56 protein-coding genes and 3 pseudogenes (2 of these 59 running past the window's edge) are annotated in these 55,875 nt (G+C 60.9%); 11 read left to right on the top strand and 48 right to left on the bottom strand.

The window, feature by feature from the left end:
- The 5 genes from E5E96_RS10685 to E5E96_RS10665 form a co-directional block, all read right to left on the bottom strand.
- Positions 1-1,553, bottom strand: partial view of an NAD+ synthase gene (locus E5E96_RS10685; RefSeq protein ID WP_171282120.1) — the 5' portion only. Its footprint begins 70 nt before the window's first position; 1,553 of the gene's 1,623 nt are visible here — the first part of the coding sequence; it begins with the start codon at positions 1,551-1,553; the stop codon falls past the left edge of the window.
- 73 nt (positions 1,554-1,626) lie between these two features.
- Positions 1,627-3,726, bottom strand: a complete 2,100-nt coding sequence (locus tag E5E96_RS10680; protein WP_171282119.1) for a prepilin-type N-terminal cleavage/methylation domain-containing protein — start codon at positions 3,724-3,726, stop codon at positions 1,627-1,629.
- 12 nt (positions 3,727-3,738) lie between these two features.
- A complete protein-coding gene (locus E5E96_RS10675; RefSeq protein ID WP_029301968.1) occupies positions 3,739-4,836 on the bottom strand; it encodes a PilX N-terminal domain-containing pilus assembly protein in 1,098 nt (365 codons plus the stop codon).
- A 1-nt stretch (position 4,837) separates the two neighbouring features.
- A complete protein-coding gene (locus E5E96_RS10670) occupies positions 4,838-5,461 on the bottom strand; it encodes a PilW family protein (RefSeq protein ID WP_171282118.1) in 624 nt (207 codons plus the stop codon).
- Positions 5,452-5,988, bottom strand: a complete 537-nt coding sequence (locus E5E96_RS10665; RefSeq protein ID WP_045529158.1) for a GspH/FimT family pseudopilin — start codon at positions 5,986-5,988, stop codon at positions 5,452-5,454. The genes E5E96_RS10670 and E5E96_RS10665 overlap by 10 nt, the downstream gene beginning before the upstream one ends.
- Before the next feature lie 94 nt (positions 5,989-6,082).
- On the opposite strand from E5E96_RS10665, the gene E5E96_RS10660 reads away from it, so the two are divergent.
- Positions 6,083-6,469 (top strand): type IV pilin protein, encoded by a 387-nt coding sequence (locus E5E96_RS10660; protein WP_171282117.1) that lies wholly within the window; start codon positions 6,083-6,085, stop codon positions 6,467-6,469.
- Positions 6,470-6,473: 4 nt separating this feature from the next.
- On the opposite strand, the gene tppA is transcribed toward E5E96_RS10660, so the two are convergent.
- The 11 genes and pseudogenes from tppA to ribF all read right to left on the bottom strand — a co-directional run bounded on the left by tppA (position 6,474) and on the right by ribF (position 18,723).
- Entirely contained in the window at positions 6,474-6,875 is a 402-nt protein-coding gene (gene tppA / locus E5E96_RS10655; RefSeq protein WP_160837170.1) for a type IVa pilus pseudopilin TppA, read from the bottom strand.
- Between the two features lie 8 nt (positions 6,876-6,883).
- Positions 6,884-8,661, bottom strand: a pseudogene (locus tag E5E96_RS22505) (pilus assembly protein).
- 1,586 nt (positions 8,662-10,247) lie between these two features.
- Positions 10,248-10,724 (bottom strand): PilX N-terminal domain-containing pilus assembly protein, encoded by a 477-nt coding sequence (locus tag E5E96_RS10645; RefSeq protein ID WP_080688822.1) that lies wholly within the window; start codon positions 10,722-10,724, stop codon positions 10,248-10,250.
- Positions 10,725-10,734: 10 nt separating this feature from the next.
- Positions 10,735-11,829, bottom strand: a complete 1,095-nt coding sequence (locus E5E96_RS10640; protein WP_171282116.1) for a PilW family protein — start codon at positions 11,827-11,829, stop codon at positions 10,735-10,737.
- Positions 11,826-12,239: a type IVa pilus pseudopilin TppB gene (gene tppB / locus E5E96_RS10635; RefSeq protein ID WP_171282115.1), complete on the bottom strand. Its 414-nt coding sequence runs from the start codon at positions 12,237-12,239 to the stop codon at positions 11,826-11,828. Before tppB ends, E5E96_RS10640 begins: the two co-directional genes overlap by 4 nt.
- Complete coding sequence (gene tppE / locus E5E96_RS10630) at positions 12,236-12,739, bottom strand: type IVa pilus pseudopilin TppE (RefSeq protein WP_011704647.1); 504 nt, start codon at positions 12,737-12,739, stop codon at positions 12,236-12,238. The genes tppB and tppE overlap by 4 nt, the downstream gene beginning before the upstream one ends.
- 261 nt (positions 12,740-13,000) lie before the next feature.
- Positions 13,001-13,936, bottom strand: a complete 936-nt coding sequence (gene ispH / locus E5E96_RS10625; protein WP_171282114.1) for a 4-hydroxy-3-methylbut-2-enyl diphosphate reductase — start codon at positions 13,934-13,936, stop codon at positions 13,001-13,003.
- Positions 13,936-14,388, bottom strand: a complete 453-nt coding sequence (fkpB, locus tag E5E96_RS10620; protein WP_171282113.1) for an FKBP-type peptidyl-prolyl cis-trans isomerase — start codon at positions 14,386-14,388, stop codon at positions 13,936-13,938. Before fkpB ends, ispH begins: the two co-directional genes overlap by 1 nt.
- The gene (gene lspA / locus E5E96_RS10615; RefSeq protein ID WP_011704644.1) at positions 14,385-14,888 is read right to left on the bottom strand and encodes a signal peptidase II; all 504 of its coding nucleotides are present in this window, start codon (positions 14,886-14,888) and stop codon (positions 14,385-14,387) included. Before lspA ends, fkpB begins: the two co-directional genes overlap by 4 nt.
- Positions 14,888-17,749, bottom strand: coding sequence for an isoleucine--tRNA ligase (gene ileS, locus E5E96_RS10610; protein ID WP_044799149.1), 2,862 nt, complete (start codon positions 17,747-17,749; stop codon positions 14,888-14,890). Before ileS ends, lspA begins: the two co-directional genes overlap by 1 nt.
- Positions 17,749-18,723: a bifunctional riboflavin kinase/FAD synthetase gene (gene ribF, locus E5E96_RS10605; protein WP_017409028.1), complete on the bottom strand. Its 975-nt coding sequence runs from the start codon at positions 18,721-18,723 to the stop codon at positions 17,749-17,751. Before ribF ends, ileS begins: the two co-directional genes overlap by 1 nt.
- On the opposite strand from ribF, the gene E5E96_RS10600 reads away from it, so the two are divergent.
- Positions 18,628-18,825: a hypothetical protein gene (locus tag E5E96_RS10600; RefSeq protein WP_162183721.1), complete on the top strand. Its 198-nt coding sequence runs from the start codon at positions 18,628-18,630 to the stop codon at positions 18,823-18,825. The two genes, ribF and E5E96_RS10600, sit on opposite strands and share 96 nt — an antisense overlap.
- Before the next feature lie 42 nt (positions 18,826-18,867).
- Here E5E96_RS10600 and murJ read toward each other — a convergent pair whose 3' ends face one another.
- A complete protein-coding gene (gene murJ / locus E5E96_RS10595) occupies positions 18,868-20,433 on the bottom strand; it encodes a murein biosynthesis integral membrane protein MurJ (RefSeq protein ID WP_016349424.1) in 1,566 nt (521 codons plus the stop codon).
- A 190-nt stretch (positions 20,434-20,623) separates the two neighbouring features.
- Between murJ and rpsT the strand changes: the two genes are divergently transcribed.
- On the top strand, positions 20,624-20,887 hold the full coding sequence (gene rpsT, locus E5E96_RS10590; protein ID WP_005308808.1) for a 30S ribosomal protein S20: 264 nt from the start codon (positions 20,624-20,626) through the stop codon (positions 20,885-20,887).
- Positions 20,888-20,936: 49 nt separating this feature from the next.
- Here the strand turns inward: rpsT and E5E96_RS10585 are convergent, their stop codons facing one another.
- The 8 genes from E5E96_RS10585 to rppH all read right to left on the bottom strand — a co-directional run bounded on the left by E5E96_RS10585 (position 20,937) and on the right by rppH (position 28,631).
- Positions 20,937-21,239 carry a metalloregulator ArsR/SmtB family transcription factor gene (locus E5E96_RS10585; protein ID WP_016349423.1) on the bottom strand — a complete coding sequence of 101 codons (303 nt, stop codon included), beginning with the start codon at positions 21,237-21,239 and terminating at the stop codon, positions 20,937-20,939.
- A gap of 49 nt (positions 21,240-21,288) precedes the next feature.
- Positions 21,289-22,221: a transcriptional activator NhaR gene (gene nhaR, locus E5E96_RS10580; RefSeq protein WP_017409027.1), complete on the bottom strand. Its 933-nt coding sequence runs from the start codon at positions 22,219-22,221 to the stop codon at positions 21,289-21,291.
- Positions 22,208-22,615, bottom strand: a complete 408-nt coding sequence (locus tag E5E96_RS10575) for a hypothetical protein (protein WP_171282112.1) — start codon at positions 22,613-22,615, stop codon at positions 22,208-22,210. Before E5E96_RS10575 ends, nhaR begins: the two co-directional genes overlap by 14 nt.
- Positions 22,612-23,802: a Na+/H+ antiporter NhaA gene (nhaA, locus tag E5E96_RS10570; RefSeq protein WP_139749353.1), complete on the bottom strand. Its 1,191-nt coding sequence runs from the start codon at positions 23,800-23,802 to the stop codon at positions 22,612-22,614. Before nhaA ends, E5E96_RS10575 begins: the two co-directional genes overlap by 4 nt.
- A 226-nt stretch (positions 23,803-24,028) precedes the next feature.
- Positions 24,029-24,823, bottom strand: coding sequence for a thymidylate synthase (gene thyA, locus E5E96_RS10565; protein WP_085734213.1), 795 nt, complete (start codon positions 24,821-24,823; stop codon positions 24,029-24,031).
- A gap of 94 nt (positions 24,824-24,917) precedes the next feature.
- Positions 24,918-25,742, bottom strand: a complete 825-nt coding sequence (gene lgt / locus E5E96_RS10560; RefSeq protein WP_171282111.1) for a prolipoprotein diacylglyceryl transferase — start codon at positions 25,740-25,742, stop codon at positions 24,918-24,920.
- Between the two features lie 67 nt (positions 25,743-25,809).
- Entirely contained in the window at positions 25,810-28,089 is a 2,280-nt protein-coding gene (gene ptsP / locus E5E96_RS10555) for a phosphoenolpyruvate--protein phosphotransferase (RefSeq protein ID WP_024944576.1), read from the bottom strand.
- Between the two features lie 14 nt (positions 28,090-28,103).
- Positions 28,104-28,631, bottom strand: a complete 528-nt coding sequence (rppH, locus tag E5E96_RS10550; RefSeq protein WP_011704634.1) for an RNA pyrophosphohydrolase — start codon at positions 28,629-28,631, stop codon at positions 28,104-28,106.
- Positions 28,632-29,364: 733 nt separating this feature from the next.
- Between rppH and mutH the strand changes: the two genes are divergently transcribed.
- Together mutH and E5E96_RS10540 are read left to right on the top strand one after the other, a co-directional pair.
- On the top strand, positions 29,365-30,039 hold the full coding sequence (mutH, locus tag E5E96_RS10545; protein WP_016349416.1) for a DNA mismatch repair endonuclease MutH: 675 nt from the start codon (positions 29,365-29,367) through the stop codon (positions 30,037-30,039).
- A gap of 82 nt (positions 30,040-30,121) precedes the next feature.
- Positions 30,122-30,451, top strand: a complete 330-nt coding sequence (locus E5E96_RS10540) for an isoamylase early set domain-containing protein (RefSeq protein WP_011704632.1) — start codon at positions 30,122-30,124, stop codon at positions 30,449-30,451.
- A 101-nt stretch (positions 30,452-30,552) separates the two neighbouring features.
- On the opposite strand, the gene rplS is transcribed toward E5E96_RS10540, so the two are convergent.
- From rplS to ffh, 5 genes are all read right to left on the bottom strand, one after another.
- The gene (gene rplS / locus E5E96_RS10535) at positions 30,553-30,900 is read right to left on the bottom strand and encodes a 50S ribosomal protein L19 (protein WP_005313505.1); all 348 of its coding nucleotides are present in this window, start codon (positions 30,898-30,900) and stop codon (positions 30,553-30,555) included.
- Positions 30,901-30,932: 32 nt separating this feature from the next.
- Positions 30,933-31,682: a tRNA (guanosine(37)-N1)-methyltransferase TrmD gene (trmD, locus tag E5E96_RS10530; protein ID WP_042652118.1), complete on the bottom strand. Its 750-nt coding sequence runs from the start codon at positions 31,680-31,682 to the stop codon at positions 30,933-30,935.
- Between the two features lie 34 nt (positions 31,683-31,716).
- Entirely contained in the window at positions 31,717-32,238 is a 522-nt protein-coding gene (gene rimM / locus E5E96_RS10525) for a ribosome maturation factor RimM (RefSeq protein WP_011704630.1), read from the bottom strand.
- 24 nt (positions 32,239-32,262) lie between these two features.
- Positions 32,263-32,511 carry a 30S ribosomal protein S16 gene (gene rpsP, locus E5E96_RS10520; protein ID WP_005341383.1) on the bottom strand — a complete coding sequence of 83 codons (249 nt, stop codon included), beginning with the start codon at positions 32,509-32,511 and terminating at the stop codon, positions 32,263-32,265.
- A 184-nt stretch (positions 32,512-32,695) separates the two neighbouring features.
- Positions 32,696-34,072, bottom strand: a complete 1,377-nt coding sequence (gene ffh, locus E5E96_RS10515) for a signal recognition particle protein (protein ID WP_011704629.1) — start codon at positions 34,070-34,072, stop codon at positions 32,696-32,698.
- 274 nt (positions 34,073-34,346) lie between these two features.
- On the opposite strand from ffh, the gene E5E96_RS10510 reads away from it, so the two are divergent.
- Both E5E96_RS10510 and E5E96_RS10505 read left to right on the top strand, forming a co-directional pair.
- Positions 34,347-35,138, top strand: coding sequence for an inner membrane protein YpjD (locus tag E5E96_RS10510; RefSeq protein WP_124253177.1), 792 nt, complete (start codon positions 34,347-34,349; stop codon positions 35,136-35,138).
- A gap of 40 nt (positions 35,139-35,178) precedes the next feature.
- Positions 35,179-36,459 carry an HlyC/CorC family transporter gene (locus E5E96_RS10505; protein ID WP_011704627.1) on the top strand — a complete coding sequence of 427 codons (1,281 nt, stop codon included), beginning with the start codon at positions 35,179-35,181 and terminating at the stop codon, positions 36,457-36,459.
- Positions 36,460-36,492: 33 nt separating this feature from the next.
- Here E5E96_RS10505 and E5E96_RS10500 read toward each other — a convergent pair whose 3' ends face one another.
- Positions 36,493-36,960, bottom strand: a complete 468-nt coding sequence (locus E5E96_RS10500; protein ID WP_171282110.1) for an Rrf2 family transcriptional regulator — start codon at positions 36,958-36,960, stop codon at positions 36,493-36,495.
- A gap of 110 nt (positions 36,961-37,070) precedes the next feature.
- Here E5E96_RS10500 and hmpA point away from each other — a divergent pair, with 110 nt between their 5' ends.
- The gene (gene hmpA, locus E5E96_RS10495) at positions 37,071-38,264 is read left to right on the top strand and encodes an NO-inducible flavohemoprotein (protein ID WP_171282109.1); all 1,194 of its coding nucleotides are present in this window, start codon (positions 37,071-37,073) and stop codon (positions 38,262-38,264) included.
- Between the two features lie 102 nt (positions 38,265-38,366).
- Here hmpA and E5E96_RS10490 read toward each other — a convergent pair whose 3' ends face one another.
- The 6 genes and pseudogenes from E5E96_RS10490 to E5E96_RS10465 all read right to left on the bottom strand — a co-directional run bounded on the left by E5E96_RS10490 (position 38,367) and on the right by E5E96_RS10465 (position 43,381).
- Positions 38,367-38,966, bottom strand: coding sequence for a tetratricopeptide repeat protein (locus E5E96_RS10490; RefSeq protein WP_024944582.1), 600 nt, complete (start codon positions 38,964-38,966; stop codon positions 38,367-38,369).
- Between the two features lie 436 nt (positions 38,967-39,402).
- A complete protein-coding gene (gene mdh, locus E5E96_RS10485) occupies positions 39,403-40,338 on the bottom strand; it encodes a malate dehydrogenase (protein WP_171282108.1) in 936 nt (311 codons plus the stop codon).
- A gap of 221 nt (positions 40,339-40,559) precedes the next feature.
- Positions 40,560-41,222, bottom strand: coding sequence for an arginine ABC transporter permease ArtM (gene artM, locus E5E96_RS10480; RefSeq protein ID WP_016349411.1), 663 nt, complete (start codon positions 41,220-41,222; stop codon positions 40,560-40,562).
- A gap of 2 nt (positions 41,223-41,224) precedes the next feature.
- On the bottom strand, positions 41,225-41,875 hold the full coding sequence (gene artQ, locus E5E96_RS10475; RefSeq protein ID WP_171282107.1) for an arginine ABC transporter permease ArtQ: 651 nt from the start codon (positions 41,873-41,875) through the stop codon (positions 41,225-41,227).
- Positions 41,876-41,878: 3 nt separating this feature from the next.
- Positions 41,879-42,616 carry a transporter substrate-binding domain-containing protein gene (locus E5E96_RS10470; protein WP_171282106.1) on the bottom strand — a complete coding sequence of 246 codons (738 nt, stop codon included), beginning with the start codon at positions 42,614-42,616 and terminating at the stop codon, positions 41,879-41,881.
- Positions 42,617-42,641: 25 nt separating this feature from the next.
- A pseudogene (locus tag E5E96_RS10465) lies at positions 42,642-43,381 on the bottom strand (ATP-binding cassette domain-containing protein).
- Positions 43,382-43,582: 201 nt separating this feature from the next.
- Between E5E96_RS10465 and argR the strand changes: the two are divergent.
- Positions 43,583-44,053 (top strand): transcriptional regulator ArgR, encoded by a 471-nt coding sequence (argR, locus tag E5E96_RS10460; RefSeq protein WP_005308670.1) that lies wholly within the window; start codon positions 43,583-43,585, stop codon positions 44,051-44,053.
- A gap of 86 nt (positions 44,054-44,139) precedes the next feature.
- Here argR and E5E96_RS10455 read toward each other — a convergent pair.
- The 5 genes and pseudogenes from E5E96_RS10455 to glnK form a co-directional block, all read right to left on the bottom strand.
- Positions 44,140-45,044: pseudogene (locus E5E96_RS10455) on the bottom strand (Dyp-type peroxidase).
- Between the two features lie 103 nt (positions 45,045-45,147).
- Positions 45,148-46,182, bottom strand: coding sequence for an ABC transporter ATP-binding protein (locus tag E5E96_RS10450; RefSeq protein ID WP_044799135.1), 1,035 nt, complete (start codon positions 46,180-46,182; stop codon positions 45,148-45,150).
- Positions 46,183-46,251: 69 nt separating this feature from the next.
- On the bottom strand, positions 46,252-47,877 hold the full coding sequence (locus E5E96_RS10445) for an iron ABC transporter permease (protein WP_171282105.1): 1,626 nt from the start codon (positions 47,875-47,877) through the stop codon (positions 46,252-46,254).
- 40 nt (positions 47,878-47,917) lie between these two features.
- A complete protein-coding gene (locus E5E96_RS10440) occupies positions 47,918-48,925 on the bottom strand; it encodes a Fe(3+) ABC transporter substrate-binding protein (protein WP_216368110.1) in 1,008 nt (335 codons plus the stop codon).
- Positions 48,926-49,133: 208 nt separating this feature from the next.
- Positions 49,134-49,472, bottom strand: a complete 339-nt coding sequence (glnK, locus tag E5E96_RS10435) for a P-II family nitrogen regulator (RefSeq protein ID WP_011704615.1) — start codon at positions 49,470-49,472, stop codon at positions 49,134-49,136.
- A gap of 201 nt (positions 49,473-49,673) precedes the next feature.
- Here glnK and arfB point away from each other — a divergent pair, with 201 nt between their 5' ends.
- Together arfB and E5E96_RS10425 are read left to right on the top strand one after the other, a co-directional pair.
- Entirely contained in the window at positions 49,674-50,090 is a 417-nt protein-coding gene (arfB, locus tag E5E96_RS10430; RefSeq protein WP_171282103.1) for an alternative ribosome rescue aminoacyl-tRNA hydrolase ArfB, read from the top strand.
- A 33-nt stretch (positions 50,091-50,123) separates the two neighbouring features.
- The gene (locus E5E96_RS10425; protein WP_044799132.1) at positions 50,124-50,618 is read left to right on the top strand and encodes a methylated-DNA--[protein]-cysteine S-methyltransferase; all 495 of its coding nucleotides are present in this window, start codon (positions 50,124-50,126) and stop codon (positions 50,616-50,618) included.
- 346 nt (positions 50,619-50,964) lie between these two features.
- On the opposite strand, the gene E5E96_RS10420 is transcribed toward E5E96_RS10425, so the two are convergent.
- The 6 genes from E5E96_RS10420 to E5E96_RS10395 form a co-directional block, all read right to left on the bottom strand.
- Positions 50,965-52,161 carry a NupC/NupG family nucleoside CNT transporter gene (locus E5E96_RS10420; protein ID WP_011704612.1) on the bottom strand — a complete coding sequence of 399 codons (1,197 nt, stop codon included), beginning with the start codon at positions 52,159-52,161 and terminating at the stop codon, positions 50,965-50,967.
- A gap of 182 nt (positions 52,162-52,343) precedes the next feature.
- Positions 52,344-53,279, bottom strand: coding sequence for a LysR family transcriptional regulator (locus tag E5E96_RS10415; protein ID WP_016349403.1), 936 nt, complete (start codon positions 53,277-53,279; stop codon positions 52,344-52,346).
- An 82-nt stretch (positions 53,280-53,361) separates the two neighbouring features.
- Positions 53,362-53,895, bottom strand: a complete 534-nt coding sequence (locus tag E5E96_RS10410; RefSeq protein WP_171282102.1) for a glutathione peroxidase — start codon at positions 53,893-53,895, stop codon at positions 53,362-53,364.
- A gap of 62 nt (positions 53,896-53,957) precedes the next feature.
- Positions 53,958-54,521 (bottom strand): NnrU family protein, encoded by a 564-nt coding sequence (locus E5E96_RS10405; RefSeq protein ID WP_171282101.1) that lies wholly within the window; start codon positions 54,519-54,521, stop codon positions 53,958-53,960.
- Between the two features lie 209 nt (positions 54,522-54,730).
- Positions 54,731-55,864, bottom strand: coding sequence for a glycerate kinase (locus E5E96_RS10400; RefSeq protein WP_171282100.1), 1,134 nt, complete (start codon positions 55,862-55,864; stop codon positions 54,731-54,733).
- 9 nt (positions 55,865-55,873) lie between these two features.
- On the bottom strand, positions 55,874-55,875 hold a 2-nt sliver of the coding sequence (locus E5E96_RS10395) for a GntP family permease (protein WP_017409005.1). 1,261 nt of this gene lie beyond the right edge of the window; just 2 of its 1,263 coding nucleotides fall inside the window; the start codon falls outside the window, past its right edge — the gene reads right to left on this strand; its stop codon straddles the right edge of the window (only 2 of its three bases are visible, at positions 55,874-55,875).

Raw genomic sequence — 55,875 nt, 5'->3', positions numbered from 1 at the left:
ATGCGGGGCCCGACCGCCGCCTGACGGCGCTTGTATTCGTTGAGATCCACCAGCCGGATCACCTTGCGCACCACCGTCTCTTCGAAGCCCTCCGCCACCATGTCAGCCACGGAGGCATCTTCTTCCACATAGCGCTTGAGGATGGCATCCAGGATGTCATAGGGCGGCAGGCTGTCCTGATCCACCTGGTCCGGCGCCAATTCTGCCGAAGGCGGGCGGTCGATGACCCGCAGCGGGATCACATAATCGACGGAATTGCGGTATTCGCACAGCTTGAAGACCAGCGTCTTGGGCACATCTTTCAGCACGTCGAAGCCGCCGGCCATGTCGCCGTACAGGGTGGCATAGCCGACCGCCATCTCACTCTTGTTGCCGGTGGTCAGCACGATGCGGCGACGCTTGTTGGAGAGCGCCATCAACAACACGCCACGGCAGCGGGCCTGCAGGTTCTCTTCGGTAGTGTCGCGAGCAGTGCCCTCAAACAGCGGTGCCAGCTGGGCCATAAAGCCCTCGAACATCGGCTCGATGGAGATGATGTTGAACTCCACCCCCATCCGCTCGGCCTGCTCCTTGGCATCTTCCACACTCATCTGGGCGGTGTAGCGGAACGGCATCATCACCGCCTGCACCTTGTCCGCGCCGATGGCATCAGCCGCGATGGCCAGGGTCAGTGCCGAGTCGATGCCGCCGGAGAGGCCCAGCACGGCGCCGTGGAAGCCGTTCTTGGTGACGTAGTCGTGCACCGCCAGCACCAGCGCCTGATAGGTCTCGGCCAATGGTTCCAGCGGCGCTGCGGGTTCCCGCTCTTTCACCGGCTGCCCATCAGCAAAGCGCACCAGCGCCAGCTCTTCGGCAAACGGAGCCAGCTTGTGGGTCAGCTCACCCTGGCTGTTGAACACCTTGGAGCAGCCGTCGAAAATCAGCTCGTCCTGACCACATACCTGATTGAGGTAGACCAACGGCAGACCGGTCTGATCGCAGCGCTCGGCCATCAGCTCGCGGCGGATCCAGGGTTTCTCCTGATCATAGGGTGAGGCATTGATGGTGAGCAGCAGCTCGGCTCCCGCCGCCTTGGCGGCCAGCGCAGGGCCCGGCTGCCAGAGGTCTTCACAGATGAGCAACCCCAGCTGATGACCACGGAAGGGGACCACGCAGGTCTCGGTTGCCGCAGTGAAGTAGCGCTTCTCGTCGAATACCCCGTAGTTGGGCAGATCCTGCTTGAAGTAGCGTGCGACCAGCTTGCCTTGCTCGTAGAGGGAGGCGGCGTTGTAGAGTGCCTCCCCATCGCGCCAGGGGTGACCCACCAGAATGGCGCAAGCCCCCTGCCATGCCGCGATGTGGGCCAGGGCAGCCTCCACCCGGATCATCAGATCGGCGCGCAGCAGCAGATCTTCCGGTGGATAGCCGGTCAGAGCCAGTTCGGAGCAGACCAGCAGATCGGCGCCTTGCCGATCGGCATCGGCGGCTGCCGCCAGTACCTTGTCACAGTTATCTTCGATGGCGCCTACCGTCAGATTCAACTGGGCAAGCATCAGAGAGAGGGCTTTTGCCATGGCGATGCATCTTGAATTCGAAAATGATGGGGAATGATAAAGAAAAGGCGCTGGCTGTGCCAGCGCCCAAGGCTCAAGGGGTGCAAGTCAGGCTGGTCGCGTTGGTCACTCCGTTGTCCACCAGCAGTGAACAGGGGCCGCTCAACACCTGATTGTTGGACTGTTGCGTCATCTGCACGCTGAAGGAGGGTGGCTGCAACATATAGGTGGTGCTGCCCTGGTTGGAATAGGCAAGGTTGATGGCCAGCGTCGAGTTCGCCGGGGCTGTACACAGATAAGCTGCAGGCTGATTGTTGGCCTGTGGATAGTCGATGCGGCAGGTCGCCCCGGAGTTGGGAGTCGTGATGCTCAACCTGTTGAACGTATTCTTGCTGCACGCTACCGGTGGGGGATTCTTACCACCCGTCCCTCGGGTCAGACACTGGATCCAGCCACTGACACTGACGGTCGGTACCGTCTGCGATCCTGTATCCACCTTGACCAGCATGTCCGCCGTCTGCGCCAGCGACTGGTCCCGTGGCGAGATGAGCGAAGCCGTGATGCCGGAATTCCCCTGATAGGCAGTGACACGCACGGTGACGCTCTGCAGCACCTGGTTGCTGTCCTTGGTCGATTTCTTCGCCGTCATGTAGCCGCGGCTGTAACTGCCGAAATAGTAGTTGTTGAGATCCACCACCGTCTTGACCGTCTCGTTGGTGACGGCGGCATAGTCGGTGGCATTGCCCGTCAACAAGCTCTGCGGAGCCATGGCCCACTCCGCCAGCATGGTCAGGTTGATGTCCTGAAACGGCACCTTGGTCAGATAGTCCACCGCGCTGGTATCAATCCCCACCAGATAGACAGGGTCCAGCACATCCACATAGATGCCGCGGGCGATGAGCTGCGCCGTACCCGTATTGACGGTGATCCCGGTCGTGGTATCGCCCCCGGCTTCCGCGTTGGTAGCCAGCCAGACTGAAAAATCGGTGATGGTAGGCAAGGTGGCGGAGGCACCCTGGGTCCAGTTCAGGGTCGACTTCTGCCAGTCGATGTAGGTCTTGACCACATACTTGATGTATTTCTGATAACTGGCCTGGTTCGCTGGTTTGGCCAGGAAATCGGCCGTGGTCACCACTACCTTGACCAGGTTCCAGTCAGGCAGGGGGCGATAATAGCCATCCAACCGGACGAAACGGCAGGCATCCACGTACTTGCCGCTGTTCGCCGTGCTGAGGCTGCTGCTGTAGCGTACCCGGCTGGTGTTGAGCGGAGCATAAAAGTTGGTGAAGCTGGAGCCACTGCCATCGAAGTGATCCTTGCAGCAGCTGGTGCAGAGCGCGGGCTGGCCATTGACGCTGCTGTCGAGCATCCCCGTGGTCTTGGTCTGCAGCGAGCCTGATTTCCAATAGAGCTGGTTGCTGGCTGAACTGTAGGCCTGACCCGGCAGGTAGGCGCTCAGGCTGGAGCCATAACTACAAGAACAGGAGACGGATGCCATGTCCTGCAGCACCTGCTGGGTATTGCCGTCCGCTGCGGGTTTGTAAGTCACCGTCTCGAACTGGACCAGCTTGCCCACCAGACCATCTTTGGATGTCACGGTCGGCAGTGGCTTGCTGGTCTCCTGCTTGTTGCCATCCCCCAGCTCCACCGAGATGACGTCAGGCGCCACCCCGGGGGTGTAGTTGACCTTGGGGCCCTGCCTCGCTGTATTCAGACCACCATCCAGCTGATCGGAGCTCAAGGATTCGATGGGCGAAACATTGCCGGCCAGTTGCAGCGCCTGAGCCTGCCCTTCACTGTCCGTCCACCCGACGTTGACCGTGATCGCCTTGCGGCCCGGGTAACTCAGGCGATAGCCCGCCGGGGCCACGTTCTGCCAGGTTGAGCCATTCAGGTACTGATTGGTCACCGTCCATCCCACCGAGTAGGCCTCACCCGACAGAGTCACGGCTGCACTGGCCGAGGCTATCTGGTTGTAGGCCGTCAGCGGCGCGGTTGCACTCACCACGCCATTGAAATTGCGAAACTCATCCAGCTTGGACTCCGCCAGTCTCATCGCCGTCTCATAACGCCGGCCATCCTGCGAAACCGTCAGAGCCGACTTGGACATGGCGACCAGGCCGACAATGCCTACTCCCAGCACCACCATCGTGATCAGGATCTCCAGCAGGCCAAATCCTTTTTGCCCTTTCATCTCCATATCCCCTTACCAGTCTCGCCAGCTGCCGGGCACCTGATTGACGATCTGGAATGCGGCGCCATTCGAGATGTTGCTCAGGACACTGGCATCATACTTGGCATCGTAGGTACCGTTGGCGTTGCCCAGTTGATAGTTGGAAACCATGGCGCCATACACGATGGCCCCACCGGTCAGCTTCACGTCAGTCCCGGCGGCTGCGGGGTTGGATGAGTAGGCAAATACCAAGCCATACAGCACCGTATTGCCGTTGACCGCCAGATTGCCATTGCGCACGATGAGAATCACAGGCGCCGTTGCGGAGCCGACGTTGGAGGAGGGCTTGCAATCCCCATCCACAATGATGAGGCCGGTTGAGGCAGGACCAAGCGAGCTGCAGTCCGTCAGCTTCTGGGTCGCCCTGGCCTCCAGATTGGCCCAGCCGTTGGCATCATCCTTTTCATTGAACAGATACCAGACCAGATCGGTCGGGAAGGCAGTATCGTTATCCTTGATATCCGGCTGCTTGTCGCCCTTCTGGCTGATGTTGGCCGAACAGCCGCCGTCGTAGTCCCCCTGATGACAGGTCTGTCCGGTCCCCGTTATCAGATCGACGTTGCCGCTGGTCCAGACCGACAGTGGTACCCCCAGCCCGCCACCATTGGGATTGGCTACTATGGTGAAGTTGCCGCCGACCGCCATGCCGCCAGCCACGGTCAGAGGTGCAGCAGGAGAGCCGGCCAGTACGCTGAAACGTACAACCTTGGTTTCGACTGCCGCCTGGGCCTGGCTGTTGCTGAGAGTCGCCTGGGAACGAACCCTTATCGGCGTCACGACCACCGACCCCACCGTGATGGCGGTATCGTCAGAAGATGACAGGGTATAGCTGCCCGTGGTCAAGGTAGTCGTGGCCCCGCTGGTCCTCCAGCTCGGGTCCAGCGTCAACCGTCCCAGTCCATCGGCCAGACCCACTTCCGCCATTGCCATGGCCTGACGATAAAGCACCTCGTTGAGGGTCACTCGCCGATCGGCCACCAGCATCTTGCCAACCAGCAGTGAAATGCCCAGCAGGATCAGCACCAGCAACAAAGTGATGGTGAAGGTGGTAAAACCGGCTTGTCGGCTCATGTCAGTACCCATCATTGCGCAGTTTAATATCCCGCTGCAGATTCAGCGTCAGTGCCGGCGTGGCCTTGAACCGCCCGCTCACCATCAATTGCAGCGCCCTAGCCCCGCTGACCTGACTGCTTGGCAGGAGCCTGAACGTCATGGCGGTGATTTCTACGGTATCGTCGCTGGAGATCAGACTACCATTACCGCAGGTCGTGGTACCGGTCCCCTGCTTGATCCCCTTGTCAGCAGTGCTGTAGCTGTAAACCAGGGTGTCATCGCTGCTCAGCACTCCATTTTCATCGTTGTCATAGCGCACCCTGATACAGGTATACAGGCCGGATCCCGTCGCGGTTTCATTCATCAGGTCCGTGGCCGTATCAAAGTAGAAGCTGGATCGGCTGCCAGAAGGGGCGGCAAGAAACTGGGTGGCGTTGGCATCATACCCGGCTCGCTGGATGTCTCGAGCCATCATGTCCGTCAGCAACTGAACTTCCTGATTCAGGCGGCTGGTCTGCATGGCGGTGTAATTGGCCTTGAGAATGGTGGCAAACAGCGAAATGACTGCGGCCACCAGCAGCAAGCCCGCCACCATGGCCACCATCAACTCGACCAGGTTGAAACCCCGCACTTTCAGTTGCATGCCACCTCCCCCGCCAGGTTGCTGACGGCACAGGTACGTACCCGCCCAAGGTTGTTGGTGACAACCTTCATACTGGCGGCCGAGGAGCTCACCGTGATGCTGCCGCTTGGCAAGGTACCGCGCCGGGGGGAGAAGCTGATGGGACGTATCTGGCTTGAGGACTCCGTGTAGGTGCCCGTCAGAATGATCCCGGGAAATTCACTGGCATCAGCGCCTTTGCGCCCCTCGATGCTGGAACAGGTGTCGCTGCAACTGGCGCAACTGCCATCGATGCTGATGCGATAGCACCAGCTGTCGGTACCGCTGTTGAACAGGATCATTTGCAAATTACTGTTGCGTTTGAGCGCTTCGGACTTGAGCAGCATCATGTCCGTGTAGACCGCCTGGGTCGCTGCCTTGACCATCTGATCCTGACGCAGGGATTGATAACTGGGGATGGCCACGGTCAGCAACAGGGCGACCAAGGACAGGGCAACCATCAGCTCTATCAGGGTAAAACCGGCGGATCTGCCCTTTCTGCCTTCCATCAGCTCAAGACTCCTTTCTTTTTGCACGTGCCAGTAGGGTCTACTGTCAGTACTATCCTATAGTATCAACCTGTTTCACGAAGCATGCCGCCCCATGAGAATCAAACAGTCCGGAATCACCTTGCTTGAACTGATCGTCGTGGTCGCCATCGTCGCCATCATAGCGTCTGTTGCCTATCCCAGCTTCACCGATGGCTTGCGCAAATCCCGCCGGGCCGAAGCGCTCAAGGGCTTGCTCAGCATGCAGCTGAAACAGGAAGAGTTCCGGGTTTCCAATACCAGTTACAGCGCCACCCCCTCCCAAGTGGGCAACCCCACCAGCAGCTACTATGACTTCTCCATTTCAGGTGCCACCGCCACCAGCTACACCCTGATCGCCACCAGCAAGGGGGCACAAGCAGGCGACAAGAGCGGCAGCACCGCCTGCGATACACTGACCCTCAACAAGGCCGATACCAAGACTCCTGCCGCCTGCTGGTGACAGACTACCAGCACTCGGCTGCCGTCATGCTGGCCATCGATACCCCCTGCTGTCCGCCCTGATCAAGGGTCAGCAGGCCGCAAGGATCGCCGTTCATCACCCCGGTCGGGATCGCCGTCAGGGTATAGCTGGCGCCGCTGGCATTGAGCGCCAGATTGTAATAGGCAGTCCCGCCATCCCTGGGCAAGGTAGCCAGCCCGGCGGAGACCAGGTTGCCACCATCATAATTGCCGTCAGCGGTAAACTGTCGCTCCATGTATTGCGCCGCCTCCAGCAGGGCGGCCTTGGCCTCTGCCCGCTTGGCAGAGGCCATGTAGCTGTTGTAACTGGGATAGGCAATCACGGTCAGAATGGCCATCACGGCTACCGCAATCATCAGTTCCATCAGGGAAAATCCACGCACCATCTCCACCTCTACTCCAGTTGCAACCAGGACTGGCGACCACCCAGATCACCCGCCCCCTCTTCCAGCGTGACCGAAATGTTGCCGCTGGAGCCACTGATGTACTTGCGCTCCATGTCGGCATCTTCCACCACGCTCGGCGTCGTGGTGAGCTCATCAAACTGCTTGCCGCTGACCGGCACCTTGATGTCGTTGCCGCCACTGTCCTTGATCCCCACATAGTCGTCATCGTTGACCGCGCCATCGCCATTGACGTCAAACACCGAGTAGGTCAAACGCGCTCCCGAAACGGGATCCAGCTCCATCAACCAGGAGCGCCCACCGAAGTCACAAGCGTCCGCCGAGGGGATCAGGGTGTTGAAGATCAGCCGCTTGTTGCGATAAAGCATCTCTGACACGGCTCGCTCCCCCACCCCCTTGCTCAACGCAGGGGATTTGAGCACCAGATACCACCCTTTCTGGCTGGTGTAGTTGACCGCCGTGTTGGACACCACCCTGACGTTGAACTTGATGGTGGTGCCATTGGCGGAATACTCGTGGGTAATGCTCTGCTGCAACAGCTGGCTGCTGAGCACGCTAGCCCCCGTATCCCAGATGCCGTAGACGGCCTCCAGCCTGGGGGTCGCCGGCAGCAACTTGTCGTCATTGGTGAAATAGCTGCCCGTCCCCATCAATACCATGATGCCCCCCTTGGGATGACGGATGGCCAGCGGGCGCATGGTGACGGGTTGACGCGTGCTGGCGGAGCAGGTTCCGTTGCACGCCTGAAACAGCGGTTTTGGCTTGTTGCCGGTCTTGAAGGCACTCCCCCACTGGGCGCTGTTGTTGTCGGTCAGATCGAATTTCCACAGATTGCCTTGCAGGTCACCGGCGTAGACATAGTCCGCCACCCGATCGCCATCCTCGTCTACCGGCAAGGGGATGAGAGACCATTGGGCTCGCTGGCCGAGCCCACCTGGGTGTCTATCTCCTTGATCACCGCGCCGGTCGCCAGATCCAGCACGAACAGGCGCGCCGTTTGGCTGGTGCTGTTGTAGCCGTTGGCCACCAGCGCCACCCATTTGTTGCCGGATTTGACCCGAACCAGGGTCGGTGCCGCCAGCGCCACCCCCATCTCGGTATTGGTAAACTCCCACAGCATCTTGTCGGCGGTGAAGTTGTCCGGCGCCGTCACGTCGATGGCAAACACGGCCTTGCCACCGGCACCGGTCGATCCCAGCAGCACGGTTTTCCAGCTGCTGCCAAGATAGGCATCGCCTACCTTGGCCGTGCCATCGACATAGTAACGATGGCTGTAGTCCGGTTTGGTGAGCAGATTCAAATCCCCCAACAGGCTGGCAGGAATGTAGGCCAGGGTCTCCACCCCGTTGGCGACCCTGAAACCATGCAGCATGCCGTCATTGGCCCCCACGTAGAGCATGGGGGTGCGGCTGCGAATAGCCGTCGAACCGAGGAAACTCAGATAACCGTCGCGCTCCGTCTGGGTCAGGCCGGTAGCGCTGCCGTAGCCGTAATCCCGGCTGCCGACATAAACGGGATCCGAGTTGATGATGTCCCCCAGCAGATCGCTGCGGCTGCGAAACAGACCGCCATTGCTCTGCTCGCGACTGCGATCGCCGCGCAAGTAGGCAACCCGGTTTTCCCCCTGGCTGTCGCCGGCAAGGTTGAACAAGGCACGGTTGGTGGCATTGAGATCGGTCCAGGTGAAGGGAATGCCGACACCGTTTTGTCGAGTAAAGATGCTGCGGGAGGTGTGTGACGGGATCAGGGTTGCGGCATCCCAGGCCATGTTGCCCAGCGACCCATCGCTGTTGAGGGGAATGGAGATGAGTTGCCCCGACCAGTCGCCGCTGTTGTAGCGGGCCTGGTAGATGTGGGTGTTGCTGTCCAGCCGGGTGGCGTTGGCGGTCACCGAGCTGGCGGAGCTGTTGCGGGCCGCGATCTGGGCCAGGGTGCTGCTCAGGGCTGCGGCAAAGATGTCGGGGTCGCCCGCGCTGAAAAAGCTGCCCTTGCTGTTGAGTGCCGCGTGCCAGAGATCATCAATCTTGTACTCCGGAATGTAGGTCGCGTTCTTGTACTCCTTGTCATCCGGATCATGGGGATTGGGCCAGCTGTTTGGGATACCGTTGGCCGGATTGAGCGACCCGTTGACCCCGAGTCCAACGGTAAAGTTGACCAGATGCTGCCAGTTGGCAGGATCCGCCGTGCTGGTCGGCACCTTGTCGGCCAGATCGGCACGCAGGTCGGTTTTCCAGTATTTGTAGGCCACGTCGGCCAGTGTATTGCTGTAGCCATCCTTGTCCAGATCCCCTACCGAGGGGGTATCCCCGTTCCAGTAGCCATCAGTCATCAGGATGTTGTAGCTCTGCCGGCAGGTGAGGTGGGGCAAGGTGCTGCCAGCACTGGCCGCCCAGGGGCCGTTGTTGTCGGTGCGGGAGAAGTACTCCCCCACATCTTTCAGGCTGGTGCGCAGCGGCGTGCCGGCGGCCGGAATATCGCGGCTATAGAGGTCGCTGAAAAAAGCGCTGCGATCGGTGCCGGAAAAAGGCGCGACCCCACGGATCACGCTGCCGCTGGCATTGATGGTGGCAAACCCCACCCGCAGGGCCTGCCCCTGGCTAGCAAAAGCACGGCCGACCCCGGCACGAGCCGCCAGGATCCGGGAGCGGTAGTAGGTGTACCAGTTGGCGAAGTTCTGGATCTCCTCGTCATAGGTACAAACGGGGGCGCTCTTGCAATCGCTGCGATTGGGGCGCCCGCCATAGGTACTGCCGGACTTTATCTCGACCCGGGTATAGCTGCCCACCTTCTTCACGTCGCCACTGCCCTTGTAGGCAAAGTAGACGGCAGGCCAGAAGGTTTCATCGTCGTTGTAATCGGTGGAGGAGAACCCGGTGTAGTAACGCAGGGACTTGGAGCGGTTGTTCTTGGTCAGATCACGACAGCCGGCCGTGGTATTGAAGGGGTTGTGCGGTGCGCAGCTGATGCTGACATTCGCCATCAGGGTGCCGTCCGCCTTGGCCCAGGGCCGATAGCTCTGCTGCGGGTTGTAGTAGAGTTTGTTGTTGTTGCTTGAGCGGGTATAAGCGTTGCGGTCGTTGTTGCTGGTGAAGGTTACGGTCCGGTTGTCATAATCCTCGCTGCCATAGACGTTGTCGGCTCTGGGATAGACGTAGCGGGCACTGTTCTCGATCAACCCCTCCGGCATCAACTCGAAGTGCATCGAACCTGAGTCATCGAGGCTGAACATGATGTTGGGTTCGGCCCGGGTACCCAGATAGAGGGGAACCTGGGCGATGTCGAGGGCTGCCTGCACCTGGGAGCAGAGCAGCAGGGCCGAGAGTCCGTAGCCAGATGCACGCATGGGTTGTTCTCCTAGCGGCTGTAGGTCGATTGCAACAGCACCCGGCTCTCGTCCGAGAGTCCGAATCCCCTTGCCGTGATGCGATAGAGGCGGCGCTCGCTGATGGGCTCGTCAACCGCCAGACTCTCGTTGCTGCCCTGGGTATAGGGCAACCGCTCGATGAAATATTCGGGGGCCCGTCCGGTTAGGCCGCTATTGGCATAGGTGCGCCAGGCCGTGGAAGGAGAGGCGGGATCCACCGCCACGCTGACGAACTCATAGAGGCCGGCACTGTTGTCGTAGGGACCTGAACTGCCCGCCTCCAGATAGCGCTCGGCAGCACGCAGCGCCGCCTCCGCCGCCTGCAGCGCCTGCTGTGACTCCTTCTGGTTGCCCGCCATCTTCTCCTGCAGCAGGGCGCTCTGCATGCTGGCCATCGCCAACAGGCTCACCACCGCAAGAAAAATCAGGCTGATCACCAACGCCATTCCCCCTTGTCGAGCCATCATGCCTCCCTCCTCATGGCAGCCGGTTGCGCAGGGCGACCGTGGTTTCGGCCACCCAGTACCAGTGACTGTCGACAGTCTGGAAGGTGGCGCCGGCAAAGCTGATGGCCTGCGGGTCCGATACCACATTGCCCTGACCGCTGCGCATCAGCAGTTGAACGCCGATCCCCAGCACGTTGTCCCAGTTCGGGTTGCTGGCGGCGCTCACATAGCGATCCGCCGCCCGATCCCGGTTCTGATCCTCGCCGAAGGTCAGCTGAATATCGGTGACCCCGTCCACCAGCAGCATGCCCGCAGCCAGACCGCTCTTGCGATACAGGGCATAGGGTGCGTTGGCAGAGGGGCGGGCGACGTAATAGATCCGGGTCTCCATCCGGCTCAATACCGAGCCGGCACCGAAGCGCTCCTCGACCGGGCTGCTGGCGCCGCCCCAGGAGCTGACGGCATTGCCCGGGGTGTATTTATTGTCGTTGGAGTGGCCGATATTGACCTCGCTGCCACCACCCACCACCTGGGTCTGGGTGATCTGGAAGATCCGCGCCTTCTGACAGTCGGACACCATGACGATGTCCCCCTCGCACAAGTCGCTGTAGCCCTGCTTGCCGGTACCGCAGTAGTTGGCCTTGCTGGAGAGCTGCTGCACGAACAGCTGGGCGGCGCTGTTGTTGCGAGTGACCGGCACCCCGGCGCCGGTCGGCCCCTGTACCAGCAACACGTCGGTTCCCGGTTTGGGTTTGGGTTCGGCAGCGGTAAACAGGGCCGACAACGCCGTGGGCAGCGTCGCAGTGACATTGTCATAGCCGCGCAGATAGACGGTGAAGTTGTAGGGCAGCGCCGTACCACCGTTAAGGGTGTTGGTGATGTTGACCCCCTGCTTGCTGAGGCAGCCCTGGTAGCCCACCATCCGCAGCTCCTGCTGCAGCAGGTTGACGGCAAACCGGCTGTCCTCCTGAACCCGGGCGATGGCCTCGCCGGTCAGATAGGTTTTGTGGTTGCCAAGCAGCACCTGAATGATGACCCCGACCGTCAGCAATGACAGCAGCAGGGCGATCATCACCTCCACCAGACCGACACCGGCCTGACGCAACAAGGTTCGCCGGCCGCTCACAGATCCGTCCTCAGGGTCATGTTGCGCAGCGCAGGCTCGGTGGCCAGCCGGCTGGCATCCCACTGGATGGTGATGGTCGCCTGCCCGGCGCTGACGGCAATGGCCCCGTCACCGCCCGGCAGGCCGGTCAGCGCCTGCTTCCAGTACTGCACATCCTGTATCGCCATCGAGCTGCCGGAGACAGCCTCTCCCAGCCCGACGTTGTATTGGCCGAGCAGGGCCGCGCTGCGATTGGCTCGCATCATGTCGGTGATCATGTAGCCGAACTGGGTCGCTTCAGTGCGGGTGAGCGCCGATTGATTGCTCTTGAGCGCCTGCAACTGCAGGGTTGCCATGCCGAGAATGCCGATCGACAACACCAGCACGGCAATCATGATCTCAAGCAGAGATACCCCCTGATGTCGTTTCATATGCAGCTGGTCTCCACGATGGATGGGCGCCCGGCCGGGGTGATCGTGATGTCGCGCGATGCCTCTTGGGCACACTCCGGCGGCTGTAGAGAAAACACCAGCGCCACCTGCTGACGCCCGTCGAGAAAGCCATTGCCACTGAAGCGGACCAGCGACGTATTGCTGACCAGGGTGCCGGCGCCCATGTCGGGAAAGAGCCGCAGCAGTTCGCCGTTGTCGAGGGTGCCGTTGCCGTTGCGGTCGACCCAGATCTGCCAGCCAGATTCCCAGTGGTTCTGGGTCAGGTTGCTGGCGGTAGCGGAGAGCGTAACCGCGGTATTGCGGCGAATGGCTTCGGAGCGGGCGAGGTTGATGGCGGCCACGAAGTTGTTGGCCTGGCTGGTCAGCGTCATGTTGCGCAATATCGCGCTAAAGGAGGGAACTCCCAACGTCAGCAGGATAGAGATGAGCGCAACGGTGACCATCAGCTCGATGAGGCTAAAACCTGAACGCAAAAACATCCTGTTTCGCTCTGATTTTGTCGGGGAGGCTCGTTCGCATATCCATGTGCCATCAAGCCAGATGAGAAGATCATCAGCAGTCTAGACCGCAGACCTTCGCTTGCAATTCAATCTACTCAGATCTTGGACATACATCATCAAATTTCGCTGCAATCTCGCCACAAACCGGGCAACAAGAGTCATAAGAATCGCCCATGAAAAAGCCACCTCACAGGAGGTGGCTCAGGTACTCATGGCACTATCCCGCACGGGATGGCTGACTCAAAGGATGCGCAGCTCCGGCGGCACCTCAAACACCACGTTTTCTTCACGACCGGGATGCTCGGCCACCACCTTGCCGCCCAGCTCGCGCAGGCGCGTGATGACCGACTGCACCAGCACCTCGGGGGCGGAAGCGCCGGCGGTGACACCGATCGCCTCAACTCCCGCCAGCCAGTCGGCCTCGATCATGGAGGCGTCGTCGATGAGGTAGGCTTTGGCACCCACCTTCTCGGCCAGCTCCCGCAAGCGGTTGGAGTTGGAGGAGTTGCGTGACCCCACCACCAGCATGGCGTCCACCAGCCCCGCCATCTCCCGCACCGCGTCCTGGCGGTTCTGGGTGGCGTAGCAGATGTCGTCCTTGCGCGGCCCCTGGATCTTGGGGAAGTGGGCACGTAAGGCATCGATGACGTCCGAGGTTTCGTCCACGCTGAGGGTGGTCTGGGTGACGAAGCAAAGGTCATCCGGGTTCTTCACCTTGAGCTCGGCCACGTCCTCCGGCGTCTCCACCAGATACATGCCCCCCTCGCGATTCTCGTACTGACCCATGGTGCCGATCACCTCGGGGTGACCGGCATGACCGATGAGCACGGCCTCGGAGCCCTTGCGACTGGCGCGATGGACCTCCATGTGCACCTTGGTCACCAGCGGGCAAGTCGCATCGAACACCTTGAGGGCACGGGACTTGGCCATCTCGCGCACCGCTTTGGAGACGCCGTGGGCGGAGAAGATGACGATGCTGTCATCCGGCACCTCATCCAGCTCTTCGACGAAGACGGCGCCCGCCTCCTTGAGCTTGTTCACCACGTAGCGGTTATGCACCACCTCGTGACGGACATAGATGGGGGCGCCGAACTTCTCCAGCGCGCTCTCGACGATGCTGATCGCCCGGTCGACACCGGCACAGAAACCACGGGGATTGGCCAGAAGAATATTCATCAGTGAACCGCTTCCTCGTCATCAACCCCCAGGATCTCCACCTCGAACGTGACGGTGTGACCGGCCAGGGGATGGTTGAAATCGACCGTCACCGACATACCTGCCACCGCCCGGATGATACCCGGCAGCTCGCTGCCGTTGGGCTGGTCGAACAGGATGATGGTGCCGACCTTGGGTTCTACATCGGCACCGAATTTGGCGCGGTCCAGATGATAGATGTTGTCGGGATTGGAGAGGCCGAAGGCCTCTCCCGGCGCCAGCGTGAAGCTCTTGCTCTCCCCTTCGCGTAGCCCCAGCAGGCACTGCTCGAAACTGGAGGTCAGGCTGCCATCGCCCATCCGCAAGCGGGCAGGCTTGCCTTGCAGCGCAGTACTGTCGGCCACCGAGCCATCTTCCAGCTTGATGGCGAAGTGAAACAGCACGCTGCTGTCTGCCGCAATCGGCTGGCTCATGGCGTCACGTCCTTCTTCTTCTCACTGCGAAAACCGTCCAGCACTATCATGGCTGCGCCGATGAAGATGAAGCTGTCGGCCAAGTTGAACGCCGGCCAGTGGGCGCGCTGCCAGTAGAAATCGAGGAAGTCGACCACGTGGCCCAGCACCAGCCGGTCAAACACGTTGCCGAGCGCCCCGCCGATGATCAGCGAGTAGGCGATGCCGCTCCAGCGCTGAGCGACGGACTGCTTGCGCAGCCAGTGGATCAGCAAGCCGCAGATGGCAAACGCCAGCACCGCGAAGAACCAGCGCTGCCAGCCGCCCTGATCGGCCAGGAAGCTGAAAGCCGCCCCCTTGTTGTAGACATGGACCAGGTTGAAGAAGGGGGTGATCTCCACCCCCGGGTAGCCAAATGGCAGCAGCTTGACCACGGCGAGCTTGCTCGCCTGGTCCAGTACAAAGGCCAGCACTGCCAGCCACAGCCAACGCAGGCCGCTTTTATGGTGAGTCATGTTCATCAGGCAAATTGACGAGTTTCGCCGTCACCCTCGACGTTGGTGACGCAGCGGCCACAGATTTCTTCGTGACCAGCGATGGTGCCCACGTCTTCCACATGGTGCCAGCAGCGGTCGCACTTGGCGGCGGCAGACTGGGCCACACTCAGCCACAGATCATCGCGCTCGGTCGCCACGGCGTCTGCCGGGGCGGCATCGACGCTGACCACCTTGGCCTTGGAGGTGAGCAGCACGAAGCGCAGCTCATCGGCCAGGGCGTTCAGACGCGCAGCCAGTGCCGGCTTGGCGAACAGGGTCAGCTCGGCCTGCAGGGAGCCACCGATGCGCTTCTCGCCACGAGCCACTTCCAGCGCCTTGTTCACTTCACCGCGCACGGTGAGGATCTCGGCCCAGAAATCGTCGTTGAGGGTTTCACCCGCTTCCAGCCCGAACAGGCCGTCGTACCACTCCTCGGTGAACACGAACTCACCGCGCTCACCCGGCAGCAGCGCCCAGATCTCGTCGGCGGTGAAGCTCATGATCGGCGCCATCCAGCGCACCATGGCCTCGGCGATGTGATACAGGGCAGTCTGGCAGGAGCGACGGGCCAGGCTGTCAGCCTTGGCGGTGTACTGACGGTCCTTGATGACGTCCAGGTAGAAGGAGCCCATCTCGATGGAGCAGAACTGCATCAGCTTCTGGGTCACACCGTGGAAGTTGTACTCGTCAAACGCCGCCATGATCTCGGCCTGTACCGCTTTGGCACGGCCCACGGCCCAGCGATCCACCACCACCATGTCGGCAGGCGCCACCATGTCGGTCGCCGGATTGAAGCCGTTCAGGTTGGCCAGCAGGAAGCGGGCGGTGTTGCGGATGCGGCGATAGGCGTCGGCAGAGCGCTTGAGGATCTCGTCGGAGACGGTCATCTCGCCGGTGTAGTCGGTGCTGGCGACCCACAGACGCAGGATGTCGGCACCCAGCTTGTTCATCACGTCCTGCGGGCTGACCACGTTGCCGATCGACTTGGACATCTTGCGGCCCTGGCCATCCACGGTGAAGCCGTGAGTCAGCACCTGGTTGTAGGGAGCCTTGTCTTTCATCGCCACGCCGATCATCAGGGAGGACATGAACCAGCCGCGGTGCTGGTCAGAGCCTTCCAGATACATGTCGGCCGGGTTGCCGTTGAACTCGGGACGGGCGTCGACCACGGAGGAGTGGGTCGAACCAGAGTCAAACCAGACGTCCAGGGTATCAGGCACCTTGTCGTACAGGTCGGCGTCGCTGCCCAGCAGCTCGGCCTTGTCCAGATCCCACCAGGCCTGGATGCCGGACTGTTCGACTCGCTTGGCCACTTCGTGCATCAGGCGCACGGATTCCGGATGCAGTTCCTGGGTCTCCTTGTGGACGAACAGGGAGATGGGCACGCCCCAGGTACGCTGACGGGAGATACACCAGTCAGGACGGTTCTCGACCATCGCCTGGATACGGTTTTTACCCCAGGCCGGCACCCAGCCGCTCTGGCCGTGCTGTTTGATGCCGTCTTGCTCGATGCGCTCGATCTCTTCCAGCGCACGCTTGCGCAGACCCTTCTGCTCCATGCTGATGAACCACTGCGGGGTGGCACGGAAGATGATCGGGGTCTTGTGACGCCAGCAGTGCGGGTAAGAATGGTTGAACACCTTGTGGTGCAGCAGGGCGCCACGCTCGGTCAGCACCTCGACCACGGAGGCGTTGGCCTTGAACACGTGCTGGCCGGCAAACAGTTCGGTATCCGGCAGGTACACGCCGTTGCTGCCAACCGGGTTGGCCACTTCCAGACCGTACTTCTGACCGACCACGAAGTCTTCCTGACCGTGGCCAGGTGCGGTATGTACGGCACCGGTACCGGCATCCAGGGTGACGTGGTCACCCAGCACCACCGGCACGTCGAAGCTGTAGAAGGGGTGGTTGAAGCGCAGCAGCTCGAGTGCGGCACCCTTGGCGTAACCCAGGTTGTGGAACTGCTCGATACCGGCGCGGTCCATCACGTCCTTGACCAGCTCGGCGGCCAGGATCAGGCGCTCGGGATGCTCCCCTTCCACCTGCACCAGCGCATAGTCCAGATCGGCGTGCATGGCGATGCCGCGGTTGGCGGGCAGGGTCCAGGGGGTGGTGGTCCAGATCACGGCAGAGATCGGGCCTTTGCCGGTATGGCCTTCGGCGCAGTCAAACTTGGCGGCAACGCCCGCCTCGTCGACGGCCTTGAAGCGCACATCGATGGAGGGGGAGTTCTTGTCGTAGTACTCCACTTCAGCTTCGGCCAAGGCGGAGCCACAATCGGTACACCAGTGCACCGGCTTGGAACCTTTGTGCAGGTGACCGTTTTCAACGATCTTGGCCATGGAGCGGATGATGTTGGCTTCGGTGCCAAAATCCATGGTCAGGTAGGGGTGTTCCCAGTCACCCAGCACGCCCAGCCGGATGAAGTCGGTCTTCTGCGCTTCGATCTGGGTCTTGGCGTATTTGCGGCACTCGGCGCGGAACTCGGCAGCGGAGACCTTCTCGCCCGGCTTGCCGACCATGCCTTCCACTTTCAGTTCGATGGGCAGACCGTGGCAATCCCAGCCCGGCACATAGGGGGAGTCGAAGCCGGAGAGGCCCTTGGACTTGATGATGATGTCTTTGAGGATCTTGTTGACCGAGTGACCGATGTGAATGCTGCCGTTCGCATAGGGGGGGCCATCGTGCAGAATGAACGAAGGCTTGCCCGCTTTGGCGCGGCGAATGGCGCCGTAAAGATCCTGATCGTACCAACGTTTCAGCATGTTGGGTTCGCGCTTGGCCAGATCGCCACGCATCGGAAACTCGGTTTCCGGAAGATTCAGGGTGTGTTTATAGTCGCTCATCAGTCCTGGGTTCCCTTCTTTTCTAAAAGAGTGCTGGGTAAATGGAGTAGTGGCAGCCCGAACCAGGCTCGGGCCGCCAGGGCATCTCGTTCGATCTGCTCTTTCAAGGCGGTGAAAGAGGCAAACTTCTGCTCTTCGCGCAGCTTGTGGCGAAGCAGCACCTTGACCTGTTGACCATATAGGTCGCCAGAAAAATCAAATAGATGTACTTCCAATCTGGCTTGTGTACCGCTCAAGGTCGGCCGTACACCCACATTGGCGACACCGGGGAAGGTCTTGCCGGAACATAACACTTCCACCGCGAACACGCCACCGACCGGGATCACCTGGCGCTTGAGGGCCAGATTGGCGGTGGGAAAACCTATGGTGCGGCCCAGCTTGTCGCCGTGGGCCACCCGGCCGCTGATGGTATAGGGGCGGCCGAGCATCAGCTCCACCTCCGCCATGCGGCCGGCCGCGAGGGCCTCGCGCACTAGCGTGCTGCTGACCCGCTGACGGGACAACTGGAAGCTCTGGGTGCTGATCACCTCGAAACCGAAGCGCCGACCGGCCTCTTCCAGCAGGTGGAAGTCCCCTTCCCGTCCCTTGCCGAAACGAAAATCGTCGCCCACCACCAGATAGTGCACGCCGAGTTTCTCCACCAGCAGTTGCTCGATGAAGGTGGTGGCGGACTGCTCGGCGAAGCGATGGTTGAAGCGCACGCAGAGCATGCGATCGATCTGCATCCCCTTGAGCGCTTCATACTTCTCCCGCAGGCGGCTGAGGCGGGCCGGCGCCGCAGCCCCGGCAAACAGCTCCAGCGGCTGCGGTTCAAACAGCATGACGCAGGCCGGCAGGCCCAGCTGGGCTGCTTTTTCCTGCAGGCGAGACAGCACGGCATGATGACCCTGATGAACCCCATCAAAGTTGCCAATGGTCAATACACACCCCCGGTGACGGGGCTTGATATTGTGAATACCGCGGATAAGCTCCATCAATGCCTTGTGCGTCGCTGCTATGAAAATCGCCGGATTATATATCAGGCGGCACTCTGGGTCAGCCCTGTTGCTGACCCGATTTCAGCCATCCCGCCCTGATTGCTGGCTCAGGCGGGACTTCAATCGCCATGGTGCGCCGACTCAGTCATCCCGCCCCGCTCTCAGATCTTTTGGCCGAATGCCCAGCGCCAGCAGGACACCGGCATAGATGGCGCCCCCCAGCACCAGCAGCATGGTCAGCTGCATGCTCGCCTTGCTCATGTGCCAGGCTCCCCATTGGGCCAGATCCGGCGAGAGGTAGAGGAGCACGCCCCCCATCAGCAGACTTGCGGTCAGCAGCTTGAGGCAGAATACCCCGGTGTGGCGGGAGGGCCGGTAGACGTTCTGCTGATGGAGCCCCTTGAACAGCAGGGCCGCGTTCAGCGTGCCCGAGCAGGCAGTCGACAGCGCCAGCCCCACGTAACCGAGCGGATAGATGAAGATGAGGTTGCAGGCCATGTTGGCCGCCATCGACATCATCCCGATCCGTACCGGAGTACGGGTATCCTGGCGGGCGTAGTAGCCGGGTGCCAGCACCTTGATCAGCATCAGCGACAGCAGGCCCGTGGTGGATGCCAGCAGGCTGGCGCTGGACATGCTCACCTCGTGCAAGCCGAACTCACCGCGCATGAACAGCACCCGCAGAATGGGTTCGCGCAGCACGGCGATGCCCACCATGGCCGGCAGGCCGAGCAGCATCACCATCCGAACCCCCCAGTCCATGGTGCGGGAGAAGTCGGCCGGATCGGCATCCACGTGCTTCTTGGCCAGCGCCGGCAGGATGACGGTACTGATGGCGACACCGAACATGCCGAGCGGGAACTCCAGCAGTCGGTCCGAGTAATAGAGATAGCTGATGGCGCCGGTCGCGAGGAACGAGGCCAGCATGGTGTTGACCAGCAGGTTGATCTGGCTGACCGACACCCCGAACAGCGCCGGGATCATCAGGGTGCGTATCTTCACCACCCCCGGATGGTGCCAACCCCACTTGGGCCACACCAGCATGTTGATCTGGCGCAGGAACGGGAACTGGAACAGGAACTGCACCAGACCGCCGAGGAAGACACCGATGGCCAACGCCAGTTCGGGGTCGTCCAACCAGGGCGAGATCCACCAGGCGGCGGCGATCATGGTGATGTTGAGAAAGATCGGCGTGAAGGAGGAGACCCCGAAGCGGCCGAAGGTATTCAGGATGGCCCCCGCCATGGCGGTAAAGGTGATGAACCAGAGATAGGGGAAGGTGATCTTGAGCATCAGGCTCGCCATCTCGAACTTCTCGGCCGCCGGCCCGCCGTGCAACCAGTCCCAGAACCAGCCCCAGCCGAACAGGGCGGTCAGCACCCCGGAGCCCAGCACCCCGAGCAGGGTGACCACGGTGACGATCCCACCGAGGGTACCCGCCACCGCGGCCAGCAACTCGCGCACCTCGCTCTCGTCGCCCTTTTTCTTGTACTCCGTCATCACGGGAACAAAGGCCTGGTTGAAGGCACCTTCGGCGAACAGGCGACGCAGAAAGTTGGGAATGCGGTTGGCAAAGAAGAAGACGTCTGCGGCCACCCCGGCACCGAGCAGATTTGCGATGACCACATCGCGCACCAAGCCCATCACGCGGGACGCCAACGTCATTCCAGACACTATCATGCCGGATTTGATCAATTTCTTACTCAAGACGAGGCCTCTGGAACTGTCGGAAAGAAAAGAATGCTGTTAGAATCGGCCGACAGTTTAACCGTCTCCCATCTGACACACCACCGGGGGCGGTGTTTATTTGCACAAATCATTTGACAATATGTGGTTGAGAAGGCATATTTCCGGGCCTTTTCAATACACTCGCTAAGACAGTTTTAGGAGTTTTACCTTGGCTAACATCAAATCTGCTAAGAAGCGCGCTCTTCAGTCAGAGAAACGTCGTCAGCACAACGCCAGCCGTCGTTCCATGACCCGTACCTACCTGAAGAAAGTCATCGCTGCCATCGCCTCTGGCGACAAGGCTGCCGCGACTGCCGCTTTCGCTGTTGCTCAGCCGATCATGGATCGTATGGCGACCAAAGGCCTGATCCACAAGAACAAAGCTGCTCGTCACAAGAGCCGCCTGTCTGCCCAGATCAAAGCTATGGCTTAATTCAGCATCTGCTGAACAAAGCTAAAAAACCGGCCTTCGTGCCGGTTTTTTATTTCTGTTCGCTGCAATACAACTTGTGCAGCAATCCTATCATCTCGCGCACCTCATGGCTGCGCAGCGAATAGTAGACCGTCTGGGCCTCCTTGCGCGTCTCCACCAGTTCATCCCGCCGCAACACAGCCAGATGCTGTGACAACGCCGACTGGCTCAAACCCAGCCGCTCGTTTAGCTCGCCCACCGACAGCTCCCGCTCCAGCAGCTGACACAGGATAAACAAGCGCCGCTCGTTGGCCAGCGCCTTGAGCAGAGCGACCGCCCGGCTTGCATTTGCCTCCATCTCTTCCAGTTGCATCTCATTCCCTCTCGTTCGAGGCAAGAATCATACTCTGTGGCCCGTCGATTTAAAATGACAGGGTTGCCGGTTGAATCGTGGTGAAATCCTCCTGACCGGCAAACAGAAAGGAGAAATCGCTCTCGCATACCCGTTTTACCGCCGGATGCTGGATCATCCGTTCGGCGAAGATGACGTAGTACTCCTCCATCAGATCCTGGGTCTCCCCCAGCAGCATCACCTCCTCCCCTTCCAGGATCTCTTCCCGATAGATGGTGGGAGCCATGAAGATACCCTGGTTGAAGAAGCCGAACGCCTTCATCAGGGCCGCATCGTCAAACTCGCCGAGGATGCTGGGCGATACCCCCTGCTGTTCGAACCACTGGGTCAGCTGGCGACCCATGGCGGTGCGCCGGCCCGGGATCAGCAGCTTGCGCTCCTCCAGACAGGCGGGAAAAGGGAGCGATGGCAGTGGCGCCTTGCAGAAGAAGCTGACCCCGCAGCCACCGAGCCGCTTGGAGAGCAGGCCGGCGTGCTGGCTGGAGTCCACCGGGCAGTCCGACAGGATCATGTCGAGCTTGTGCTCGCTCAGCTGTTCCAGCAGCAGCTCGTGGGTCGATTCGAAGCAACGCAGGTGGATGGAACCGTCGTTGGGGATGACGGAGAGCAGTACCCGGCTGGCAAGGCGCTTGGAGAGCGCATCGGCGATGCCGACGTCGAACAGGATCTGGCTCTCCTTGCGGTAGTTGACGATATCCAGCATCTCGTAGGAGAGGCTGAACATCTTGTCGGCATAGCGAAACACCAGCTGACCCAGCTCGGTCGCCTCGAGGGAACGCCCTTTTCGCATCAACAGTTTGCCGCCCAGACGCTGCTCCAGCAGCTTGATCTGGCCGGTCACGGTCTGCGGGGTCAAGAAGAGGGCTTCCGCCGCTTGCGTGACGGAGCCCTTCTTCTGAGTCATCCAAAAATAGTAAAGATGATTGTAATTAAGGTGTGACATCCGATGGGGTTCCCGCGCTGCGCGGACTCCGGTAGCAACTGAGTTCAGCCGCCAGAATGTCATACATGTCGCTGATCGAGTCAACCTTGTTCGCGTCGAACTGCGCCTGCAGATGGGCCTTGAGGCGGGCCGGATCCGGCATCCGCTCCCCGCAGTAACGCTTGTTGGACTGTTTGACCCGCTCGCCGGCCCGGCTGCTCAGCGCCCGCTCGGCGAAGGTCTCACCAAACTGGGCCTTGGCCTGCTTGTCCCCCAGCATCAGGGCACTGTCGACCACCCCGTTGAGGTAGGCCGAACAGCCGGCCGAGGCTGCGTCCTGCTGGCAATCCTGCAGACTGCCGGCCCAGGCCGTCTGGATCAGCGCCAGCAAGGCCAGCCATCCTAGTCTTTTCATAACCCCTCCGTGCTTTGGTCGGCCTCCCGGTTCGGGAGCGCCATGCGCAGGGCGAGATAACCGACGATCGCCGCCAGGGTCGATCCCACCAGGATCCCGAGGCGCGAATAGCTGCCGTAATCCAACCCGCCGTGCTCGAAGGCCAGCGAGGCGATGAACATCGACATGGTAAAGCCGATGCCACACAGGATGCTGACCGCGAAGATCTGTTTGAAATTGACCCCGTTGGGCAATTGGGCAATGCCGAGCTTCACCGCCAGCCAGCTGATGGTAAACACCCCGAGCGGCTTGCCGATGAACAGTCCCAGCATGATGCCGAGCGGCACCGGGCTCAGCAGGGCGGAAAGACCAATCCCCTCCAGCGACACCCCGGCATTGGCAAAGGCGAACAGCGGCAGGATCAGGTAGGCACTCCAGGGGTGCAGGGCATGCTCCAGCTGCTTGAGCGGCGAGGCATAACGCTTGCCGTTGAGCGGGATCATGAAGCCAACGATGACCCCGGCCAGGGTCGCATGGACGCCAGATTTCAGCACCGCTACCCAGAGCACCAGCCCCACCAGCATGTAGAGGCTGATCCGATCCTCACCGCGGCGGTTCATCCACAGCAGGGTCAGGGTCGCCAGGATGCCGATCGCCAGCGCCGTCAGCGACAGCTGCTGGGTGTAGAACAGCGCGATGATGATGATGACGCCCAGGTCATCCATGATGGCCAGCGCCAGCAGGAACACCTTGAGGCTGACCGGCACCCGCTTGCCCAGCAGCGCCATCACCCCGAGGGCGAAGGCAATGTCGGTGGCGGCGGGAATGGCCCAGCCGGCGCGCGCCACTTCATCCGAGTAGTTGAAGAAGGCATAGATGAGCGCGGGCGCCAGCATGCCACCCACCGCGGCGATGGCCGGGAAGGTAGCCTGCACCCGGGAAGAGAGGGCCCCTTCCAGCATCTCGCGCTTCACCTCGAGGCCGACCAGCAGGAAGAAGACGGCCATGAAGCCATCGTTGATCCAGAGCAGCAGCGGCTTGTTGATGTCGAGGGTGGCGATGCGCACCTGCACCTGGGTATCGAGGAAGGCCTGATAGCTGCCGGCCAGGCCGCTGTTGGCCAGGATCATCGCCAGCATGGCCGCCATGATCAGAATTATTCCGGAGGCGGCCTCCAGCTTGAGGAACTTTTTGATTACGTCGCTCATGGTTAAATTATCCACAGTATTACTTTGTTTTGAGTCTATATCCCATAACAATTAATGGAAAATCGTTTCTTACTGCGAAATACAACGAGAAAACCGAAGGCAAAATCAAACATGCCTGCTATAAGCAGGTTTTCTCCCACACGGATTTCACTCGAAGCCCAGTCATCAGAGTGAATATTCCGTGGCCTTTATGCATAAAAAAGGCGCCTCATGGGCGCCTTTCACATCAGATGGCGACGGGCGCCTTGATACCGGGATGGGGGTCGTAACCCTCTATCTCGAAATCCTCGAACTTGTAATCGAAGATGGAGTCCGGCTTGCGCTTGATCACCAGGGTCGGCAGCGGGCGCGGCTCGCGGGTGAGCTGCAGTGCGGTCTGCTCCATGTGGTTGGAGTAGAGGTGCACGTCACCACCGGTCCAGACGAAGTCGCCCACTTCCAGGTCACACTGCTGGGCCATCATGTGGGTCAGCAGGGCGTAGCTGGCGATGTTGAACGGCAGGCCGAGGAACACGTCACAGCTGCGCTGGTAGAGCTGGCAGGAGAGCTTGCCGTCGGCCACGTAGAACTGGAAGAAGGCGTGGCAGGGAGCCAGCGCCATCTTGTCCAGTTCGCCCACGTTCCAGGCGGAGACGATGATGCGGCGCGAATCCGGATTGTGCTTGATGTCGTCCACCGCCTTCTGGATCTGATCGATGACAGACCCGTCAGCCGCCGGCCAGGAGCGCCACTGGGCGCCATACACCGGCCCCAGATCGCCGTTCTCGTCGGCCCACTCATCCCAGATGCTGACGCCGTGCTCTTTCAGATAGGCGGTGTTGGTATCGCCATTGAGGAACCACAGCAGCTCGTGAATGATGGAGCGCAGGTGGCACTTCTTGGTGGTGACCAACGGAAAGCCTTCCGCCAGATTGAAGCGCATCTGATGGCCGAACAGGGAGACGGTGCCGGTACCGGTACGGTCGGATTTGACGGTGCCTTCATCGAGGATCTTCTGCATCAGGTCGAGATAGGTTCTCATCGCTTTGCCTCCTTCAAGGTCCCACCAAACGGGTTCACAGCCACACAGGCAGGCTGCGACAGGATCTTCTGTACCAGACCGAGATAGGCTCGCATTACTTTGCCTCCTTGACGCGGTTACCGAACAGCTGCGGCCGCTTGTAGGCAACCCAGATCATCAGGGCACCGATGACGATCATCGGGGTGGAGAGGATCTGGCCCATGCTGATCTCCTGGAAATAGAGACCGAGCTGGCTGTCCGGCTGGCGCACGAACTCCACCAGGAAGCGGAACAGGCCGTAGAACAGCAGGAACATGCCGGAGATGGCGCCACGGGGCGGGTTCTTGCGCCAGAACAGGTTGAGGATGATGAACAGTACCACCCCTTCCAGCGCGAACTGATAGAGCTGGGACGGATGGCGCGGCTCCGGGCCTGCCTCCGGGAAGATGATGGCCCAGGGCACATCGGTGACCCGGCCCCACAGCTCGCCGTTGAGGAAGTTGCCGATGCGGCCGACGCCGAGGCCGAACGGAATGAGCGGTGCCACGAAGTCAGCCACGGTGAAGAAGTGGCGATTGGTCTTGTGGGCAAACCAGACCATGGCGGTAATGACCCCGATCAGGCCGCCGTGGAACGACATGCCACCGGTCCAGATTTTGAACAGGTAGAAAGGATCGGCCAGGAACATGTCGAAGTTGTAGAACAGCACGTAACCAACCCGGCCACCCAGGATCACCCCGAGGAAGCCGTAAAACAGCAGGTCCGAGACCTCGTTGCGGGTCCAGCCACTGTTCGGCGCATCCGCGCGGCGCCCCGCCAGCCACATGGCAAAGGCGAAACCAAACAGGTACATGAGACCATACCAGCGTACCGATAGTGGTCCCAAACTGAATGCTACGGGATCAATCTGCGAGAAAACCCAATATCCATCGTGCTGCATATGCGGCCCCAGTCATAAGAAAAGCCGCATTTTCCGATCATTCGTCAGCAGGGACAAGGCATGATTATCAATCAGTCTGTTTCGTTTTGTGACCGGCGCGCAGCAAACCGCCCAAGCCGTGCTCTTCCAGATAGCGGGCAAACAGGCCGCGCAGCACGTGCGGGTTGTCGTGCTTGAGGCCATCCGTCAGCAGCACCGTCAGTTCGCTCAGGGTCGACTGACGCAGCACGTACTTGATGCGGGCGATGTTGTGCGTGTTCATGCTGAAGCGGCGATAGCCCATGGCCAGCAACAGCAGCACCCCGACCGGATCACCGGCCAGCTCGCCACACACCGACACCGGCTTCTGGTAACGATGGGAGGCATCGACCAGCAGTTGCAGGGCGCGGATCACCGCCGGATGGAAGGCATCGTAGATGTTGGCGACCCTGGCGTTGTTGCGATCCACCGCCAGCAGGTACTGGGTCAGATCGTTGCTGCCCACCGACCAGAAATCGATGAGCGGTGCCATTTCGGGCAGGATGTAGAGGGCGGAAGGCACCTCGATCATCACCCCCAGGCTGGGATAGCGGATCACCGCCTCACGGCTGGCCGCCTCTTCCGACACTTCTCGCCAGGCCTGATCCAGCAGGCGGCGGGAAGCCTTGATTTCGCTGACGCTGCTGATCATCGGCAGCATGATGGCCAGATTGTCCAGCCCTTCGCTGGCCCGCAGCATCGCCTTGAGCTGCACCAGGAACAGTTCGGGGTGATCCAGGGTGAGCCGGATCCCCCGCCAGCCAAGGAAGGGATTTTCCTCGACGATGGGGAAATAGGGCAGCTGCTTGTCGCCGCCCACGTCCAGGGTCCGCATGCAGACCGGCCGGTTGCGGTAGGTCTCCAGAATGCCGCGATAACGGGCGGTTTGCTCCCACTCGGAGGGGAAGCTGTCCTGCAGCATGAAGGGGATTTCGGTGCGATAGAGGCCGACCCCGTCCGCCAGCTGATTGAGGGATATTTCGGTGTCGGCACTGAGCCCGGCGTTGAGCAGCAGGGAGACAGGCACGCCGTCGGCTGTCTCGGAGGGCTGGTTGTCGACGCTGCGCACCAGGGTATCGAGCGCCCGCTCCTCGCTCAGCAGCTGGCGGTACTCGGTCAGGATCACCTGATTGGGCTCGATGAAGAGATCGCCGCTGTAGCCATCGACCACCAGCATGCGACCGCCGATGTCGCCGAGCGGCAGATCCACCCCCATGATGGCCGCCACCCCCATGGCGCGAGCCAGAATGGCGGCGTGGGAGTTGGTGCCCCCCTTGAGGGACACCACCCCGGTCAGAAACTCGCGGGGGACTTCGGCCAGGATGGTGGCCGTCACCTCGTCGGCGACCAGCACCACCGGCTCGCCGATGGCGATATGCTCGGGTTCGTTTTGCACCAGCCGGCTGATGAGCCGCTGGGCGATGTCCTTCACATCGGTGGAGCGTTCCTGCAGGTAGGGGTCCTTCATCCCCTTGAACTGATCGATCAGCCGGTCACTGATGAGCTTGACCGCCGATACCGCCGTCCAGTGCTCCTTGCTCACCTTGTTGCGAATGGGCTTGATGTAGCCCGGATCGTTCAGCAGATGCAGGTAGATGTCGAAGATGGCGACCGAGTCCTGGCTGTAGCTCTCGCGAAACCGCAGTGCCAGGCTCTCCAGATCATGGCGCACCTCCTCCACCGCCACATTCAGCCGCTCCAGCTGTCTGGCGTGATCCTCATCCTTGCGCGGGGTGATGGAGTTGAGCTCCTTGCGCGGCCGCCACACCCAGGCCTTGGCCATGGCGATGCCGCTGGCACCGGCGATGCCGCGCAGCGGCTTGCTCCAGTCGGTCTTCTGCAGCCAGCCCTTGGCCTGGGCCTGGGCGATCCGGGCCGCCAGCTGGGCCGCCAGGGTCACCATGAAGGACTCTTCCCCCTCATCGAAGAGGCGGCTCTCCTTCTGTTGCACCACCAGAATGCCCACCACCTGACGCTGATGCATGATGGGGGCGCCGAGGAAGGAGCGAAACGCCTCTTCGGCCACATCGGGCAGGAACTTGAAGCTGGGATGGGAGGGGGCATCGGCCAGGTTGATCAGCTCTTCCCGCTGACCCACCAGACCGACGATGCCCTGCTCGAACGGCAGGGTGGCCTTGCCCACCGCCGACTCGGCCAGACCATCGGTCGCGGCCAGCCGGTAGCGGCGCATCTCGGGTTCTGAGACATAAACGGAACAGCAGTCCACCATCATGGCCAGCCGGGTCTGGCTGACCAGTGCCTGCAAGGCCAGCTCGAGGGTATTGGCCTCGGCCATGCTTTCGACGATGCGTCTGAGTTCCGTTAACAACTAATCTGTGCTCCTTAACGGGGGCGATTGCGCCGCCCATCCTTCTTGTTGACCTGAACTGCCGGCACCGGCATCGCCAGCGGGGCAAACTCCTTCATTACCCGTCGATAGACTTCCCGCTTGAAGGAGACGACCTGACGGACCGGATACCAGAAGCTGACCCAACGCCAGTCATCAAACTCGGGATGACCATGACAGCCGAACTGGATCCTGGACTCCCTGCCCGGATCCAGCTGCAGCAAGAACCATTTTTGTTTTTGGCCAATACAGACCGGTGAACTGTCCCAACGAACGAGGCGTTTGGGCAAGCGGTACTTCAGCCAGTTGCGACTGGTGGCCATGATGGTCACATCTTCGGGCTTGAGGCCTATCTCCTCATACAGCTCACGATACATGGCCTGCTCCGGCGTCTCACCATCATCAACCCCTCCCTGCGGAAACTGCCAGGAGTGCTGCCCATAGCGCTTAGCCCACAATACTTGTCCGTCACGGTTACAGATCACGATTCCGACATTGGGACGAAACCCGTCGCCATCTATCACGTGATCACCTTATAAAGGCTGAATCTATAAGGGGATTGTTCCACATTCACCTCGTGGCAGCAAACAGGGACTGTGATCCCCCACTCATGAATAACTTTCAATTTCAAGCCGACTTATAAACAAATCCAAGGATCAACTGGACCAAGTTGCCCACCCAGACTGTGCATAAGCCTGTGAGCAAGCAGGTATATACAGTAGTTTCATTTATCTGATCCAAACCAGGCGACAGCATACCCCATGTTGATAAAAACAGAATATGTATTTAAATACATGGTGTTAAACAATCAATGCTGGATCAAGATCCATGTCTTTCACGGCCGGCGATCCGGGATCTCGATTGTGAACAAGTTCGACTGTTCAAAGATCCACCACGGCTATTTTATCCACAGGAGTGGCACACTATCTGCTCTGGAATTGCCGTTGAAATCGGTGCTGTTTCACATTTTTTTGTAACAATGGGCCAACTATTAGCACTTGCCAGCAGTTATCCAAGATTTCTGTGGATAACTGTGTGCAACAGCGCGAGCAAACCCTTGGACAACTATTTTGAGCCTGGATCCTGCTGGTCAGCGACCGACGGCATAGAGACAAATTTGTTTAAAATCATTATGATAAGTACTTACTCACAAAACAGCCCCCCCTGTGCATACCCCTGCCGGGATCGGTTATAAAAACAGCGATCCTCAGCGAGGATCAGAGTTGCTAGAATAATTCCCCTTTGCAGGAGTGACCCATGCCCACCAACCCCCAGTCAGAGCAGGAATTGCTGGCCCGCGCCTATGCCATGGCGGGCTTCACGCTGGCCCAGCTGGCCGCCACGGCCGGCATCGCCGTACCGGCGGATCTGCGTCGTGACAAGGGTTGGGTTGGTCAGCTGATCGAGTGGCAGCTGGGGGCCAGCGCCGGCAGCAAGCCCGAGCAGGACTTCCCGGATCTTGGCATCGAACTCAAGACGATCCCCATCGATCCTCAGGGCAAACCGCTGGAGACGACCTTCGTCTGCGTGGCACCGCTGATCGGTGTCAGCGGCCAGCAGTGGGAACAGTCCAATGTGCGCAACAAGCTCTCTCGCGTGCTCTGGATCCCGGTGGAGGGCAGCCGCGAGATCCCCATCGGTGAGCGCCGCATCGGCATGCCGCTGTTGTGGAGTCCGAATGAAGAGGAAGAGCGGCTGCTGCGCCAGGACTGGGAAGAGCTGATGGACATGATAGTGCTGGGAGAAGTGGAGCAGATCAGCGCCCGCCACGGCCAGGTGCTGCAACTGCGTCCCAAGGCGGCCAACAACAAGGCTCTGACCCGGGCCATCGGCCGCAATGGCCAGCCGATCATGACCCTGCCGCGCGGCTTTTACCTCAAGATAGGCTTTACCCACGGGCTGCTGCAGCGCCACTTTGCCCTGCCCGCTTGATCTCGGTTATCAACATCCTTGTCATAAAGTGATATAAAAATAGCCAGCAGCTATTTCTTCGCAATCAGGACAAGGAGGCGTCATGCCGATCAACAAGCAATTTCTCAAGTCCCGCCCCGAGGTCAAGGTGACCTTTGCCGTGGAAAAAGAGGCAGCAGGAGAGGCCGAGCAGGTGCTGTTGCTGGGGGAGTTCAGCCAGTGGCAACCCATCGAGCTCAAGCGGATGAAGAGCGGTGAGTTCAAGACCACCCTCAATCTGCCGACCGACGGTCCCGCTCATTTCGAGTATTGCTACCAGCTGGTGCAACCCAACGGGGAGACCCACTACGACAATGACTGGGCGGCGGATGACTACGTGCCCGGTCCCTTCGGACGCGACAACTCGGTGGTGCGGGTCAGCCAGCCAGGTTGAGCCGGCACCAGAAAGCGGATACAAAAAAGGCTCGCCATTGGCGAGCCTTTTCACTACCTGTCGAGCTTTTCGCCGACATACCGACACCAATTCGAATCGAATTAGTTGAGCTTCTCTTTGATACGAGCAGCTTTGCCGGACAGGTTGCGCAGGTAGTACAGTTTGGCGCGGCGAACATCACCACGACGCTTCAGTTCTACACTGTGGATCAGCGGAGAGTGAGTCTGGAATACACGCTCAACACCTTCGCCGTTGGAGATCTTGCGAACGGTGAAAGCAGAGTGCAGACCGCGGTTACGCTTGGCAATAACGATGCCTTCGAAAGCCTGCAGACGCTCTTTACCACCTTCTTTAACACGAACTTGAACACGTACGGTGTCGCCCTGGGCAAAAGCCGGGATGTCGGTACGCAGTTGCTCTTGTTCAAGCTGCTGAATAATCTTGCTCATTGTCTTTCCTTACCTAGGATAAACTGAAAACTCTACTTAACGCTGTCACGCACTTCGCGGACATACTCGGCAAGAAGTGATTCTTGCTCGTCAGTCAGAGCTAGGTTGTTAATAAGTTCCGGCCTTCTCTGCCAGGTTCGTCCGAGCGATTGCTTGAGCCGCCAGCGCCGAATCACTTCGTGATTGCCGCTTGTCAGCGCCTCTGGCACCGCCAATCCATCCAACAACTCCGGCCGAGTGTAGTGGGGATGATCCAGCAGGCCATCCGTGAAGGAGTCCTGCTCGGCACTGGCCTGATCGCCCAAAACCCCAGGGACCAGACGCGAAACCGCATCGATCAGGGTCATGGCAGGCAACTCGCCACCACTTAACACGTAATCCCCGATAGACCACTCTTCGTCGACTTCGGTTTGTATCACGCGTTCATCGATACCTTCGTATCGACCGGCGACCAGAATCAGTTTCTGACTCGTCGCCAACTCGGTTACGCCCGCTTGAGTCAGCTTGCGTCCCTGAGGAGAGAGATAGATGACTTTCGCCCCGTCTCCCGCCGCTTGCTTGGCTGCATGAATCGCGTCACGCAGCGGCTGAACCATCATTAACATGCCGGGCCCACCACCATAAGGACGATCATCGACCGTACGGTGTTTGTCGTGGGTAAAGTCCCGGGGGTTCCAGCACTCAATCTGCAGCAGGCCACTCTTGACGGCCCGACCCGTTACCCCGTGCTCGGTAATGGCTCGGAACATTTCAGGGAAGAGGCTAATCACCCCAATCCACATAAGAAACCTCCGGCACCCGTGTTAGCGCGGGAAACTAGAAACCAGGATCCCAATCAACTTCGATTGTTCGAGCAGTCAGATCAATGTTCTTGATCACCTGCTCTTCCAGGAACGGAATCAACCGCTCCTTCGCACCAAAGGCATCTTTTACATTGGCCTCAACCACCAACACATCGTTGGAGCCGGTTTCCATCAATTCGGTCACCTTGCCCAGGTCGTATCCCTTGGTGGTCACTACCGAGCAACCAATCAGGTCACGCCAGTAGAACTCGCCCTCAGGCAACGCAGGCAACAGATCGGCGGCTACGCCAATCTCGACATTGGTCAATGCTAGGGCATCCTCGCGCACGTCGATACCATCGAGTTTGCAAATCAGACCCTTGTTGTGACGCTTCCAGGATGAAACCTGAATTTCACGCCACACCCCGTTCTGATTGATCAGCCAGGGGTTGTAATCGAAAATCGCTTCGGCAACATCGGTGAAGGAGTTCACTTTAAGCCAGCCCTTGATGCCGTAAACGGTACCCAGGGTGCCCAGAACTACAGGTTTTTCCACCTTAACTCCTTACCGTTTGGCTGATTAAGCAGCTTTGGCAGCGTCTTTGATCAGCTTGGCAACGCGGTCAGAAACAGCGGCACCAGTACCAACCCAATGCTCGATGCGAGCCAGGTCCAGGTTCAGCTTTTCAGCGTTACCAGAAGCAACCGGGTTGAAGAAACCAACGCGCTCGATGAAACGACCGTCACGGGCGTTACGGCTGTCAGCAACTACTACCTGGTAGAACGGACGCTTTTTCGCGCCACCACGTTGTAAACGAATGGTTACCATATCGTCCTCATTAACATCTAATGAACAAGGCCCGCAAACACGCGGACCCTAGCTTAAAATAAGCCGCGTAATTCTACTTGGATTCGTAATAATTGCAACCAAGCCAGCCATTTTTTGCACAAGCGGCCCCATGAAAAGGGCTCACCCGTGGTGAGCCCCTGACGTGTGCATGACGACCCGGCAATCAGAAGGGGCCGCGGCCACCACCGAATCCGGGCGGCAGCATGTTCTTCATCTGCCCCATCATCTTGCGCATGCCGCCCTTGCCGGACATCTTCTTCATCATCCGCTGCATCTCGGTGAACTGCTTGAGCAGCTTGTTCACGTCCTGCACCTGCATGCCGGAACCCGCGGCGATACGACGCTTGCGAGAGCCCTTGATGAGGTCGGGATGGGCACGCTCCTTGGGCGTCATGGAGCTGATGATGGCCTCCATCCGCACGGTGAGCTTGTCATCCATCTGATCCTTGATGTTGTCCGGCAGGCCGGACATGCCCGGCAGCTTGTCGAGCATGCCCATCATGCCGCCCATGTTGCGCATCTGGGCCAGCTGCTCGCGGAAATCTTCCAGATCGAAGCCCTTGCCGCTCTTGACCTTGCTGGCCAGCTTGGCCGCCTTCTCTTTATCGACGTTGCGCTCCACCTCTTCGATGAGGGAGAGCACGTCGCCCATGCCGAGGATGCGGGAGGCCAGACGATCCGGGTGGAACGGCTCCAGCGCATCGGTCTTCTCGCCCATACCGATGAACTTGACCGGTTTGCCGGTGATGTGGCGCACCGACAGGGCGGCACCACCGCGAGCATCGCCGTCCGCCTTGGTCAGGATCACGCCGGTGAGCGGCAGCGCCTCGTTGAAGGCCTTGGCGGTGTTGGCGGCATCCTGACCGGTCATGGCATCCACCACGAACAGGGTCTCGACCGGCTTGATGGTGGCGTGAAGATGCTTGATCTCGTCCATCATGTCGCTGTCGACGTGCAGGCGGCCGGCGGTATCGACGATCACCACGTCATAGAACTTCTTGCGCGCCTGATCGATGGCCGCATTGGCGATGTCGACCGGCTTCTGGCTGGCATCGCTCGGGAAGAAGTCGACACCGATGTCATTGGCCAGGGTTTCCAGCTGTTTGATCGCTGCCGGGCGATAGACGTCGGCACTGACCACCAGCACCTTCTTCTTGCTGCGCTCTTTGAGCAGCTTGGCCAGCTTGCCGACCGTGGTGGTTTTACCGGCCCCCTGCAGACCCGCCATCAGGATGATGGCCGGTGGCTGGGCCGCCAGATTGAGCTGCTCGTTGGCCTCCCCCATCACGGAGACCAGTTCGCCATGCACAATCTTGATGAAGGCCTGGCCCGGGCTCAGGGACTTGGCCACTTCCTGGCCAACCGCCCGCTCCTTGACGCGAGCCACGAAGTCACGCACCACCGGCAGGGCGACGTCCGCCTCGAGCAGCGCCATGCGAACTTCGCGCAAGGTCTCTTTGATGTTCTCTTCGGTCAGACGACCACGGCCGCTGACATTGCGCAGGGTGCGCGAGAGTCGTTCAGTCAAATTCTCAAACATGACGCATTCCGGTTCTTGGCGTAACAAATGGGGGCATTATACCTCAGCCGGCGCAATGAGGACGATTATTCGCCGCACACGACGGTGGCCTGCCCTCAAAAAGGGCTGGCGGCTGGTATTTCGGCCGGTGCCGGCGCACCTTCTGGTGCGCGCCGCTGCGGCAGACTGCTGCCTATATATGGGCGGATCGGCGGCTGCACAACTGGCGAGCACATCTTGTGCAAGGTATACTGCCCTTCCTATTCCCAATCGCTTGCTCGACAACGACCCGGTTATGATCGTGATCTCTGTTCTGGCCCTGGCGTTCTATCTGCTGGCCATCATCGCCTCTCTGCACCTGCTGCTCAGTGCCAAACCAGTGGGACAAGCCCCCCTGTTTGCCTGCATCGGACTGGCCCTGATCGCCCATGGCACCGCCGTGGCCGGCGAAGTGCTGGTGACTCACTCCGGCCAGAATCTGAGCATGCTCAACGTAGCCTCGCTGGTCAGTCTCATCATCAGCAGCTTCATGACCTGCGTCACCCGCCGCTTCAACGGCTGGATCCTGCTGCCAGTGGTCTACAGCTTCTCGGCCCTGCTGCTGGCCGCCAGCGCCCTCATTCCCGGTCGCTACATCACCCATCTGGAGGCCCATCCCCAGCTGCTGTTGCACATTGGTCTGGCGCTAATGGCTTACTCGGTATTGATGATCGCCTGCCTGTTTGCGCTGCAGCTCGCCTGTCTGGACCGGCAGCTCAAATCGCGCAAGATCAGCCAGCTGCCCGCCATGCCGCCCCTGATGACGGTGGAGAAGCGGCTGTTCCAGCTCATCTCGGCGGGTCTGTTCCTGCTGACTCTCTCCATTGCCTCCGGCCTGTTCTTCCTCGAAGACATGTTCGCCCAGGGCAAATCCCACAAGGCCATCCTCTCGATCCTGGCTTGGTGCGTCTACGTGCTGCTGCTGTGGGGCCACCATACCCGTGGCTGGCGCGGTCGCAAGGTCATCACCTTGAGCCTGATCGGCAGCTTCATTCTGACCCTGGCCTATTTTGGCAGCCGCTTCGTCAAAGAAGTCTTGTTGAGCTGACCGCTACCCTTTTTATCACCCACTCCCACAGGAGCCCTTCTTGGACAGTATCTCAACGAGTACATTGCTGATTGTTCTCGTTATCTTGATCCTCTTGTCTGCTTTTTTCTCCAGTTCCGAAACCGGCATGATGTCCCTCAACCGCTACAAGTTGCGGCATCTGGCCCAGACCAAACACAAGGCTGCCCGCCGGGTAGAAAAGCTGCTCTCTCGCCCGGATCGCCTGCTGGGGCTGATCCTGATCGGCAACAACCTGGTCAACATCCTCGCCTCGGCCATCGCCACCATCGTCTGTATTCGCGTCTTCGGCGATTTGGGGGTGGCCATCGCCACCTTCGGCCTGACCCTGATCGTGCTGGTGTTTGGTGAAGTGACCCCCAAGACCCTGGCGGCCATGTTCCCGGAGAAGATTGCCTACCCGGCCTCCTGGGTGCTCAAGGGGCTGATGGTGCCGCTCTCTCCGCTGGTCTGGCTGATCAACGGCATCACCAGCGGCCTGCTCAAGCTGCTGCGGCTCAACCCCAGCAAGGATGACGCCCTCAATACCGAGGAGCTGCGCACCATAGTCAACGAGGCCGGCAGCCTCATCCCCCAGCGTCATCAGGAGATGCTGCTCAGCATTCTGGATCTGGACAAGATGACGGTGGAGCACATCATGGTGCCGCGCAGCGAGATCTACGCCATCGACATCAACGACGACTGGAAAACCATACTGCGCCAGCTGGCCCACTGCGCCCACACCAAGATCCTGCTCTATCGCGACAACATCGACGACGTGGTGGGCTTTCTGCACGCCCGCGACGCACTGCGGCTGATGGCCAGAGATCAGTTCAACAAGTCGAGCCTGCTGCGGGAGGTGGACGAGATCTACTTCATCCCGGAGGGAACGCCGCTCAACGTCCAGCTGGCCAAGTTCCAGCGCAACAAGGAGCGGATCGGCCTGATCGTTGACGAGTACGGCGACATTCAGGGGTTGATCACCCTGGACGACATTCTGGAAGAGATAGTAGGCGACTTCACCACCTCCATGACCCCCGCTCCCAGCGACGAGATCCACCCCCAGCCGGACGGCTCCTTCCTGGTGGAGGGCTCCGCCAGCATCCGTGAGCTGAACAAGGAGATGAGCTGGCAACTGCCCATCGACGGACCGAGAACGCTCAATGGCGCCATCCTGGAATACCTGGAGGAGATCCCCCAGCCCAACATCAGCTTGCGGCTGGCCGGTTACCCCATCGAGATCCTGGAAGTGGAGAACAACATGGTGAAGATGGCGCGGATAATGCCTGATTTATACCGTAACGAGTCTGGTTTTGAAGATTGAAAAAAGGCTGCCACTGGCAGCCTTTTTTCTTGCTCACTCGCTCTCTTCATCCGGCTCCAGCACCAGAGTCGGGATCAATTCGCCAAATACCTTCTGCAGCTCGTCGCGATTGGCCAGCAGGTCATGCAGGGTATAGCTGTCCATCACCGCCAGAAAGGCGTTCATCGCCTCCTTCAGGGCATTCTTCAGCAGACAGACCGAGACGATGTGGCAGGCCGGCGAGCCGCAATCTATCCCGTCCAGATTCCCTTCCAGCGCCCGGATCACCTGACCGATGTTGACGGTCTCCGGCGCACAAGCCATGCGGATCCCGCCATTCTTGCCGCGCTGGGACTGCAGATAGCCCAGTTTCACCAGCTGGTTCACCACCTTCACCATGTGATTGCGGGAGACGTCATACAAGGCGGAGACCTTGGCCACGCTCGACAATTCGCCCTCCGGCAGGGTCGCCAGATAGAGCAGGGCTCTCAATCCAAAATCGGTATAGCTAGTTAGTCTCATAGTGCCTGTGGCGCATCGCGCGGAAATTGATTATTGATTCAGATCAAATAAACATCTAGGATGCAGCTTATTAAGTGACATTTTAGATGTTCAATTAGCAAGGACCCCCTATGTTAGACCAAGCCACCATCGCCGTCATCAAAAGCACCATCCCTTTGCTCGAATCGGCGGGCCCCGCACTCACCCAGCACTTCTACCAGCGCATGTTCAGCCATAACCCGGAACTGAAGGACATTTTCAACCTGGCGCACCAGCGCAGCGGCGGTCAGCCGCTGGCGTTGTTCAATGCGGTGGCGGCCTATGCCAAGAACATCGACAACCTGGGGGCACTGGCCGGGGCCGTGGAGCGTATCGCCCACAAGCACACGGGTTTCCTGATCCAGCCAGAACAATATCACATTGTAGGTAGTCATCTCTTGGCCACGCTCAAAGAATTGGGTGGAAGTGCGGTCACCGACGAGGTGCTGGATGCCTGGGGCAAGGCGTATGGCGTGCTCGCCAGCATCTTCATCGGCCGCGAGAGCGAGATTTATCAGGAGAAGGCGAGCCAGGCAGGTGGCTGGCAGGGTTCCCGCCCCTTCCTGGTCAAGGAGAAGCGGGTCGAGAGCGAACTCATCACCTCCTTCCTGCTGGCGCCGGTGGATGGCAAGCCGGTACTGGACTTCAAGCCGGGCCAGTACCTCAGCATCAAGCTGGTCCACCCCGAGCTGGAATATCAGGAGATCCGCCAGTACTCCCTCTCCGATGCGCCCAATGGCCAGCACTACCGCATCAGCGTCAAGCGCGAGCCGCAGGGCCAGGTTTCCAACCTGCTGCACGATCATCTGCAAGCAGGTGACAAGATTGAGGTGATGCCCCCCACCGGCGACTTCTACCTGAAAGCCGATGGCCATACCCCGGTGGTGCTGCTCTCCGCCGGTGTGGGTGTCACGCCGATGATGAGCATGCTCAACCAGCTGCTGGCGAACGGCCATCAGGCCGACATCACCTGGCTGCACGCCTGTGAACAGGGTGCCGTACATGCCTTCAGGGAGGATATTCAGCAAAAGTCCCGCCAAAACGCCAACCTGCTGAGCCGGGTCTGGTATCGGGAACCCCAGGCCAGTGATGTGCAGGGCGAAGAGTACGACTTTGCCGGTACCATGGATCTGACTGCAGTGAAGGAGCGCATCACGCCGCAGGCCCACTACTACTTCTGTGGTCCCGTCGGCTTCATGCAGGCAGTCAAGCAGCAGCTGATCGCGGCGGGCATTCCCGCCGGCCAGCTCCATTACGAAGTTTTTGGTCCCCACCAAGATCTGTAAGGCGATCTGATCACTATAACCAGCTGAGGGGCCAGCCTGTCACGGCACGGCGGCCGGCGCCTCCCGGCCCACGGATGCAGATCCGTGGGTCATTTTTTTGGCTCAGTGCATCGCCTTGGCACGGGCGATGGCATTGGCCGGCATCCGGTTGCCGAGCCGGCTCAGCAGACTGGTCGCCTTCTGGTGCAGCGCCTTGTCGCCGATCACCGTGCTGTGCAACCAGTGGTAGGCCTCTTCATAGTCGAGCGGGCTGCCCATCCCCTGCAGCAGCATCTCCACCCACTCTATCTGTGCCCGCTGGAAGCCCAGGCTGGCGGCCTCCCGCATCAGGGTCTCGGCCTTGAGCAGATCCTTTTGCACCAGCGTGCCTTTCCAGTAGTAACGGCCCAGTTGTTCCAGCGCCGGCGCCAATCCCTGATTGGCCGCCTCCCACATGAATTTGACCCCCAGCTCCGCGTTGGGCTTGATGCAGACCCCCCAGGCCAGCATGTCTCCCCACAAAAACTGATAGGCAGGCACCTTCATCACCTCGGCCCGCACCTCGATATCCTGGGTAAGCTGGCACCTGTCCTGCTTTACCTGCTGCAGGTGACGCCCCTGCTCAATCCAGTTGAGCAGCTCGTCCTGGCGATAGAGCGGCACCGCCTGCAGCGTGCCGCTGTCCACATTCAGCCCACTGCTGCTGTTCGGGGTGCTGGTCATGGGGCGGCTATTGGGTGAGCGCCCGCTATCCGTGGCGACAGGAGCGGGAATGGGGGCCGCTGCCGGTGCATCGGCCGTCGCCGGGCTGGCCGATGGCGCAGCCGTGGTATCCGCAGCCGCCGGTACAGCTGTCGCAGCGGATGGGACCGCTGCCTCCGGCTGCGCCGGCGTGCTGGCCGGTGCGGAAGCGGCCACGGCCCCGCTCGTCGCCGCGGCGGCAGAGGCGGAAGGCTCGGCCCCCAGCGCCTGGCTCGTCAGCAATGGGGGCGTCAGCAAACAGAGAAGGCCGACAAGGGTAATGGGTTTCATCATAAGGATCTCCTGCAGCACCCTGTTATCGGCAGCCGGTGACATCCCCTTAGGCCGGCACCGCCTGCATCCGTCACCATAACGACAAAGGGGAGCCGAAGCTCCCCTTGCTGTCCATCCGGACGCCTTACTTGACGAACTCGACACCCAGCTGGATATCGGCTTTCAGAGTGGCCAGCATGCCATCCATCGCCTCTTGTTCGAAGGCGCTCAGCTTGCCGTACTCCAGCACGGTTTCGACACCGTTCTTGCCAAGCAGGATGGGCTGCGCGAAGAAGGTGGCGTGTTTGCCGTCGCCTTCCACGTAGGCGCACTCGATGACGTTGGCTTCACCCTGCAGGCCCTTGATGAGCGACAGGCCGAAACGGCAGGCAGCCTGGCCCATGGAGAGGGTAGCGGAACCGCCACCGGCCTTGGCTTCCACCACTTCGGTACCGGCGTTCTGGATACGCTTGGTCATGGCGGCCACTTCGTCAGCGGTGAAGCTGGCACCTTCGATCTGGGAGAGCAGCGGCAGAATGGTCACGCCACTGTGGCCACCGATCACGTTGACGCGCACCTTGTCGACGTTCAGACCCTTGGCCTCAGCCACGAAGGTCTCGGCACGGATCACGTCCAGAGTGGTGACGCCGAACAGGCGACGCTTGTCATAGACACCGGCTTTCTTCAGCACTTCGGCGGCGATGGCGACCGTGGTGTTGACCGGGTTGGTGATGATGCCGATCAGCGCTTTCGGGCAGGAGGCGGCGCACTTTTCCACCAGATTTTTGACGATGCCAGCGTTGATGTTGAACAGGTCGGAACGATCCATGCCGGGCTTGCGAGCCACGCCGGCGGAGATCAGCACGACATCGGCGCCGACCAGAGCCGGGCTCGGATCTTCACCGCAGAAACCTTTTACTTTCACGTCAGTCGGGATATGGCTCAGATCGACCGCCACGCCCGGGGTCACCGGAGCGATGTCATACAGGCTCAATTCGGAACCAGCAGGCAGACGGTTTTTCAACAGCAGAGCGAGGGCTTGGCCGATGCCACCGGCGGCACCCAGAACGGCAACTTTCATGATCAACTCCATGTTTAAGCGTAGGTTTAAGGTTGTTTCTTGTTGTGCGCCCAACCTTAAAGGATCCCCCCCTAAAAAACAATCTGATAACAGTTGTAATCACAGGTTCTGTGAGCCAATAAACAGGCGGCGAATAAAAATGGGGGGAAATGCAAAAAATTGGAGGGGAAGCACAGATTTCCTGCACTTCCCATCACCATTAATAGGTGGATCTACCGACTTCAGCCCTGGAAGGCCAGCGCCCGGCGTTCACACCAACGAAAACCAATTGTTAACAATCCGTTCATGGTCAGGTAGAGGGCACCGGCCACGGTGAACACCGCCAGGGTGTCATAGGTCTGGGCATTGAGGCGCTGGGCCAGCCCCATCACATCCATGATGGTGATGGTACTGGCGAGCGAACTCCCCTTGAGCACCAGGATCACCTCGTTGGAGTAGGCGGGCACCAGCCGCCGGGCGGCGTGGCGCACCTTCATCCACAGGGTCTGGCCGGCGGAGAAACCGAGCGCGCGGCAGGCCTCTACCTCACCGGCCGGGATGGCATCGAGCGCCCCCTTGAACAACCGGGTGGAGTAGGCGGCGGTATTGAAGCCGAGTGCCAGCACGGCGCAGAACCAGGGCTGCTTGAGCAGCGGCCAGAGCGGCCCCTCTTTGAGCCAGGCAAACTGGCCCGGCCCGTAGTAGATGAGGAAGATCTGGATCAGCAGCGGCGTGCCGGTGAAGATCAGCACCCACAGCTGCACCAGCTGGGTCGCCACCGGAATGCGGCGCTCCAGCACCCAGGTCATGGCCGCCGCCATCAGCACGCCGAGCAGCAGGCTGAATGCCGTGAGTTGCAGGGTAATCGCCAGGCCACCCAGCAGGGTCATCAGGTAATCCTGCATGATCAGCCTCCGTAACGACGGGTGTAACGGGACGCCTGCTTCAAGCCAAACTCACTCACCAGGCTGATGGCCAGGTAGATGAGGGCCGCGGCGGCATACCAGGTGAAGGGTTCATAGGTGCTGGCCGAGGCCATCTGGGCCTGACGCATCATCTCGTTCACCCCGATGAGGGAGACCAGCGCCGTATCCTTGAGCAGCACCAGCCACTGGTTGCCGAGCCCCGGCAGGGCATGACGCCAGGCCTGGGGCAGCACGATGCGAAAGAAGATGTGCCCCTTGCCAAGGCCGAGCGCCAGCGCCGCCAGCCGCTGCCCGGCGGGTACCGCATTGAGGGCGGCCCGCAGGGTCTGGGTGGCGTAACTGGCGAACAGCAGGGAGAGCGCCAGTACGCCGCAGGCAAACGGACTGAACTCCACGTACTCGCCGGTGATGAGGAACAGCACCTGGGTCGAGCCGAAGTAGATGAACAGCACCACCAGCAGCTCGGGCAACCCGCGAATAAGCGTGGTGAGAGTGGCCACCGGCCACACCAGAGCGCGCTGCTTGCTCAGCTCGGCGGCGCTGAACGCCAGCGCCAGCACCATGCCCCCGACCAGGGATGCCAGGGCCAGCCCGAGGGTCATCCAGGCTGCATCCAACAACAGGCTCAACATGGCTTAGTGCGCGAAATATTTGTCGTAGATCTTCTGATAGGTGCCGTTGGCCTTGATGTCGGCCAGCCCCTTGTTCAGCTGAGTCAGCAGCTCCTGATTGCCCTTGGCCACCGCGATGCCAAAACCGGTACCGAAGTACTTGGCGTCAGTCACCGGCGTGCCGATCACGGCATACTCCTTGTGCTGCTTGAGCCAGTCGGCGGCGACCGCGGTATCGGCAAACACGCCGTCGGTGCGGCCGTTCATCATGTCGAGGAAGGCGCTCTGGTAGCTGGCGTAAGGCACGGTCAGCAGACCCTTGCTCACCCAGTTGTCCACCAGATAGGACTGGTGGGAAGTGCCGTTCTGCACGCCGACGGTCTTGTCCACCAGCTCTTCCGGCCCCTTGAAGGCGCCCTTCTTGGTCACGAACACGGCGGAGTTCTGGTAATAGATGTCGGAGAAATCGACCAGGGCGGCACGCTCCGGGGTCACGTCCATGGCGGCGATGGCGGCGTCATAGCGACGGAATTTCAGGCTGGGGATCAGGCTGTCAAAGGCCTGGTTGTGGAAGCTGCACTCCAGCTTGGCCTGTTCACAGATGGCGCGGGCCAGATCGATGTCAAAACCCTGGAACTCGTTCTTGTCGTCCAGGTATTCGAACGGCGCATAGGTGGCCTCGGTGGCGAACTTGATCTCCTTGGCCAGCACCGAGGTGCTCAGCAGGCCCATGGCGGCGACCAGCAACAGACTCTTTTTCATGACAGCTTCCTTATCGATTTGAATATCAATGCATCAAGAATTCGGCAAACCGGCTGGTTTGCGGGGCTTGGAAAATGGCGGCGGAGCCGGCTTCGATGATCCGCCCCTTCTCCAGATAGATCACCTGGCTGGCCACCTTGCGGGCGAACTCCACCTCGTGGGTCACCACCACCTGGGTGATACCGGTCTGGCCCAGGTTGCGGATGATCTCCGCCACTTCCTTGGTGATCTCGGGGTCGAGGGCTGCGGTCGGTTCGTCAAACAGCAGCACCTGGGGATCCATCATCAGGGTACGGGCGATGGCCACCCGCTGCTGCTGACCACCGGACAGCCGCGCCGGCCAGGCGTCGCGCTTGTCCGCCAGTTGCAACTGGGCCAGCAGATAACCCCCTTCTCCATGGCCGCCGCCTTGCTCATGCCGAGCAGCTTGACCGGCGCCTCGATGAGGTTCTCCATCACGGTGAGATGGGGCCACAGATTGTACTGCTGGAACACCATGCCCACCTTGCGCCGCAACGCCTGGGTCTGGCGGTTGAACTCGGCGGTGGAGAGGCTGGACGGGAAAGAAAATTCACTTTCGCCGATGCGCAGAACACCGGCATCCGGGGTGTCCAGCAGGTTCATCATGCGCAGCAGAGAACTCTTGCCGGCACCGCTCGGGCCCAGCAGCACCAAGGTTTCACCGGGAGCGGTCCGAAAGCTGACCTGTTGCAGTACCGGCACCTTGTGCCAGGATTTTTCGATACCGATTAATTCAATACCCATACAGCCCAATTGAATAAGTTTTCAAAATTTCGTCCTGATTCTAACGTTGGCATGGGTGGATGCAAGCTATATTTGAATCAATATGCAGAACAAGCGCCGCTTCCTTGCAAAAATAGGCATATGAATGCAAAATGGGCACGCTGTTCATATCTGCCGCCTGAGCGTGACAGGCAGCCAAACCTCCTCATTCGTGAGTCCAAGATGAAGCATAACGACAAGCAAGAAAAACTGGCCAAGGCCTTTAAAGCCTTGCTGAAAGAAGAACGATTTGGCTCCCAGGCAGAGATAGTGACTGCCCTGCAAGAGATGGGCTTCGAAAACATCAACCAGTCCAAGGTATCGCGCATGCTGAGCCGCTTCGGCGCCGTTCGCACCCGCAATGCCAAGATGGAAATGGTCTACTGCCTGCCGGTGGAACTGGGCGTGCCCACCACCTCCAGCCCGCTCAAGAATCTGGTGCTGGATGTCGACCACAACGGTGCCCTGGTGGTGATCCACACCAGCCCGGGTGCGGCCCAGCTGATCGCCCGCCTGCTCGACTCCCTCGGCAAGGCCGAAGGGATCCTCGGCACCATCGCCGGTGACGACACCATCTTCATCACCCCGACCAGCGACACCGACATCGAAGAGCTCTACCTCTCCGCCCTCGAGCTGTTCGAACAGACGCCGTAATGGTTGCCGCCGCGTCATCGCGGTCCCGCCAAAACGCAAAATCCCGGCCAAGGCCGGGATTTTTGTTATCTGCGGGTGGGCGAGCCTTATTTGCCCTGCGCCACCAGAAAATCTTCTGAAGGGGCGAAGAAGGCTGCGCCGGTCACCGCTTTGGTGAAGCGCAGCAGGTGATCGAAGTGACTGCCCTCCCCTTGTACATGCTGGCCAGCATGGCGTTGAAGTGCTGCGGGGTGCGGCAGCAGGAGATGAAATAGAGCCCCTGCTCACGCATGGTGCCCCAGGGCATGCTCTGGCGCAGGATCTCCATGGACTCCCCTTTTGGCGTCTTGAGGTTGACCCGCTTGATGTGGGCGGTCAGCGGCTTGTCGGCCGACTCGTACTCGATGTTGTCGACCTTGGTGCGACCGATGATGTCTTCCTGCTCCTTCAGCGCCAGCTTCTCCCAGTCGCTCATGGCGTGGACCCAGCGCTGCACGTGGATGTAGGAGCCGCCGGCAAACTCGCCGCCGTCCAGCAGCGCCACTTCGGCGCGGTGCTCCTCCTGCGGGTTCTCGGTGCCGTCGACGAAACCGGTCAGATCGCGGCAGTCGAGGTTGCGAAAACCGCGCACCTCTTCCGCCAGCTCCACCAGCCCGGCCAGCAGAGCCATCACGCGCTGACCGGCGTGATGCAGCACATCGACCCGATCGGCGCGCAGTTGCACGAACAGATCGAACGGAGTGTTGGGGGCCTCCTGGCCGTTGGCGGATTGCGCCATGAAGCCGCGGAACTGGGGCGGACGGGCGGCAGGATAGAGGCCATCCCAGGCATCGGCACCGACGGCGACCAGACCGCTGAAGCCGGCAGCGGGGAAATCGGCGGCCACCGCCTCCCACAGGGCCGGCAATCTGGCCAGACGGGCCACCAGCTCGGCGGCGTCACCGGTGCGGTTGAACATCAGATAGAGGGCGTGCAGATTGGGCTCGGCACAGATCCCGGCTTGGGCTTTCATATATCTCTCCCCTGAACAGACATTGGCGATATGGGCGGTTAGCGTTGCGCGATTATAAACCAGCGCGGTTCCAGTTCATTGATTTCACGACGATATCACGCGTTCAGGGTAAAGGGTCAAACAACACCAGCGCGTGGGGCGTCACTCTGACCCGCGCCCGCGCGCCCTCCAGCGGCTCGCCGATGCTCGCCTCCAACCGCAGCTCGCCACTCTCGAACAACACCCGGCAGTGATGGCCGAGGAACTGCTGCTCCACCACCTTGAGCTCGCCATCCGCGGCGCTCTCCAGCAGCAGCTGCTGGGGCCTGAGCATCAGTTGCAGCAGCTCACCCACTGCCCGGCCATGGGGCTCGCTGCCGCAGATGACCCCGAGCACCGTGCGCACGCAGTGGCTGTCCACCACCTCGGCGGCCAGGTAGTTGACCCCGCCGAGAAACTCCGCCACGAAGCGGTTCTGCGGGCGGCGATAGAGCTGCTCCGGCTGACCCACCTGTTCGATGTGACCCGCGCGAAACAGCGCCAGCCGATCGGCGAAGGCAAACGCCTCTTCCTTGCTGTGGCTGACGAAGATGGCGCCGATCCCCTGCTGCTTGAGCAGGGCGCGGATCTCGAGGATCAACTTCATCCGCACCTGGGTGTCGATGTTGGAGAAGGGTTCGTCCAGCAGCATCAATCTCGGCTTGCATACCAGCGCCCGGGCGATGGCTACCCGCTGCTGCTGGCCGCCGGAGAGCTGGTGCGGATAGCGATCCCCCAGCCCCTGCAGATTGACCAGCGCCAGCGCCTCGTCCACCTGCTGCTGGCGGGCACGGCGATCGAGTTTGGTCAGGCCAAAGCCGACGTTGTCGGCCACCGTCAGGTGCGGAAACAGGGCGTAATCCTGAAAGATCATGCCGATGTTGCGCGCCTCGGGCGGCACGCTGGCACCCGGCCCGTCGAGCAGGGTATCGCCGAGGCGGATCGTTCCCTCTGCCAGCGGCAACAGGCCGGCGATGGCCTTGAGCAGCGTGGTCTTGCCGCAGCCGCTCGCCCCCAGCAGGCAGACGATCTCGTTGTCTGCCACCGTCAGGGAGAGCTGCTCCAGCACATTGCGGCCGTTGTAACGGCAGCTGACATTTTCAACCTGCAAACAGGACAAGGCTGACTTCCTCATATTCTTTTGAACCAGACCGACCGGAGGCCGGACAACATTCCAGGGTCGGCAAACTCAGTGCCCCGCCCCATCCAGGTTGCGGTTGACCCAGATCAGCGGCAACAGCCCCACCAGCACGATGACGATGGCACCGAGCGCGCCGCGCTCCAGCATCTCGTCCGACACGAACTGGTAGACGTGGGTCGCCAGGGTATCGAAGTTGAACGGCCGCAGCAGCAGGGCGGCGGGCAGCTCCTTCATGGATTCGATGAACACCAGCATGGCACCGGCAAACAGGCCGCGCCGTACCAGCGGCAGGTGGACCCGCCGCAACATGGCGCCATCCCCCTGCCCCAGGGAGCGGGCCGCCATGTCGAGGCTGGGGGAGATCTTGCCCATGCTGCTCTCCACCGAGCCGATGGCGATGGCCACGAAGCGCACCAGATAGCCGAACACGATGGCGGTGATGGTACCGGTCAGCAGCAGCCCCGGCCCCTGACGCCCCAGCCACTCGGCCAGATCGTTGATGGCAAAATCGAGGGCGGTGAGCGGCACCAGCACCCCGATGGCCAGCACGGTACCCGGCATGGCGTAACCCATGGCGGCGATGCGCAGCGGCAGCAGGCTCTTGATCCCGCCATCGAGGCGACGACAGAAGCCGAGCAGCAGGGCTATGCCCATGGCCAGCAGGGCGGTCAGCGCCGAGATAGCCAAGCTGTTGCCGGCAAAGCGGACAAACTCCGGCGTCCACGACAATTCGAAGTAGCGCACGCCGTAATCCAGCAGGATGACGAACGGCAGACCGAAGCCGGCCAGCACCAGTCCCCAACACCAGAGACCGGCCAGACAACGACTCATCCCCTTGAGCGGGTAGCGCAGCGGCTGCTCATGACCCATCGACTTCTGGAACACCTGCTGCCGGCTGCGCGAGCGGCGCTCCAGCGCGATCAACAACACCACTGCCAGCAACATCAGGCAGGAGAGTTTGGCGGCGGTAGCCAGGCTGCCGTAACCGAGCCAGGTGTCGTAGACCGCCGTGGTCAGAGTGTTGATGGCAAAGAAGTGGACGGTGGCAAAATCGGCCAACGTCTCCATCGCCACCAGCGATACCGCCACCATGATGGCGGGGCGCGCCAGCGGCAGGCTGAGGCGGCGAAAGCTCTGCCAGGGGGAGCAACCGAGCAGGCGGCTGGAGTGAATGAGGCTGACCGACTGCTCCAGAAAGGAGGCGCGGGTCAGCAGATAGACGTAGGGGAAGAGCACCAGCGCCAGCACCCAGGCGGCGCCGCCGAGGGAGCGGATGGCCGGGAACCAGTAATCGGCCGGCCCGCCCCAGCCAAACAGCTGACGCAGCCCCGCCTGCAGCGGGCCCGAGTAGTCGAGCAGGTCGGTGTAGACATAGGCGACGATATAGGAGGGCATGGCCATCGGCAGCATCAGCGCCCACTGCAGGGCACGGCGCCCCGGCACCTGGCACATGGCCACCAGCCAGGCGGTAGGCACCCCGAACAGCAGGCTGAGCAGCACCACACCGACCACCAGCCCCAGGGTATTGGCCAGATAGTCGAACAGCACGGTATCGGCGAGGTGGCCAAACAGATCTCCGTCGGCCGATAAGGCGGAGAAGACCAGAGCAAGTACCGGCAAAGCCAGCAGCAGGGCTGTTGCCCAGCTGCCGGTAATCCATCCAAAATTTTTCATGAGACCACAGAGGTTGATGGGGCCCTTGGCCCCATCTGAATTACAAATCGAATTTCACTTCATCCAGCAGCTGCAAGGCGTCCTTGCGGTGCTTGGCGTAATCGCTGACCGGTAGCGCATCAGACTTGAAGCTGCCCCAGGACTTGACCATGGCAGAAGGCTCGACCCCGGCCTTGACCGGATACTCGGCGTTCACGTCCGCATACATGTGCTGAGCGGTGTCGCCGGCCAGGAACTCCATCAGCTGCTGGGCCTCAACCTTGTTCTTGGCGTACTTGGTCATGGCCACGCCGCTCACGTTGACGTGGGCGCCGCGGTCAGCCTGGTTCGGGAAGTTGATGTAGACGGCATCGGCCCAGGCTTTCTGCGCCGGATCCTTCAACATGGCGCCCAGGTAGTAGCTGTTGCCGAGCGACAGGTCACAGATACCATCCTTGATCGCCTTGACCTGATCCCGGTCGTTACCCTGCGGCTTGCGCGCCAGGTTGGCCTTGACCCCTTCCAGCCAGCTCTTGGTCTCGGCCATGCCGTGATGAGCGATCATGGAGGAGACCAGCGCCACATTGTACTCATGCTTGCCGCTGCGGGTGCAGATTTTTCCTTTGAATTCAGGCTTGGCCAGATCTTCGTAGCTGATGGTATCGAGCTTGCCGAGACGATCCTTGCTGGAATAGATGGCGCGCACCCGGGTGGTCAGCGCGAACCAGCGGTTGTCCGGATCGCGATAGATGGCGGGGATGTTCTCCTGCAGGATCTTGCTGTCCACCGGCTGCACCAGCCCCTTGTCCACCAGATCGGTCAGCCGGCTGATGTCGACGGTCAGCATCAAATCGGCCGGGGAGAGCTTGCCTTCCCGCTCCAGACGCTCGTTCAGCCCCTCTTTGGCGAACACCACGTTGACCTTGATGCCCGATTCCTTCTCGAACTGCTGGATGATGGGCTTGATCAGCTCATCCTGCCGGTTGGAGTAGACATTCACCTCCCCTGCCGCCAATGCCGACTGAGCCGCCAACGCAGAGAAAGCCAGTGCCAACATCTTCATTTTCATCATCCATTCCTTGAGTTGCTATATCGAGTGAGAACCATTGCTGTTTGCATTTTGCATTGAGCTCGACAGCCGGATCAAGAAATCCTGATGTGGCGGGATCACATATTTAAACCCTGTTCAAACAAAGGGGCCGGATAGAATCCCATCCGGCCCCACCATGGAGTCAATCAGCGACAAAGTACCGATCATTCGCCCCCATCCAGCGCGATCAGAGCGCCTCGTCGTCGCTCTCACCGGTCCGAATGCGCACGGCCTGCAGCAGGTCGTAGACGAAGATCTTGCCGTCACCGATCTTGCCGGTATAGGCGGCCTTGCAGATCGCCTCGATCACCCCTTCGACGTTGTCGTCGGCCGTCGCTATCTCCAGCTTTACCTTGGGCAGGAAGTCGACCTGATACTCGGCTCCCCGGTATAATTCGGTGTGCCCCTTCTGGCGGCCAAACCCTTTGACCTCGGACACGGTCAGACCCTCGACCCCCAGGTTGGCGATGGCTTCGCGCACGTCGTCCAACTTGAAGGGTTTGATAATCGCAGTAATCAGCTTCATCTGGTTGCTCCCAATCCATGGTATGTCATGAATGGGGAATCAATTCTTGTGCCAAGTCTTTTTATTGTTTAATTTCAAAAAGATAGCATTTACGTCTGGAGCAGGACTCTCCCGGCATCACCAAGGGAGCGCATCTCGCCCCATTATGAGGCACCAAGCTGAGCCAGCCACAGCCGATGCACCAAACAAGAGCACCGCAGTATGTTAGTCATCTCCAACAGCGTTACCCTGCCCTGGCATGAACTGCAATTCCAGACCATGCGGGCACAGGGCAACGGTGGCCAGCACGTCAACAAGACCGACTCCGCCGTCTGGCTACGCTTCGATTACCGCAACTCCCCCAACCTCACCCCGCTCTACAAGGAGGGGCTCGACAAGCTGAGCGACAGCCGGGTTCACGACGGCTTCATCATGATCCGGGTCGAGACCCACCGCAGCCAGGACATGAACCGCAAGGAGGCGATGAACCGTCTGGTGGAGCTGCTGAAGAAAGCGGCCTGGCGCCCCAAGGCCCGCCATGCCACCAAGCCGACCCGCAGCTCCCAGCGCAAGCGGGTCGATGCCAAGAAGCGCAAGGGGGAGATAAAATCGACCCGCGGCAAGCCGGTAGTGGACTAGCCGGGCCCTTGCCCAACGCCCGAGGATGACAGAATGAAATTCAGTTTTTGCGACAGCGCCCACGGCCCCCTGCTCATCGCCATCGACCGGGACGGGCTGCGCTATGTGGAGTTCGTGCTAGGCGAGCAGCCGGTCACCCCGACCGACGAATGGCAACGCGACGATCAGGCACTGGCCCCCTTCATCGAACAGTTCGCGGCCTACTTCGCCGGTCGCCTGCGCCGCTTCGATCTGCCGCTGGCCGCCCGGGGCACCCCTTTTCAGCAATCGGTGTGGCGCGCCCTAGGCGATATTCCCTACGGCGAGACCGTCAGCTACCTCGAGATAGCCCAGGCCATCGGCAATCCCAAGGCAGTTCGCGCAGTGGGTGCCGCCAACGGGCGCAATCCGCTCAGCATCATAGTGCCCTGCCACCGGGTGATCGGCCGCAGCGGCGAGCTGACCGGTTATGCCGGCGGCATTCCCATCAAACGCTGGTTGCTGGCGCTGGAGCAACAGACCGCAGACGACTTCGTGCTGACCCCCTGACCAGCCAGTGGAATCCCGCTCACAGCGCTGGCTGCCGGCGCTGGAACAGCAGACCGCAGACAACTTCGCGCTGACCCCCTGAGCCTCTGACCAGCCAGCCCGCATTGCGTTTAGCAAAATGAACATAGTATGAAGAATCGCCTCAGAAGGGCTTCAGACAGCATCAGGCATCATGGCTTCACACTTGGATGGCATGGCTCATCCCTCATTCAAGTGGCACCCATGTGACGCTTCCAATCTGTCTTTTTCCCCGCGCCTCCCTGAGGCGCTTTTTTTTGCCGGCAAACGGCCACAAAAAAGCCCGCCGAAGCGGGCTCTGACCGGAAGGTGCTAGCTTCAGGGTCAATCAGAGGGCGAGGAACAAGCCTGCCAGCGAGGCACTCATCAGGTTCGCCAGCACACCCGCCAGGATAGCGCGCATGCCGTAACGGGCGATGAAGGATTTGCGCTCCGGCACCATGGCGCCCAGGCCGCCGATCAGGATCGCCATGGAGGATATGTTGGCGAAACCACACAGGGCGAAGGTGACGATGGCCTTGCTCGACTCGCTCAGGGTCTGGTCCTGCACCAGGGCGATGAAGGCGACGAACTCGTTCACCACTATCTTGGTCCCGATCAGGGCGCCGGCGGCCTGAGCCTGCTCCCAGGGGATGCCGATCAGCCAGGAGACGGGCGCAAACAGCCAGCCCAGAATGATCTGGAAGCTCAGCTCCAGCCCCACCAGGTCGCCGGCCCAGCCCAGCAGGCCGTTGAGCATGGCAATCACCCCGACGAACGCCAGCAGGGTAGCCCCCACGGCAACCGCGATATTGAGGCCGGACATGGCGCCATCGGCGGCTGCTTCAATCACGTTGGTGGCACGCGGGATCACCACGTCCTGATGGTGATCCTGCTCCTCGGCGGCAGGCGGCACCAGGATCTTGGCCATGGCCAGACCGGCCGGTGCCGACATGAAGGCCGCCGCGATCAGGTATTTCAGCTCGACCCCGATGCTGGCGTAACCCACCAGGGTACCGCCGGCCACGGAGGCGAGGCCGCAGCTCATCACCGCGAAGAACTGGGAATCCGACATCTTGGAGAGATAGGGTTTGACCACCAGCGGCGCCTCCACCATGCCGACGAAGATGTTGGCGGTGGCGGAGAGGCTCTCGGCGCGACCGGTGCCCAGCAGCTTCTGCAGGCCGCCGCCAAGCAGAGCGATCACTTTCGGCATCAGGCCTATGTGGTAGAGGATGGCGATCACCGCAGAGAAGAAGATGATGACCGGCAGCACGTTGAAGGCAAAGATGAAGCCCAGCTTGAACTTGGCCAGATCGCCGAACAGGAAGGCGATCCCCTCCTGACCGTAACCGATCACGCTGCTGACGCTTTCGCTCACCCCGTTCAGCACGTGCTGACCGGCGGGCAGCCAGAGCACCAGGCCGGCGAAGAGGATCTGCAGGCAGAGGGCCAGGCCAACTGTTCGCAACGGGATACGACGACGATTATCAGAGCAGAGCGTGGCCACGGCCAGAATGCTCAGGATGCCGAGCAGGGCAATCATAGGGACTCCATCAGGTGGGGCGAAAGATGGGCGCGGATTCTGCGCTCCCAGCCTCGCCACTGCAAGTCCACTTGGTTACAGCCCTGTTAGCAAAAACGTTTGCACGATATCGGTTGCGGCAACTGGCTGATTTGACTCGATTTTGGTTTCAAGCGAAAGCCAGTGTTCTTATATGGAAACGATCATTCCTCTGTGCCGGACAATTTGCCGCCGAGCCAGGGGGCCAGCCGCTGCTCCCAGTAGGGATTCGGACCGAAGCTCTCCTTGAGGAAGTCGATGAACAGCCGGATCTTGGGATCCAGGTGCTCGCGTCTGGCATAGACGGCGTGCACCGCCATCTTCTGGTTCGGCCGCCACTGGGGCAGCAGCGGGATCAGCTGGCCGGACTGCAACTCCTTATCCAGCAGGTAGTTGGCCACGTAGGCGATGCCGAGCCCGGCCAGGGCGGCGTCGCGCACCGCCTCCGCCAGATCCACTCGGTAGTTGCCGGCCACCTGCACCGTCTGGCGCTCCTTGCCCTGGCGAAACGACCACTCGTGGTAGCGCCGCTCCCGGCTCTGATAGGTGATGCAGTTGTGCTGGGCCAGGTCTCTGGGGTGCAGCGGGGTGCCGTGGCTCAGCAGATAGTCCGGCGAGGCCACCAGCACGAAGTGAATATCCGCCAGCCGCTGTCCCACCAGGGCCTCGGGCTTGTCCTCGTAGGTGGTGATCCAGAGATCCAGCCCCTCATCCACCAGGTTGGTGCGGTGATCGAATAGCGAGACCTCCAGCTCCAGCTCGGGGTAGCGATCCTGAAACGCCTTGAGACGCGGGATCACGTGCAGCCGGCCGAAAGACTGGCCAACCCCCAGATGCAGGATGCCGCTCACCTTGCCGCGCCGCTCCGCCACCATGGAGTCCGCCTCCAGTGCCACCGCCACCAGGGCGCGGCAGTGGCGGGCATACTCCTGACCGAGCTCGGTGAGGGAGAAGCGGCGGGTGGTGCGCTGCACCAGCTGGGCACCGAGTTCGGTCTCCAGCTGAGCCAGCTGTTTGCTGATGTGGGATTTGGAGACCCCGAGCCGCCGGGCGGCCGCCGAGATGCCCTGTTCACGGACCAGGGCATCGAAGATCACCATTTGGGGCAGACGTTGCAGCACGGGATTACCAGAGAGAAGAGCGGGCCCCCATTATTCCAGAGCCGCCCGCCGCGGGGTAGCGCTAAAGGCCGAGCGCCCGTTTGACCTCTTTATGCAGGGGATCGTCCGCCGGATTCTGGTTCGCCCCATAACTCGCGACCAGCTTGCCGTCACGGCCGATCAGGTATTTGTGGAAGTTCCAGCCCGGCGCCTCGCCCGCCGCCGCGGCCAACCCCAGGTAAAGCGGGCTGGCATCGGCCCCGCGCACGGCGATCCGGTTGAACATCGGGAAGGTCACCCCGTAATCGCGTCGGCAGACCGAGGCGGTCTTGCCCTCGTCCCCCGCCTCCTGCCAGAAGTCGTTGGAGGGGAAGCCGAGCACCACCAACCCCTTCTCCTTGTAGGTCTGATAGAGCGTCTCCAGATCCCGGAACTGGCCGCGATAGCCGCAGTAGGAGGCGGTATTGACCACCAGTACCACCTTGCCCTCGGTCAGCTGGCAGAGGTTGTGGCGCTGGGTGCTGTTGAGCTCCCGCATCTCCACGTTGAAGTAGTCCGGGCAGGCGGCGACGGCCGCCCCGGCCACGATTGTCAGCAACAACATGATCCATTTCATCGAGCGACTCCTGTCAGACAGATGAGTGACATACGCGCGGGCACGCCGGCCGGTTCACCCGTTCAATAGAGGGGGATGCCGGTGAGCATGCCGTGCCCCCAGAAGATCAGCAGGGCGGTGAGCGCCAGCCCGGCCCCCACGCTGAGCCCGGTGCCGTACCAGTTGGCCGCCGGACGGGGATGACGCTGCCAGTCCCGCACCGAAATCCAGACGATGCTCACCAGCGCCCACAGGCCGATGCCGCCAAACAGCACCAGGGAACGGGCCTCGCTGTTGACTGCCAGGTGGGCACCGGCCCAGAGCAGGGTGCCGAGCAGCTGGGGATGCACCAGCCAGCGCCGCAGGTGGTTGGGCCCCTGGCCGGAGCAGAACAGGATCAGGGCGATGGGCATGACCGCCATCATCAGGGTCGGTCCCCAGGCGGGCAGAAAATAGAGCGGCAGGGGGCTGGCGGTGCGCCAGCCGGCGATGATGCAGGCGATGGCGATGAACACCAGCAACGAGAAGAGTCCCTTGTAGCGATTCTCCCCCAGCCGCTCGCGCAAGCGGGCCCGATGGGCGACTGCGAAGCAGGGATAGAGGTGGATCAGGGTAAACAGCAGTACCCCCAGGGTCAGCAAGATCATGGGTTGCTCCTTGTACTATGGGGGATCACTATGCCGCAAAGTCGGCGGCCAGAATACAGAAACCGCAGAAAAGCACTGGCTATACAGCAGGATAATGAAAAACGCCGATCATCTGATCGGCAAGGTGTTTCGGGCAGACCTGCAGCGGGCAGGTCGTCACCGCGACACGGGGCGGGGTTGGCCGGCGCCAGGCACCGGCCAGAAGAGAGTCAGGGTCGCAGCAGATAGAGCGCCGCCACGTTGCGGGCCGTGAGCTGCAGGTTGGTGGTGGCGGTGGCCAGCGCCTCCGGCAGCGACATGGCGCGGTTGACCACGGCGAACACCGCATCCAGCCCGTGCTCGTGCACCACGACGCAGTCGTCGGTCAGGCAGCCCGCAATGCCGATCACCGGCTTGCCAAACTGCTTGGCACAGCGTGCGACACCGATTGGCGTCTTGCCGTGGATGGTCTGGTTGTCGATGCGCCCCTCGCCGGTGATGACCAGATCCGCATCGGCCACCGCCTCGGCCAGTTTCAACGCCTCGATGACGATCTGGATGCCGGGTTTGAGCTCGGCGCCGAGCAGGCCCACCAGGGCCGCCCCCATGCCACCGGCGGCGCCCGCCCCCGCAATCTCCTTCACCTGCTTGCCAAGCGCCTGCTCGATGCAGTCGGCGTAGTGTGCCAGGTTGGCGTCCAGCTGCGCCACCATCGCGGGGGTCGCCCCCTTCTGCGGACCAAACACGGCGGAGGCCCCTTTCGGCCCGCACAGCGGGTTGTCCACGTCGCAGGCCACCTCGATGGTGATCTTGGCGAGGCGCGAATCGAGCCCGCTCAGATCGATGCTGGCCAGCTCGGCCAGACCGGCGCCGCCCGGTGCGATGGGAGTACCGTCGCGCTTGAGCAGCTTGCCGCCAAGTGCCTGGATCATGCCGGCACCGCCGTCATTGGTGGCGCTGCCGCCGATACCGAGGATCAGATGCTTCACCCCCATGTCGAGGGCCGCCAGGATCAGCTCGCCGGTGCCGCTGCTCGAGGTGTGCAACGGATTGCGCAGCTCAGGCGCCACCAGATGCAGGCCGGAAGCCGCCGCCATCTCGATGACGGCGCGCTCGCCATCCCCCAGCAGACCGACGAAGCCCTGTACCTTGTTGCCAAGGGGAGCGGTCACGTAGAAGGGCAGAATGCGGCCGCCGGTGGCGTCCACCAGGGACTGCACCGTCCCCTCGCCGCCATCGGCCATCGGCAATTTGACGTAGGTGGCATCCGGCAACACCTGCTTGAATCCGGCCTCGATGGCATCGGCCACCGCCATGGCGCTGAGGCTCTCCTTGAATGAATCGGGGGCGATAACAATTTTCATATCAATTCCTT

This window comes from Aeromonas sp. 1805 (assembly GCF_013085525.1).
GTDB classification, from domain to species: Bacteria; Pseudomonadota; Gammaproteobacteria; order Enterobacterales; family Aeromonadaceae; genus Aeromonas; species Aeromonas hydrophila.
Note: the sequence above shows the minus strand (reverse complement) of the source record. Positions and strands in the feature narration are given on the sequence as shown.

Excerpts from the sequence above, each read along its gene's own strand:
- E5E96_RS10680 (WP_171282119.1), bottom strand. The coding sequence starts at position 3,726 with ATGAAAGGGCAAAAAGGATTTGGCCTGCTGGAGATCCTGATCACGATG.
- E5E96_RS10675 (WP_029301968.1), bottom strand. The coding sequence starts at position 4,836 with ATGAGCCGACAAGCCGGTTTTACCACCTTCACCATCACTTTGTTGCTG.
- E5E96_RS10670 (WP_171282118.1), bottom strand. The coding sequence starts at position 5,461 with ATGCAACTGAAAGTGCGGGGTTTCAACCTGGTCGAGTTGATGGTGGCC.
- E5E96_RS10665 (WP_045529158.1), bottom strand. The coding sequence starts at position 5,988 with ATGGAAGGCAGAAAGGGCAGATCCGCCGGTTTTACCCTGATAGAGCTG.
- E5E96_RS10660 (WP_171282117.1), top strand. The coding sequence starts at position 6,083 with ATGAGAATCAAACAGTCCGGAATCACCTTGCTTGAACTGATCGTCGTG.
- tppA (WP_160837170.1), bottom strand. The coding sequence starts at position 6,875 with ATGGTGCGTGGATTTTCCCTGATGGAACTGATGATTGCGGTAGCCGTG.
- E5E96_RS10645 (WP_080688822.1), bottom strand. The coding sequence starts at position 10,724 with ATGATGGCTCGACAAGGGGGAATGGCGTTGGTGATCAGCCTGATTTTT.
- tppB (WP_171282115.1), bottom strand. The coding sequence starts at position 12,239 with ATGAAACGACATCAGGGGGTATCTCTGCTTGAGATCATGATTGCCGTG.
- tppE (WP_011704647.1), bottom strand. The coding sequence starts at position 12,739 with ATGTTTTTGCGTTCAGGTTTTAGCCTCATCGAGCTGATGGTCACCGTT.
- ispH (WP_171282114.1), bottom strand. The coding sequence starts at position 13,936 with ATGAATATTCTTCTGGCCAATCCCCGTGGTTTCTGTGCCGGTGTCGAC.
- fkpB (WP_171282113.1), bottom strand. The coding sequence starts at position 14,388 with ATGAGCCAGCCGATTGCGGCAGACAGCAGCGTGCTGTTTCACTTCGCC.
- lspA (WP_011704644.1), bottom strand. The coding sequence starts at position 14,888 with ATGAACATGACTCACCATAAAAGCGGCCTGCGTTGGCTGTGGCTGGCA.
- ileS (WP_044799149.1), bottom strand. The coding sequence starts at position 17,749 with ATGAGCGACTATAAACACACCCTGAATCTTCCGGAAACCGAGTTTCCG.
- E5E96_RS10600 (WP_162183721.1), top strand. The coding sequence starts at position 18,628 with ATGATGACCCTGATGAACCCCATCAAAGTTGCCAATGGTCAATACACA.
- ribF (WP_017409028.1), bottom strand. The coding sequence starts at position 18,723 with ATGGAGCTTATCCGCGGTATTCACAATATCAAGCCCCGTCACCGGGGG.
- E5E96_RS10585 (WP_016349423.1), bottom strand. The coding sequence starts at position 21,239 with ATGCAACTGGAAGAGATGGAGGCAAATGCAAGCCGGGCGGTCGCTCTG.
- nhaR (WP_017409027.1), bottom strand. The coding sequence starts at position 22,221 with ATGTCACACCTTAATTACAATCATCTTTACTATTTTTGGATGACTCAG.
- E5E96_RS10575 (WP_171282112.1), bottom strand. The coding sequence starts at position 22,615 with ATGAAAAGACTAGGATGGCTGGCCTTGCTGGCGCTGATCCAGACGGCC.
- nhaA (WP_139749353.1), bottom strand. The coding sequence starts at position 23,802 with ATGAGCGACGTAATCAAAAAGTTCCTCAAGCTGGAGGCCGCCTCCGGA.
- thyA (WP_085734213.1), bottom strand. The coding sequence starts at position 24,823 with ATGAGAACCTATCTCGACCTGATGCAGAAGATCCTCGATGAAGGCACC.
- lgt (WP_171282111.1), bottom strand. The coding sequence starts at position 25,742 with ATGCAGCACGATGGATATTGGGTTTTCTCGCAGATTGATCCCGTAGCA.
- mutH (WP_016349416.1), top strand. The coding sequence starts at position 29,365 with ATGCCCACCAACCCCCAGTCAGAGCAGGAATTGCTGGCCCGCGCCTAT.
- E5E96_RS10540 (WP_011704632.1), top strand. The coding sequence starts at position 30,122 with ATGCCGATCAACAAGCAATTTCTCAAGTCCCGCCCCGAGGTCAAGGTG.
- rplS (WP_005313505.1), bottom strand. The coding sequence starts at position 30,900 with ATGAGCAAGATTATTCAGCAGCTTGAACAAGAGCAACTGCGTACCGAC.
- trmD (WP_042652118.1), bottom strand. The coding sequence starts at position 31,682 with ATGTGGATTGGGGTGATTAGCCTCTTCCCTGAAATGTTCCGAGCCATT.
- rpsP (WP_005341383.1), bottom strand. The coding sequence starts at position 32,511 with ATGGTAACCATTCGTTTACAACGTGGTGGCGCGAAAAAGCGTCCGTTC.
- ffh (WP_011704629.1), bottom strand. The coding sequence starts at position 34,072 with ATGTTTGAGAATTTGACTGAACGACTCTCGCGCACCCTGCGCAATGTC.
- E5E96_RS10510 (WP_124253177.1), top strand. The coding sequence starts at position 34,347 with ATGATCGTGATCTCTGTTCTGGCCCTGGCGTTCTATCTGCTGGCCATC.
- E5E96_RS10500 (WP_171282110.1), bottom strand. The coding sequence starts at position 36,960 with ATGAGACTAACTAGCTATACCGATTTTGGATTGAGAGCCCTGCTCTAT.
- hmpA (WP_171282109.1), top strand. The coding sequence starts at position 37,071 with ATGTTAGACCAAGCCACCATCGCCGTCATCAAAAGCACCATCCCTTTG.
- E5E96_RS10490 (WP_024944582.1), bottom strand. The coding sequence starts at position 38,966 with ATGACCAGCACCCCGAACAGCAGCAGTGGGCTGAATGTGGACAGCGGC.
- mdh (WP_171282108.1), bottom strand. The coding sequence starts at position 40,338 with ATGAAAGTTGCCGTTCTGGGTGCCGCCGGTGGCATCGGCCAAGCCCTC.
- artM (WP_016349411.1), bottom strand. The coding sequence starts at position 41,222 with ATGCAGGATTACCTGATGACCCTGCTGGGTGGCCTGGCGATTACCCTG.
- artQ (WP_171282107.1), bottom strand. The coding sequence starts at position 41,875 with ATGTTGAGCCTGTTGTTGGATGCAGCCTGGATGACCCTCGGGCTGGCC.
- E5E96_RS10470 (WP_171282106.1), bottom strand. The coding sequence starts at position 42,616 with ATGAAAAAGAGTCTGTTGCTGGTCGCCGCCATGGGCCTGCTGAGCACC.
- argR (WP_005308670.1), top strand. The coding sequence starts at position 43,583 with ATGAAGCATAACGACAAGCAAGAAAAACTGGCCAAGGCCTTTAAAGCC.
- E5E96_RS10445 (WP_171282105.1), bottom strand. The coding sequence starts at position 47,877 with ATGAAAAATTTTGGATGGATTACCGGCAGCTGGGCAACAGCCCTGCTG.
- E5E96_RS10440 (WP_216368110.1), bottom strand. The coding sequence starts at position 48,925 with ATGAAAATGAAGATGTTGGCACTGGCTTTCTCTGCGTTGGCGGCTCAG.
- glnK (WP_011704615.1), bottom strand. The coding sequence starts at position 49,472 with ATGAAGCTGATTACTGCGATTATCAAACCCTTCAAGTTGGACGACGTG.
- arfB (WP_171282103.1), top strand. The coding sequence starts at position 49,674 with ATGTTAGTCATCTCCAACAGCGTTACCCTGCCCTGGCATGAACTGCAA.
- E5E96_RS10425 (WP_044799132.1), top strand. The coding sequence starts at position 50,124 with ATGAAATTCAGTTTTTGCGACAGCGCCCACGGCCCCCTGCTCATCGCC.
- E5E96_RS10420 (WP_011704612.1), bottom strand. The coding sequence starts at position 52,161 with ATGATTGCCCTGCTCGGCATCCTGAGCATTCTGGCCGTGGCCACGCTC.
- E5E96_RS10415 (WP_016349403.1), bottom strand. The coding sequence starts at position 53,279 with ATGGTGATCTTCGATGCCCTGGTCCGTGAACAGGGCATCTCGGCGGCC.
- E5E96_RS10410 (WP_171282102.1), bottom strand. The coding sequence starts at position 53,895 with ATGAAATGGATCATGTTGTTGCTGACAATCGTGGCCGGGGCGGCCGTC.
- E5E96_RS10405 (WP_171282101.1), bottom strand. The coding sequence starts at position 54,521 with ATGATCTTGCTGACCCTGGGGGTACTGCTGTTTACCCTGATCCACCTC.
- E5E96_RS10400 (WP_171282100.1), bottom strand. The coding sequence starts at position 55,864 with ATGAAAATTGTTATCGCCCCCGATTCATTCAAGGAGAGCCTCAGCGCC.